The following is a 57,671-nucleotide window of genomic DNA, read 5'->3' as shown; positions in this document are numbered from 1 at the left end:
GCTGAAAAACGTTTTAGAGACGCTAATAAGAGATTTGAGCAAAAGTTTCCTGGTAAAAAGTTAATTTCCTATACAAATTTTTATGGAGATTGTGTAGTAGAGTGTCCCACCCATGGGGAAGTTACAGCAACTTTTGCAAACGCGATGAATACTAAATACGGCTGCCCATTATGCGGCAAAGAGCTGTCTATTAAAGCCCTTCGCTCAAAATCCAGAACCTCTTCAGACAAACAGGCTATTAAAATTCCCTCGACTGTAGTTCGCCCACTGATCTATGATGAACATTTGGAGTCACCTGATAGCTCTTTCGTTCTCGTGCCGTACTACTCGGATTTGAGGTTGTCCGCTGGGGCAGGGCAGATTACTGAGAACTTAGAGACAACCCCGATTCCGTTAAGTCGCATCGACCTCCAGAAGAAAGGAATTAGTCCGAAGAATGTCATGTGTTGCAAGGTTCAGGGTGACAGCATGGAGCCTATGCTGCAAGATGGGGCTTTGGTTGGTATCGATACTTCCGATAAAGTTATTCATGCAGGTAAAATCTATGCTTTTGTGCAGGCAGATGGTCTTCTAAGGATTAAGTCTCTAGTGCTTTCTGACCCGAAGCACATTAAAATTCATAGTATTAATTTTGCATATCCGGACGAAACTGTTCTGGCAAGTTCAGTCACTGTCATCGGAAGACTATTTTGGGCATCAACACTGTTTTAACAAAACCTTGACACAGTTTTAGCTTGTTGTTAATATAAAAACGAATTAATTGTTTCTCCTTTAAATAATTAATTTCCCCTTTAAGATAATTCTTGTGAAGTGGAAGCTGTCATCTTCCACTTTCTTTTTTACTTTCCGGCTTGTTCAAATTTATTGACAGAATGAACAAGTATAGTTATTATGTAATTGCTCGGATGACTTAATATTCCACGTTCGTCAGAATATTTTGTCTCAATTCAATAAGCACAGATTTCTTTTCTGTGCTTATTGTCTTTTAGTTTTGTTCAAAAATGTTGACAAATAGAACAAAAAGGAATATTATTTAATTGTATATGACTTAATGCACATTTTTTCATATAAAGCTCCTACCGTAATAAGCACAGGGATTTCCTCTGTGCTTATTTTTTTCTTAATCTTTGTTCATAATAGTTGACAAATTGAACAATTAAGGCTACTATAGTTGCTGACTCTGGTCGTTAGTTTTCTTTTAGTTTAAAGTATAGATTAACTCCGGTCGTCATTTTCCTTTTAGTTTAAAGCACAGATTATCCCCTGTGCTTTTTTTTTTATTTTGTTCAAAAATATTGACAAAAAGAATAAAAGAAAGTAGTATGGAATTGTCACATATTACTATTGTGATTGCATTAAATACTCTTGTACCCAATAGGCACAGATTTCTCCCTTTCTGTGCTTATTTTTTTTTGTTCATAATAGTTGACATTATGAACACATGAAGGTATTATATATCTGCATTATATATTATTCGATAACCTCCTCGTTAGGTTAAAGCACAGATTAACCTCTGTGCTTTTTTTTTTTTTTTTTTTTTTTGTTCAAAAAATGTTCAAAAATATATTAAAAATGTTGCATTTTGAAAAAAGCGGTGGTAATATTCATTTGTGGGTCAGGACGGTTAACCCACTAGTAGTAAACGGCTGTAAACAGGAGTGTTTAACTTTTTATCTGTTAATGTATTTCCTTTGTGGTTAGACACTCCTATCCCCGAATGTAGATATAAATTTGTTCAAATGTAGTCAGTAGCTCAATTGGTAGAGCAGTGGTCATGAAAACCTAAGATGCAGGTTCGAATCCTGCCTGGCTCACAACATCATTAAAGAATCTCATGTCCTCTCTTGATAACTTAGTTCATTATTGCTTTGACACTACCAGGAAGTTGAAATCTGAGTTAGAAACTCTCCAAAGTGAAATTGCTAAGGATCCAAAATTAAAATCAAAGCAAGACGTTCAAATAGAAGACTACCTTGAATTAACTGATAAACTAGAGAATTTTTTCATGGGTTTAGCCTCAGAATTCATAGAGTCAGACCTAGGCAAAAGAGAAATTAAACCCTCCGACCCTGAGTACATTCTCATTGAAGAAATGCTAAAACGCTTCGCTAAATAACCTTAGTTAGTTCAAAAATAAACATTCTAGTTTCAAAAATGAACAATAAATGTTAAAATAGCTTAAATTTTAAACAGGTAGTTGTTAGTTTGACTGGAAAAAAGTTTGACGCTTCGCAGTATACGCGAGAGGAATTAAGAGAGTTAAATCAGAAATTATCTGAGTATTTAGGTTTAGCTCCAAAAGACTTAGATCTTCAAGCAGAGATTAAAGAGCATTATTTCAGATGTAAACGGATAGCTGAAGCAGCAGAAGCCAAATTTGAGGCTAACCCCTCAGCTATGTCATCAGCACTGAACACTGTTAATTCTGCATTAAAAGAATTAAGTCGTCAGGAAACAGACATCTATAACGCTGCAAGGGCTAAAGCCTTAGAAATGGCTTTAATTAATACACTGAAAGAGTTTCAAGACATAGCTCCCAATATTCTCAAGAGATTCTATGAAAATTTAGAAGGGGTTACGCATGAGTAACAAGATTGATTTAGCTAACATATATCAACGTATAAAAAATGCAGTATTAGATCAATACGACCTTACTCAGGTAGCTGATTGGGTTTGTAACAATATTAAACTAAACGGCCGTAACTTATCTTTTAAAGGTCGTGAGTATCAGAAAACTATCTTAGATTCTAATGCACCGGAAATCGTTGTAAAGAAATGTTCCCAAGTGGGTATTTCAGAGTTGATGCTGATAGATAGTTTGGCTATGTGTCAGATAGTGGATGGCTTTAACATTATATATACGTTACCTACAGCTACTTTTGCTCAAAAGGTAATGAAAACCCGTGTAGATCCACTTATTCAGGGTTCTCCGGAATTAACACAGAATCTGGCCAAGACTTTGGATAATGCGTCAGTTAAAGGCTTCGGTAATAGTCATTTATATTTAAGCGGGACCAATAGTGATAATGCTGTAATTTCTGTTCCCGCCGATGCTATTTTTGTTGATGAGTTGGATTTCTCTGACCAGGAAATGGTAGAGAAGTTGCAGTCCCGTTTAACTGCTTCAACTTATAGATGGTGGCGATATTTTTCTACACCTACTGTAGAGAATTACGGTATAGATAAGAAGTTTAAAAATACTCGACGCTTCTATAATTTCTGCAAGTGTGTTCACTGTGGTCATTACTTTATTCCGCAATACTTGGAACATGTACGAATTCCAGGATACGACGGGGATTTATTAGCTATTACCAAACCTCTATTGAATAAAATAGATTGGAGAGAGGCTACTTTATTCTGCCCAAAATGTGACAAGCCTGCGGATTTGTCGATTGAACATCGTCAGTATGTCTGTGAAAATCCGGAAGATGTAGGTTTTGCAGGGGAGGGTTATCAGGTATATCCTACAGATGCCCCTGAAATTATCAAAATGTCGGACTTAGTTTTATGGTCTACGAATTTTGACAGAAAAACCCAGTTTCAAAACTTCCATTTGGGTATTACAGCAGAGGATAAAGATTCTGGCTTAAATCCCGATGACTTTGAGAAGATGAAACTTGTAGGTGAGCAGACTCCTCGTGGTCAAAAAGTTTTTGGTATCGATTTAGGAACAACTTGTCATATAGTTGTAGCCGTAACTAACGGTATAGATAAATTAACTGTGTTGGAGTTACACAGAGTCGAGTATACGGACTTTGAAAAAACACTACAAAGATTGATAAGAATTCACCACCCTGCAACTATCTTGTCAGATAGTCAACCTTATGTAGAAACAATCTATAGATTACAAAACTCGATTCGTAACCTTTATGGTGCATTATATGTTACGAATAAATCTATGGAGTTATTCCGCCTGTTAGCTTCACAAGAGGATTTATCTAAAGCCATTTTGCGAGTTAGACAGGTAAATATCAATCGTAACTTCGCCTTTAATACCTTAATGGATTCCATTCGTGAAGGTTATATAGGTGTTGTTCCAAATATCCCTGATATTGATATCCTAGCTGAACATCTCCAAGATATGCGAAGAGTACCTAACGGTACAAGACAGGCGTTTAGTGATGGGGCAGATACGGCAGAAGTAGAGGATTACAGATGGGTAAAAACATCTGGAAATGACCACTTCCACCATGCATTACTTTATGCTTATATTGCTATGTATTTAGTAAAACACCGCCAGGATAGTAAACACGTCGCAGCACTTTTATGTACCAGTTTTAAAATAAAGAATCAAAATCTTTAATCTCGCTTAGACAGTAATCTGCCCAAGCCTGCATCATTTCTCGACGTTCCTCAATCAAAGGCTGTCGATCATAGGCTCTCTGAACTTTACTACCATACTTATGACATAGTTGAAGTTCAGAGAGTCTGTCTGAGTAGCCCATACTAACTGCCCACCCCTTAAATGTAGACCTGAAACCATGAGTAGTTATACATCTACCAGGAATATCAGATTTAAATTGTTTGGCATGGATATTTAGGAATACCTTCGTAGCCGTGGGGTCTAAGGGTTTTATACCATTACGTGAAAAAACAAGAGTATTTGTACTTTTTCGGCACGACAATAGCTTAATAACCTGTGTACTCAATGGAAAATAGCGGTTAACAAGGGTTTTAGATTCCTCTCTTTTTGGACTTAGTGTCCATATGTTTGTTTCAAAATCAATATCACCTCCTTGAATCAATCGAGCTGCACTTTTACGACATGCAGTTAAAATAATAAACATCAAGCAGTATTTAACCCTACTTTTTCTAGTTTGCCCGATCACAGTTTTAAAAAATAAAGGTATATCTTTCCAATCTAAGGCCGGCTGATGTGCCTCTTCTTCTGGAGGTTTTCTTTGTTTACCAAGAGCTCTTCTTACAGAGGTGCAGGGATTATGTCCGCAGTAACCCATTATATTTGCCCATTCGAAAATCTCACGAATATGTGATAACACATTAGTAGCTGTACTTGGTTTTGTATTCCAAATTTCTTTAAGTAATTCCGTAATATCACGTATATTAATTTCTGTTATAACTTTATTCGCCAAAACTGGATAGACGTACATCTGCAAACGCCTTTCAAAACTCTGAGCGTTCCTTAGGTTTTTCCATCTTCCCATTGCTTTTTCATGATTTAAATACTCTACAGCAAGATACTCAAATGTATAACTTTGCTTTTGTAATTCCTGGTCTTGAATTTTTTGTTTTTCTACCTTAGGATTTAAACCTTGCTTTAAAATTGATCTATAAAGTTTGGCTTCGGATTCAGCGTCAGCTATACCCATTTTAGGGTAGTGACCTAAGGTCATTTTTGTACGTTTTTTAGAAGAGTTATCGTAATAACGGAGAACCCATGCCCCTGCACCTTTTGTGCTTGAACTAGGGTAGAATACAAGACCAGCTACTGCTGAGCTGGTTAGAGGTTTACTTTTGGGAGCTATATTGCGTAGCTTACTATCTGTTAATCGCTTACCAGTTTGTGTCGCCATGTTATCCTTAAAAAACAAACTGAGTATATCACAGAGAAGTTTTAAACGTTAAGTACCATTTTAGGTACCAGTTTGGTGCTTAAGTATACTCTTACGTGCACCTAGGTGACAAAAAGCACCTCTAGTAACCCTTTTAATTATAAAGATTTTATTGGCAAATAGGGGTAGAGGGACGCAGCTAAGAGAAAAAGCATTTGTTTGGATCAAAATACAGGCAACGGTATAAAGGCAAAGGATAAAGAGTATTGGCACTTATAATTTCGATTTGCTCAGTTTCAAGTTTTACTTGTTTATTTTCAAACGATTTGATAGATTTAATACTGTGTAATGAGATTATTTCGTTATTGATACTGCGTTCTGTATCCAGACCAAAAAAATTTTTATTAAAAGCAATACTGATACCGGAACCAATAATGTTATCATCATTACCGTATAAACGAAACTGATTCAGACAATTATGATTAAAGGAGAAACTGGCTAAAAAGCTTTTAATTTCATTATCAGGATGATTGCTAATATTCAGCCAGCTGGTTAATACCTGATTTTCACTGGGGTCATTCATGAAATCTACGATATTAAGCCGGAATTTACTGGGATTTTCTCCTTTAAGCAGATTAAATAATACAGCTGGCTTGGTATAATGAGCGACACGTCGTTCCGGCTGTTTTTTGCTATATTTATTATCTAATATTTTAGAAATAAATAAAATATTTTTAATATTATTAGTTAAGTTACATAAATTTTCAATTTTATTATAGATGAAATCTTTAAGTTCGTTAAATTCTTTTTCATTAAAATCATGATTAAAGTTATTTTGTTTCAACCCCAAAATTAATTGAGCGCAAATATATTGATATGGATAACGATTTGAGTAACTCTCAATTTTAGAGGCAAGGAGAAAGCAGTCTGTAGCTTGAGTTTCTTTTTTAATTTTTTCTGTATAGATTTTGCCTAAGATATCTTGAGCTTGAGCATAGATTTCAGGATTGTTCTCTTTAGTAATTTTAAAATAAAAAGCTTTAGCCTGATCATAATCGTGTTTTATTTCTTGATATATATATCCTAAAAAAAATTGAGCTTTAGCATAAACTTCAGGATTATCTTCTTTGTTGATATTTAATAAAAAAACTTCAGCCTGATCATAATCGTGTTTTATATCATGATATATATATCCTAAATTACCCTGAGCTAGAACATAGATTTCAGGATTATCTTCTTTGTTGATATTTAAATAAAAAACTTCAGCTTGATCATAATCGTGTTTTATTTCTTGATATATATATCCTAAAAAAAACTGAGCTTGAGCATAGATTTCAGGATTATCTTCTTTGTTGATATTTAATAAAAAAACTTCAGCCTGATCATAATCGTGTTTTATATTATAATATATATATCCTAAACCAAACAGAGCTAGAGCATAAACATCAGGAGTATCTTTTTTGTTGATATTTAAATAAAAAGTTTCAGCCTGATCATAATTGTGTTTTATTTCTTGATATATATATCCTAGACTAAACTGAGTTTTAGCATAAACATCAGGATTATCTTTTTTGTTGATATTTAAATAAAAAGCTTCAGCTTGATCATAATCGTGTTTTATTTCTTGATATATATATCCTAAAAGAAACTGAGCTTTAGCATAAACTTCTGGATTATCTTCTTTGTTGATATTTAAATAAAAAGCTTCAGCGTGACTATAATCGTGTTTTATATTACGATATATATCTCCTAACTCAAATTGAGCTTGAGCATAAGTTTCCTTACCATCTTCACGGGTAATTTTACTTAATTCTTCAATTTGCTGATCAATATCTTTTTCTTCCATTACTATTCCTGTTTATTTATGGCTAAGCAATTAATCTGTATGCTGTTCGTAACATAGTCTGGTAGTAATCAAATATATTAAAATTCTTAACCTTGTCGAAAAAGGAACAAATTTATTAATTTACAATTTAACTAATAATAACAAAAATTAAACTTAATATCATAAAATTCATAACTATCTACAGCTGTATTTAGTCAGATGGATTTTTATTGATAGTTAAAGAAAATTGTTAATAAATTGATATTGAGTTAATTAACTGTATGATTTACCAATTAATTATTTTTATATGTAATTAGCTGCAAATATTGGCGTTTTCCATTGCTTACCGCTAATTGTCTCTCTAAGATAAATTCTTGAAGGATAAGAATTTACTTGTGTTTAATTGAATACTGTTGCATGCAGTAGACATACAGAATGGAGATGGTTATGAGCGATAAAGGATTTGTAGATAAAGCCAAAGGCGAAGTAAAACAGAACGTGGGTAAAGTAGTGGGTGATACTAAAACCCAGTCTGAAGGAATGGTTGATAAGTCCGTTGGCGGCGTGAAAGAAGCTGTGCATGATGTGGCTAATGCCATAGATGGTGCAGTAGATTCAATCAAGAAAAAGTTTCAGGATTAATTCTGAAAAATGTGTACAAGGCCGCTTATTTCAGCGGCCTTTGATTTGAGTTTATATTTCTTTTAAATCAGACAAATTGGCTACAGCTTAAATTCTTCTGAATTGGTGGTATTAGATATAAAAATGTATAAGTGAAATATATTGGTTTTACTGCACCGGCTTATGCATCGTTTTGCTGATTAGTAACTGCAACAAACTGAATAAAGTGATCAAAGAGGCAATTAAATAAAGCATTTTTATATTGCCGAAATCAATAATTCCTGCGCCGATAATTGCCCCAATGCCTACGGCTCCATTAAAAATAGCTGCATAAATAGCAGAAGCGGGTAAAGCGTTATCATTTCCTGCCAGCCTGATTATCCATGCCTGAATACCAACAAATAATATGGCTACACCCAAACCCCACGCAAGCACCAATACCATCAGCATGATTGGATTATGTGACAAGACTGCACTCAGCAGAATCAGACTGCCACAAATCAGCACTAAGCCTGCACCAAGTATACTTTTCAGATATCTGTCTATAAACAGACCACATAACAGATTACCAGCTACACCGGCTATACCGAATACAAACAGACAAACAGCAATCCAGTTGGCAGAAATAGCCATTTCTTCGGCCATAAATACTTCAATATAGGTAAAAGCGGCAAAATGGGCGATGATGGCAGCAGTAGCAATCAGATAAACTTGGCGTAACTGCTTAATCTGAAGAATTGCTGAAAATTGTTTTCGCCCCATTCGGGAAGTACCGGATACAGCCGGCAGGGTAAAAGCCAGAATAATTGCGGTTATTATGGCTAATACGCCCAGTAATAAAAATGATAAACGCCAGCCAATAGTGCTGCTAATCCAGTTAATAAAGGGAACACCAAGTATACTGGCTATTGAAACACCGCTGAATATAATTGCTGTGGCTCTGCCAGTATATTTATCTGATACCAGTTGCGCTCCCATAGTGCCCGCCATCGCCCAGAATGCACCATGAGCAATAGCACCGGCCAGACGGGCGATTAAAAGTACAGAAAAATGCTCACTCATAGCCGCAATACCATTCGATGCAGCCATCAGCAACATTAATACAATCACTACTGGTTTACGAGGCAGATGGCTGAATGTAGTAACTGAAACAAGGGCAGAAACAGCCCCCAGCCATGCATACAAAGTCACAACCAAACCGGTAGTACCGCTGTTTTGTCCCATAGATGAGGCTATAGCGGATAACATACCAATCGGTGCCAGCTCGGTACTCACCACAATAAATGACGCTATTGCAAGCATGCAAACAGCCATCCAGTTACGCCATTGTGTCTTATTTTCTGAATTATTCACTAAATCATTTCCTCTTTTGCAATCAATTTTTCAAACAGATAGAGTTTGACCTGATATACGAACCTAAAAGATCGGCAATTGTGCACATCCGGCTGAAAACAGATTGTATTGAGTTGTTATAAATCTGCTTTTAAACATAGTTATTAGCTTGGTGAAAGCAGGGTTAATTCAGTATACTTTGCGAAAATAGACAGATATATAGCTAAATCTGGTAACTGGTTTTCCAGAATCGGAAATCAAATATGAACAAAAAACTATGCTGGGATGATACTAAAGTATTTCTGGCAATCGTACGTGAAGGCACATTGAGTGGTGCTGCAAAGACATTAAAACTTGGCATTGCTACAACTTACCGCCGTCTGGAACGTATGGAAAAGGTGCTGGGATATCGGTTATTTATCCGCGATCAGCAAGGGTATAAGCTAACAGATGAAGGCAGAATACTCGTTTCGCAGGCAGAAATACTGGAACAGGCCGGACACGCGTTTGATGCCATGGCTACCGGAGTCAATGCCAGTGTCAGCGGGCACGTGCGTTTGGCTACGGCTCAGGGGCTGGCTGATCATCTTATTATTCCGGCTTTACCCAAGCTATATTCAGCACATCCTGATTTAACCCTGGAACTGGTTACTGGAGTATCAACTATCAATCTGCAAAGAAGAGACGCTGATATGGCCTTGCGTCTGGTTCGCCCGGAGCAGGGTAAAGTAACCATCCGCCGATTAGGCGAGCTTGGTTTTGGTTTGTATGCCTCTGAAAGCTATTTGCAGCGCAAACCGCTAAACAAAGAAGAAACAATGTTAAAAAACGCAGATTTTATCGGCTGGCCGGAAACACATCAGAACTTGCCGGCAGCAAAGTGGATAGAAAAAAACAGCCGTGGCAAATGTTGTCTGAGAGCCGGCAGCATGTCTGCACATATCAGTGCAGTTGAAGCAGGTATCGGAATGGGTGTCTTACCGAAATTTATTGCCTTAACCAAAAATCTGAATTGTGTTCGCAACGATATTGGCTGCAATCAACCCATTTGGCTAGTCATCCACTCCGACCTTATTAACTCGGGAAGAATAAGAGTGGTAGCTGATTTTTTGAGTAATTTAGTGCAAGAAAATCAAACTCGGCTTGCTTGAGTGGTTTTATAAAGCTTTCTTTAGTACAAATCATTTTATATATTAAAATTTTGCGTAGTTAATTGCATATTAAAAAAGTATATATTCTGCTTCTTCGGTTTCAAAATCAAGTTGCAAGCCATCTTCCTGTACATCTCCCTGATATGCTTTTTTACCCATTGCTTCTTCAATAAGTGCTATTAGTTGTTTTTGTCTGTCCTCAATAAATGCAGTGAAATTATCTTCCCTAAGTAGTACAGGGTTAATACAATGAGATTTTAAATATATATCTAAATCAGCCGATTTTATACCAGGGGTTTGCTTGTCGCCTGTTTCTAATTTTTTTAAATAGATGGAAGGGGCAGAACTGCCAATAATACGATTGGTTTTATAGCTTAAAGGAGTTTTATTAATAACAGAATCATAAATTTTAGATTTAAAATCATGTTTTCTACACCAATCTTTAGGAAAAATATGATGAATATCTACATTTTCGTCAAAAAAAACAGTATGGCTATACTTTTGGCTTGAGCGAAAATCTTGTGCACCTTGTTTCATTAAAAGCGCATTAATCCCTTTATATGCCGCAGATAAACGGGTTTTCATAGTTTTTAATCTGTCTGGTCTGAATAATGTTTCGCTGACCGTTGATGGTTCTGTAGCCCCCTTTAACCATTCTGGCACTTCCATGAAATCTCTTGCAATGCGTGTATCTACAGCAGACCCGTAAAGCTCACCAAATACACCATTCCAGTACCATTGAGTTAATTTTCGTCTATTCGTCTCATGTTCCCAATCATCGCCTATATCAGCTAATATAGCTGCTAGAGGAACTACTTGTGATTGATAAGGTAGGTCGCTTACTTGGTAAATATGCAGCATATGTAAAAATTTGGCTGCTTTTTCAAAGCCTTCTTCTACTTGTTTTTCATACTGTTTATAAGCTGATAAGGGCAGATCTAGTAAGGCATGGCGATTACCAGATACTGTTGGTAATTCATTTCCTTGTTTACCTGCTTGTTCTGCTTTTCGTCTTCGTTCTCTTGTATAGAACAAAGAGATCGCTTGTAAAAAATCTGTATTGGATACTTTACTAATAATACCTTCCTTATTATCTGAAAAACGGCAGGCATTATTAAAACGGATTTGTCTACCGGTATTTTTGCCATTATCATACCAGTCTTTACGCAATTCATACCCTTCAGCTGCATAAATTGCTGTGACTAATTCAAAAGCTTCAAGTGCTTTTCCTTTGGTATTTACTTTTTCGAATACCACACATACAGCTTCTTTACTGGTTTCTCTGTCTAAAGCGATAACAGGTACACGATATGATTTGAAATTTTCTAAAATTTCTCGTTTAAATTGTCTGAATATTTCTCTTTGGTGCTTATTATTATCACCTGCCCAGTAGCTATCAAAACCATCTTGCCATTCATCCCAATCAAAAACTTCAGTCATCGGAAAAATAAAATTAGCATATTCTTTTTCAGGTGAAGATATATCTAATACTACTTCTCGTCCAAATTGACTAGTTACTTTTTTATCTTCGGGGATACTTAAAATAGCTTCATCTCTGTCTATATTAGGATTTAATGCTTTTTTTATATCAATGTAAAACCAGCGTTTAACCTTTTTATTTTTAGGTGCCACTGTCTCAACAACTTTTTTGCGTAAAGTTACTAGATACATGGAGGTAATACGTTGTTGGCCGTCTAATAATAAAGATTGAGGTAACACCGATTTAGCAGTTTCTGGCACACCCTCTATTAATCTAGGTTGAAATTCTACAGAACCCCCTGTATAGAGCGTCATCAATGCGCCTATAGGAAATGATCTGGATATAGAGGCAATAAGGCTCTTTATTGTATCTTCATCCCAAACCCAGCTTCTTTGGAAATCAGGTAATTGAATTACGCCATTGTGGCAATCGTCAAGAAGTTTCGAAAGATCAATCGGATTTGTTTGGAATGTTGGGCCAGACATATCTAAATATCCTCTGTTAATATTAATTTAATATATATTATTATTTTCCATTTATAATATTAATATCAAGTGATAATGTAATTTTTTTAAACATAGGTAAATAAATTGTTTGTATCTTGCTCAATTCATTTAAAATTAGTTTTAATTTCTAAAATTATTAAAATGTGATTTTATATCTTAAGCAATGTTTGTCATCATACTAATTAATCATAAGTATTAAAAAATTAAAAAAATTATAGCAAAAATTTTTAAATTATAATAAAAAGAAAAAATATTTAAGCTTTTTTATTTAAATAAATGCTTTTTATTTCGTACACCAACCACCACACCTTAACGAATGTCTTGTTAAACAATCTAGCAGCGCATAGAAAATGTATTTTTTAAGAAAGAGAAAGTTACAAATCCCCAGTCTTGATAACAAAATTCAATCTATTTGTCTAATTATAAATATGTTAAATTTATAATATGCTTTCTTACTACAATAAGAAAACTAATTAGGTATAGCTTCTATTCCTTTGTTATCTTGTTCGCATAATGGTTTAATTCCCAAATATTTAGCGTAGATATGTTATAGAAACAAAGCCCAGCTGATCTATGAATTCTTACACAACAAGGACACAGTTCAGAAAATTTAGCTGTAAGATTTTAATAAATTGTGTAAGCTATTCTACTTTGATACTGGGGAATTGTAAAAGCAAGCGATAATGGTAATCCTCAGATAAAAGTGCGCTGCACAAACAAATAAGCAGGGATGTGAAAGCATGGTTAATCAGAATCCAGAACAAAAAGCCCGTGATCAAATAGATGCATTACTCGCGCAAGCGGGATGGGTAGTACAAGACAAACAGAAAATTGATTTTTCTGCTTCTACTGGTATTGCAGTTCGCGAATTCCCGACACATACAGGACCGGCCGATTATGTATTGTTTGTTGACAAGAAAGAAGTAGGCGTAATTGAAGCTAAACCTGAAACTTGGGGTGAGAAAATCACTATAGTTGAAGAGCAATCCCAAAAATATGCTAACTCTACTTTAAAATGGGTTAATAATAGCCAGCCTTTGCGCTTTGTTTATGAAAGCACTGGTATCATTACTCGCTTTACAGATAGACTAGACCCGCGTCCACGCTCCCGCGAAGTGTTTAACTTCCATCGTCCGGTAACTATTGCAAAATGGAGCAAAGAATCTAAAAGTCTGCGAGGACGTTTACAAGATTTTCCGCCACTGATAAAAGAAGGTTTGCGTAATTGCCAGATTACAGCTATTACTAATCTGGAAGAATCGTTGAAACAAGACAAGCCTCGCGCTTTGGTACAGATGGCCACAGGTTCAGGAAAAACTTTTACCGCGATTACAGCCTGTTATCGCCTGTTACGCGAACCAATAAGTGTTAGTCGCATTTTATTTCTGGTAGACACTAAAAATCTTGGGGAACAAGCAGAACAAGAGTTCATGAGCTTCATGCCGAATGATGATAACCGCAAATTTACTGAGCTTTATAATGTTCAGAGATTGAAAAATCAATACATCGCCAAAGATACTCAAGTCTGTATTAGTACCATTCAACGTATGTACTCCATTTTAAAAGATGAGCCATTGGACGAATCTCTTGAGGAACAAAACCCAGCAGAGCAACAATTTACCAAGTCTAAAAAACCATTGCCAGTGGTATACAATAAAAAAATTCCACCTGAGTTTTTTGATGTAATCATCATTGATGAGTGCCACCGCTCTATTTACAATCTGTGGCGGCAGGTTCTGGAGTATTTTGATGCTTATCTGATTGGACTAACCGCTACACCAGACAATCGTACCTTTGGTTTTTTCCGTAAGAATGTCGTAAGTGAATATAACCATGAAAAAGCTGTGGCCGATGGTGTTAATGTTGGTAATGAAATTTTTATTATTGAAACCGAAAAGACTATGCGCGGGGGAAAAATTGAAGCAAAACAGCTTGTGGAGCGTCGCGAGCGTACAACCCGGCACAAACGTTGGGAGCAACAGGATCAGGATGAAATTTATACGGCGAAGCAGCTCGACCGCAATATTGTAAACCCAGATCAAATTCGCACAGTTATCCGTACGTTCAAAGATTCACTGCCAACCATCTTTCCCGGCCGTAAAGAAGTGCCCAAAACCCTGATCTTTGCCAAAACCGACAGTCATGCCGATGACATTATACAAACCGTCCGCGAAGAGTTCGGTGAAAGTAATCAGTTCTGCAAAAAAGTTACCTACCGAGCCGCCAATGACAAAACCAACTCTGAAGGCAAAGTAACTGAAAAAGGTGAAGATCCCAAATCCGTGCTCACCCAGTTCCGTAATGACTATTATCCGCGTATTGCAGTCACTGTTGATATGATTGCTACTGGTACTGATGTCAAGCCGCTAGAATGTCTACTGTTTATGCGTGATGTAAAAAGCAAAAACTACTTTGAACAAATGAAAGGGCGCGGTACCCGCACACTGGATAAAGACAGTTTGCAAAAGGTCACGCCCTCCGCGCAGAGTGCTAAAACACACTATGTTATTGTCGATGCTATTGGCGTCACCAAGTCGGTTAAAACTGCAAGCCAACCTTTGATTACCAAACCTAGCGTGTCGCTTAAAGACTTAGCGATGAGCGTCATGTTGGGTGCGAGTGATAGTGATACTGTTTCATCGCTAGCTGGACGCCTGGCACGATTAGACAAACAACTTAATGACAGAGAGCGTGCCCGCATTACTGAAAAAGCCGGTGGCACGACACTCCTTACGATTGTGAGTGAACTTTTCAACGCTATTGATGGTGACAGTGTAGAGCGAAAAGCCTTGGAAATCGTTGACCAACCTGTCGGTACCGATCCTGGTGATGATGCCCGTAACCAAGCTCAACAACAGCTGGTTAGTGTGGTCGCAAACGTGTTTAACGGTGACTTGATAGAGCTAATTGATTCTATCCGTCGGGATAAAGAGCAAATTATTGTTCATGATGACTTGGATACAGTACTTAAAACTGGTTGGGGTGGGGAAGTAACCGAAAACGCCAAGGAACTAGTACAAGAATTTACCGATTATTTGAAAGATCATGCAGACGAAATTGATGCGCTTACCATCTATTTCCATACTCCTGAACGGCGTTCTGAGGTCACATACTCACAAATTAAATCCCTGTTAGAAAAGCTCAAACAAGATCGCCCTAAGCTGGCGCCACTGCGTATCTGGCAGGCTTACACCCATTTGGATAACTACCAAGGTGAAAATCCACTTACGGACCTCACTATTTTAGTAGCACTGATTCGCCGGGTGTGCGGTATTGATAGTAAAATTAAACCATTTAATAGCACTGTAAGAAAGAATTTTCAGGATTGGATTATGAAGTATCACTCAGGAAACTCTGAAAAATTTAATGAACAGCAAATGCAATGGTTACAAGCCATTCGCGACCATATCGCTAGTTCTTTACACTTTGAGCGAGATGATTTAGATATGACACCTTTTGATGCCCAAGGTGGTTTAATGGGGATGTACCAGCAATTTGGAAACAAAATGGACTGGGTAATTGAGGAATTAAATCGGGAGTTGGTGGCGTAATGAAACATTCAGTCCCATGTTCCTGGATTCAAATCCGCATAGGAGATACAGGATTCTGCGTAACAGGAAATACCCCATCAACTAAAGATTCTAGTAATTATGGTGGAGGTATTCCATATATAAAGCCACCACAACTAAACAATAAGATAGTGTCAGTTGGAGATGAAAGTCTCTCAGAAAAAGGAGCTAAATTAGCACGAATTTTGCCAAAAAACTCGGTGCTTATTTCTTGTATTGGAAACTTAGGGAAAACAGCGCTCAATACTGTGCCTGTCGCTTTTAACCAGCAAATAAATGCCATTATCCCAAACAACGCAATACTCAGTAAGTTTCTTTTTTATCAAGCACAATCAACAGAATTTAGACACCAGTTAGAAGAGAAAGCAACGGCCACAACCATATCTATTGTAAATAAGAGTAATTTCGAAAAAATACTTGTCAACATAGCTCCATTAAATGAACAAAAACGTATCGTCGCCAAAATCGAAGAACTGTTCTCTGAGCTGGATAATGGCATTGCTGCGCTAAAAACCGCCCGCGAACAACTTAAAGTCTACCGCCAGTCCGTGCTTAAACACGCCTTTGAAGGCAAGCTTACTGCGAAATGGCGTGAGGATAATGCAGATAAGCTGGAATCCTCAGAACAATTTCTTGCCCGTATCCAACAGGAACGCGAAGCCCGCTATCAAGAACAACTGGAAGATTGGGAAACTGCGGTAAAAGAGTGGGAAATTAATGGTAAAAAAGGGAAAAAGCCAAGTAAACCAAGAAAACAAAAAATAAAGCCTATTGGAAAGTCAGATTTGGATGATTTATTTGATATTCCTGAGAAATGGAAATGGGTATTTCTAAGCGAATTATCTGAGTATATTGTTGATGGGATTCATCATACCCCTGATTACACTGACTCTGGTGTTCCACTCATATCCGCAAAGGATATCAGAGATTTTAAAATAAACTTTGAAAAAGCTCGATTCATAAGCGATTTTCAGCATAAAGAATTAATTAAACGGTGTCGACCAAGAAAAAATTCGGTTCTTTTAACAAAAAGCGGAACAATTGGACGAGTAGCATTGGTAGATATAGATTTCGAGTTTTCTTTGCTCGAAAGTGTTTCGAATATTCCTATTTTAGGAAATTTGCAAGGTCGATTTGTCATGTGGGCTGTATATTTCCAAGTTTCTACCTACTTTGGTGCAAAAAATCAGAAAGGCGTAGCGATTAGACATCTCCATCTAGAAGATATTAGACGCCTTCCTGTACCATTACCTAGTTACAATGAGCAAACAGTGTTCGTTGAAAAAATAGAAAATATTTTTAATAGAATATCAGAAAATGAGGCTGTAATTGACGCAGAATTGCTTCACGCCGAAACTTTACGTCAATCCATTCTGAAAAAAGCTTTTTCTGGTCAATTGGTACCACAAGATCCGAGTGACGAACCAGCTAGTAAACTGCTGTCTCGTATTCAGGCGAAAAAAGTGTTTGTCAACACTCAGAAAACCTCAAAATCAAACAAGAGACATTCAGTGTCCAGCCATTAGATGATAGGAAAAAATCAATTTTATATGAAAGCCACATTGATGCGCTTTTTATCTATTTATCCAGTTAGAAATATATAATTATGAACACATCAACAATCATTTCCAAAGTCTGGAGTTTTTGCACCACTCTGCGTGATGACGGAGTAGGTTATGGCGACTATCTTGAACAGCTAACCTATCTGATCTTTCTTAAGATGGCCGATGAATACGCCAAACCACCTTACTCTCGTGATGTGGGTATTCCGGCAAAATATAATTGGCAGGCACTTACTAGTAAGAAAGGTGCAGAGCTTGAAGTACTTTACGTGGAATTGCTACGTGAATTAGGTAAGCAGAAAGGGATGCTGGGGCAGATTTTTACCAAAGCACAAAACAAGATTCAAGACCCAGCCAAGTTATACCGTCTGATCGATATGATCGACAGTACCCAGTGGATCATGATGGGGGCAGATGTTAAGGGCGACATCTATGAAGGGTTACTAGAAAAGAACGCAGAAGATACCAAGTCTGGTGCAGGACAGTATTTTACACCGAGGGCATTAATCCGCGCGATGGTGGAGTGCATTCGACCAGAGCCGGGAAAAACTATTGCTGACCCTGCCTGTGGTACAGGTGGTTTTTTTCTCGCTGCTTATGACTTTCTTACAAATCCAGAAAATACCGCTCTCGACAAAGAGCAAAAGCAATTTCTAAAGCACCGCACATTTTACGGTAATGAAATCGTTGCCAATACCCGTCGCTTGTGTTTGATGAATATGTTTCTGCATAACATTGGTGAAATCGATGGCGATACACTGATTTCTCCTAATGACGCGCTAATAGCAGCCAACCCTGTTAGTGTAGACTATGTGCTTGCCAATCCACCATTTGGTAAAAAAAGCTCAATGAGCTTTACCAATGAAGAAGGTGAACAGGAGACAGATGAACTCACTTATAAGCGGCAAGACTTCTGGGCTACGACTTCCAATAAGCAGCTTAACTTTGTTCAGCATATTCGCAGCATGCTGAAAACCACTGGCAAGGCCGCCGTAGTGGTACCGGATAACGTGCTGTTTGAAGGGGGCGCAGGCGAAACAATTCGCAAAAAGCTACTAGAAAACACCACTCTGCATACCATTCTGCGCCTACCCACAGGCATATTTTATGCACAAGGGGTTAAAGCGAACGTTTTATTTTTTGATAACCAGCCCGCCAGCCCAGAGGCATGGACAAAAGAGGTGTGGTTTTATGATTACCGTACCAACATTCATCACACTCTGAAGAAAAAACCAATGCGTTTTGACGATCTGGCCGACTTTATCGAATGTTATAACCCGAAAAACCCTGCCAAGCGCAAAGAAACTTGGCACCCTGAAAATAATCCAGAAGGTCGCTGGCGTAAATACAATGTTGAGGAATTGCTTACACGAGACAAAACTAGTCTGGATATTTTCTGGTTGAAAGATAAAAGCTTAACCGACCTTGATAATTTACCAGAACCAGATGTAATCGCAGAAGAAATTATCGAAAATTTGGAGGCCGGTTTAAATAGTTTCAGAGAAGTACTTAGCGCACTATCTAAACAATCAACATAAATAGTAATACCTATTTGGACAGGATGCTTCTAGTATCCTGTTTAAAAAAGCTTCATGAATTCATAAATAGACTGAGCTGGTAAAATCCAGCTTTTCTAATTCAATTTTATTTTCTGTCAGTTTTAAATTATTAAAAATGACTTTTAATAAATTTTTTAATAAATAAAAACAGTTAATTTGTTAATATAAATGGTTTCAATAAAGAAATTTTAGAAATCGATAAAAACTAAAATTTTCCCAATAATTCTGGTACCGACATACTGGATATAATTCTGCTATTGCTAATTGTTCGAAAAATTTTAGTCAAAATACTTTAAGCTCTGTATTACCTTTCTCAAGCTGAATAGACATTCAAAGATTATAGCTATAATTTATGCCTTTTGAAGACATGAATTTCTTTAAGTTGGTTACAAATCAGGTAGTATTTTATTTATATAAAATATTTCTAATTAATCAATTTATAGTAAAAATATAAACAACATATCATTGGTTTAGCTAATGCTGTTTACTTATAATAATTAGTAAACTATGTTATATTTTAGGTTAATGCTCTTAACTATAAACGATGTATGGATATTAAACTTGGCAAAAACGATAAGCGTTATATAGAAGGTTCAGATGATGTGTTCAGCATCATGCAACGCATACTTCTTCGTGAAAATAAGATAGACAAAGAAAAAGAGCATTTCTGGATTATCGGTATGAACGAAGCAGGGTATATCCTCTATATCGAATTAATTGCTTTAGGTTCAGTAAAGGCCGTTAATATAGAGCCTATGAATGTATATCGTGTAGCCGTTATGAAAAATGCGTCACGTGTTATTGCTATTCACAACCATCCTTCAGGGCGTCTTGTTCCTTCCAAAGCAGACTTAGATATCACTGACCGTCTTATCCAGGTAGGCCGTATACTTAATATTGCACTCGTTGATCATCTTATAATCAGCACAGAAGCCTATGAAAGTTTCAGAAGCATGGGCATTATGGATGATTTAGAGAAAAGTCTTACCTATATCCCGACTTATCAGGTGGTTGAGCAGATTAGGAAAGAAGAGAAGAAGATTGCTAGAGAAAAACTAGCTTTGGAGAGAGATAAAACAAAATCTGCCCAAGAAAAAGCTAAATTAGCTAAGGAAGCTGAGAAACTGGCTCAAATACAAGCAAAGGCCCTTGCCAATGCACTGCTTGATAAGGGTGTCGATTTAAAAACAATTGCTAAGATTATGGAAATTACACCTAAAGCAGTTGAAAAAATGATTAACAATACACAATAACTATGTGTATTGTCTCATACTTGATCTAACATCTTTGTTATTCAAGATGTAATCAGATCAGAAAGTCGGCTCTACGCCATAAATGGGCATTGCTAACGCTATAGGTATAATTATCCATGGTAGTAGTCACTCTTGACCTGCCCAAGTATCGATACAATGCGGCCAGTCAATTAAGTAAAACTCAATAATGCTCCTCTATATACCCGTAAGCCTTTTGGAATAGTTCCTTATCTTTACCCAATCCAAATTGGGCCAGAGTCAGCAATAGCGCCTTTTGGATTTCACGCGGGCCACTATTGGAGTTTTGCCAGCCGTCAAAGCGGGTGGCTTTGACAATTTTGTCAATTTGTTCAACCACATCGCCGATTAACTTAGGCGTAGACTCTGGACGGGTTTCCAGAAAAAGCTTGGTTAGAGCTTGCTTGTTATCTGCTTCTGTCACTGGGTGTTCACCAGTTTCGCGCTCTGCTTGCACTGTGTCCTTCGCAGCATCCAACAAGCCCTTTAACCACTCAATGGCTTTAATAACACCGGCCTCATAGTCTTGGCGAAGTTTTTCCAGTCGCTCGCCTAACTCCACAAATTTAGGCTCATGACTGCCCCGCAAGCGGCCCATAAGATCAATTTCCAATCTTTTAGCACGTTGCTCTTGCTCTTTTTCTGTCAGGGTAAAAATGGCGTGTTCATCCATGATAAACTCGTCGATATCATCGCGAATTCGATTAATATCAGTATGCTCATGGATCATCTTGATAGTTTCGGGGCCTAAAGCAGCCCAAACAAGCGCCCCCGTCTGGCCTACTGGACGCACTGACTCGTAAATTTGCGCTAACCACTTATAGTTTTGACGATACGGGCTTAAAAAAGGATCAGGGCTAATAGCCGACCATAACTTAGATAACACCCCAAAACAAGCGGCGAACTCATCGCGTTTTTTGTTAGTTGGTAAGCACTCTTGTGCGGCCATAATACCTTCGAAACCCTCTAAGGTGCGGTCCACATTGGGGAAAAAGGACAAGCACTTATCCAGTTGTGCCGGTAATAATTCTTTAAAGGCTTCGATACCCTCTACGACACCATCAATTTCTTCCGGCTTATAAGCCAATGCGGTACGCAGATTTTCAAATACGCCGAGGTAGTCAATAACTAACCCCATATCTTTGCGAGTATCATCAGTTTCGTATAATCGGTTAGTCCGACACATGGCCTGTAAAAGGGTGTGATCGCGTAAAGGTTTATCTAAATACATGCAATAGCAGATAGGGGCATCGAAACCTGTTAATAATTTGGCAGTAACGATGATGAGTTGTAAGGGATGTTTTGGATCTTTGTAGCATTCAATCAGTTCTTTTTGTACTTGGCTTTCTGCATCAATATTCTGCCAGCGCTTAAAATCCTCTTGTTTGATGGGTAGCTTTAACTCATCGTGCCACTTACGCCAATCGCTGTTGACCTTGTCTTTTTTATCGCCCTCTTTGGCTTTTATAGGGGCTTGATCAACGTTCATAACTACTTCAATCGCATTAAAGCCAAGCTTTTCACCGAGCAAGTGGTACATTTGCACACAAGCTTCGCGATCATATACCACTACCATGCCTTTCATCTTTTTCGGCTTTACGTGGCTGGTAAAGTGTTTGGCAATATCGCTGCTAATGGCCGCCATGCGTCTGGGGGCTTTCAACATTATAGCCAACTTACCAGCACGTTTAGATAATGCCGCTTTTTCTTCATCGTCTAAGTCGTTTTCTTTAACCAGTTGCTCGAACTCGTCATTGATAGCATCACGATCCACCCGCAGTTCAGCAAGGCGCGGTTCAAACTTAACCGGATTGGTGGAGCCATCACGAATCGATTGCTTATAACTGTAACGGTTCATATAGCGACCGGGATCTTCGTCGGCGCCGAACAGTTTGAAAGTATTGCGATCGATGCCTGATATGGGTGTGCCGGTTAAACCATAGAAGTGGGCATTAGGTAATGCCCAACGCATTTTCTCGCCTAAACCACCTTCCTGGGTGCGGTGTGCTTCGTCTACAAGTACAATAATGTTATCTCGGCTGTTCAAGCCATTAGGGTTGCTATCGTCAATCTCGACATCTTTAAACTTAAAGATAGTAGTAATTAAAATGCCTCGGCTATCTTGTTCGATATACTCACCTAGCTTTTTGCAGCTTTGCACTTTGACTAGGTTTTTAACATCGGCACCACCAAAAGTTTCGTTGATCTGGCTGTCTAAGTCTCGCCGGTCAACCACAACCAATACGGTTGGGTTTTTTAACGCATTGTCAGCACGCAACATTTTAGCTGCATAGAGCATCAGCAATGACTTACCCGAGCCCTGAAAATGCCAAATCAGGCCCTTTTTCGGGTAGCCTTTGCGAACTCGCTCAACAATCTGTTTCGCTGCTTCAAATTGCGGATAACGCGGCAGAAGCTTAATACGCTTAGGAGGGGTATTTTTACCGGTTTTAACAGTTGAAAATAGCGCGAAGGATTCCAGTAATTGTAATAAAGTCTGCGGATTTAACAAACCCTCGCAACTGTTAAGTACCGATGCCAATCCCGGCAGAATCTCATCACGAAGCTCAGTATTGTGCCAGGGACCCCAGTCTTTTACCCGAGCATTAATGGCACCATAGGCAAAGGTTTTTCCTTCACTGGCAAAACACAGCAAATTAGGAACAAAAAATGATTCTACATTTTTCCAGTAATGCTTTTTGCCGCCCATAAAATCGGCGGCACCATCTTGCCAGGTCACACTTGGCCGCGTCGCAGTTTTGACTTCGCCCACTACTAGCGGTATGCCGTTCACATACAGCACAATATCAAAATAGACTTCGGTGGCTGCGATATAATGCACCTGTTGCGACACTACAAAGTGATTGTTCTCTATATTATCAAAATCAATCAGATTAATGGTGATATGGTCGCAATTCTCGCCAAAAGGCAAAGTTTTCTCAGCCAATAGCCATTCATGGAAGTTTTCGTTGGCCTTTACTAAACCAGTATGGCGGGCTTCTAACACCACACCGCGCAATTTATAAATTACTTCATCAGCATAATCCGGCTGCTTGGCGATATCGGGATTTAACGAACACAACGCGTCTTTTAGCCACTCATCGACAAAGATATCTCGCGCTTGCTTAGGCAGATTCTCGCCATGGCAGTAAATCCACTTGGTTCCGCTTAGCCCTTTTAAGCGATCGATAATTCCATTTTCTGTGACGGTTTGTTCGTTAAACATTTACATTACTCCAAATATTTTTTGCATATAAGATTTCTTTGCCATACTTATAATTGCCAGCTTTGATAAGGCGATCGAATGTAAATTTTCCGCGTTTGATAAAAATTCTTGTATGTTCTTTACCTCGCTTTCGGGTGGAACAGGTAACATAATATTTTCAAATACCTGAGCAGGTATTCTTTGTCTTCCTGTTGTACCTTCCATATTGTTTATAGCAAATTGCCGTACACGATTTGTTCTGCAAAGATGGTATAAATATTCAGAAGATATTTTCTTTGGCGATAATACAATAAACTCAGTAGAACCTTGTCCTACGAAATCTCCTTGCAAAAAATCTACTATTGCCATTTTCCCATTTTGTGCACAAGGAGTAATGCGTGCGAACAATAAATCTCCATTCTTAAATCTTGCGCCACTACCCCCAGTTTTTTTGATATTCAATTCTCCTTCTATTTTCATAGAATCAGTGGCTAGTGCCGCCATATCGCAAAAAATCACTTCCGATTGATTTGCATACTTATAAGTTGGATTTATTTTTGCCAAATAAGATAAAGGTTTAATGTCCCATCCTTTTGGGATATTACCCCAATGAGTAGAAGCTAAATTTCGAGCTTTCCCCCCTTTATATAACACTTCAGCCCTTGTTGCAGACCGAAGAATACTCGAACTGTTAATCAACTCTTGGCATTTTAATAAAACAGATTCAAAAGCCCGAAACGTTTTAAGTATTTTTTCTTGGTAATTGACATCAGGAAATAAAAAAGATTGATTTGCTAATATTTTCCATTTTATCGTTGGAGATAATGAGCCCTCTGATATTGCTACTGCACGATTCATAAATACATCAGATTGCATAAAAAATGGTAAAAACTCAGGAATTACGTTTTCAGGGTTAGCTTCCAAAACCATTGCATGAGCCGAACAAATACAATCCCAATCTGCCACCGCTACCTTTCGCTGATAGGCTCGACGCTTACCAAAAATAATCTGGCCCTTCTTCACCAATAACTTTTGTCCTTCGACATCGCTTGGTACGCCATGCCGCTTAATTTTCAGACTATCAGGATCTAAGTGCTCCAACCCAACATAGATTTCAAGATCGGTTTCGCTTGGCTCGACTCGTTTAGAGATATGTTTAGCAATATCGCCAAACTTCATCATCTGCCAGCCTTCTGGTAATTGTTGTTTCATCATTTACTGTTCCACCTTGTCTTCAACGCTATAACCAAGTTCAGCAAGGCTCTTGAATAATTTTTGGGTCTGTTTCTTTAATTGCACGCGACTGACTTTCCACGCCTCAATGGCATGTTCAATATCGTCTACTTCACCGTTACCCTGTGCTTGCACATATAGCGAAATCGATAGGTTATAGAGATTCTCTTTGATAGTTTCGATATCCACCAACGCAGTGATATCACTCTGCTTTTGAGGTGTAAAATAAGCCTCACACAACAGCGCTAAATCATCATCGGATAAGCGGCTATGGGCGCGTTCACGGGTGACATGCTTAACACCGTTGATAAACAATATCTTGTTTTTGCGATCGACAGACTTATTACAGTTAAGTACAACGACACAAGATTCCATCGGCGAGTTATAAAACAGGTTTGGCCCCAAACCAATCACTGCTTCAATGATATCTGATTCAATTATCTGTTTACGAATGGCTTGCTCAGAATCGCGAAACAAAACACCGTGCGGCCATAGCATAGCGGCACGACCTATATTAGGCTTCATGCTTTTGATGATATGGGTGTAAAACGCATAATCGGCACAGCCTTGTGGTGGCAAGCCATAGAGATTACGGCCATAGGGATCGTCAGCAAACTTGTCACGGTTCCATTTTTTAATGGAATATGGAGGATTGGCAAAAATCACATCAAACTGTTTGAGCCGATCGTTTTCAATAAACTTGGGATCGGCTAAAGTATCGCCGCGCAGCACATCAAACTCTTCAATATCGTGCAGAAACATATTCATACGAGCGATGGCCGAGGTGAGCAGATTGACTTCCTGGCCGTAAAGATGTACCGAACGCCACTCTTTGCCCTGAGAACGTAAATCCATCACCGCGTTAAGAAGCATACCACCGGTACCACAGGTAGGATCGTAAGCTGTTTCTCCGGGCTTTAAGCCCATGATGCGTGTCATCAAATGGACTACAGTACGGTTGGTATAGAATTCTGCTGCGGTATGGCCGGAATCGTCAGCAAATTTCTTAATCAGGTATTCGTAAGCTTCACCAAGGTCATCCTGAGCGACAGATTTAATACCTAATGGAATTTTACTAAAATGCTCAATCAGATCGCCCAGCAGATGATCGGGCAGGCGTTCTTTGTTGGTCCACTGGGCATCACCGAACACGCCATGCAAGCGCGGATTATTGGCTTCGATTAAGCGAAGCGCGTTCTGAATAGCTTCACCAATGTTTTTGCTGGTGTTGCGTATCTTCTCCCAGCTCGCTTCTACAGGAATATCAAAGCGGTGAAACATGGGCATGGCAGCGTATTCAACGTCTACCTCATGAACCTCCATCGCTTCGTTATATTCTTCCAAATATACGTCCGATAGACGTTTATAAAACATTAGCGGGAAGACATATTGCTTATAGTCTGAGGCATCGATTTGGCCCCGCAAGAACTCAGCCGCTCCCCAAAGCAAATCTTCCAGTTTTTTCTTATGCATTATACTCATATCTCAAACCCTTCTTTGATTAACAGGGCTTCTAGCTCCTCTTCCGCTTTTTCCAGGGCAGCCAGTTTTTGTTGGAAATCTTTGAGTGCCTCTTCTACTGTAATGGTTTCTTCTTCGAGTGGCTTTTGCACATAACGAGCGATATTAAGATTGAAGTCATTTTCTTCAATCTCGTTTAAGGGTACCCAACGTGCAACGCCTTCGATTTCTTGTGCTGCCGGCCCTTGTTGCTTCTGGCTCTGGTAGATGTGGTAGATCTCATCGGCCTGAGCGTTGGACAAGGTATTCTGAGCCCGGCCTTTGGTATAGATTTCTTCAGCATTAATGATGAGTACATGATTTTTGTGTGACGCCGGCCGTGATTTACGTAACACCAGAATACACGCAGGAATCCCCGTGCCATAGAAAAGGTTTGGAGCAACGCCAATAATGGCTTCAATGCAGTTTTCTTGCAGTAATTTAGTACGAATTGCGCCTTCAGCACCTCCACGAAACAGTACGCCATGGGGCAAGACTACTGCCATACGGCCTGTATCGTTGAGTGAGGCAAACATATGCTGCACCCAAGCAAAGTCACCATTAGTTTTAGGAGCCAGACCATACTGCTTACGCCCATAGGGATCATTTGACCACAAGTCATAACCCCATTCTTTTAAACTAAACGGTGGGTTAGCGATAACACAATCAAAAGTTTCTAAACGATCATTTTGCAGAAACTTAGGCTCACGTAGAGTGTCTCCCCGTACAATATCGAAATCTTCCTGCCCGTGTAGAAAAAGGTTCATACGCGCAATAGCTTCGGTGGTTAGGTTTTTTTCCTGACCTTTGATTTTTAGCAGGCGCGGGTCGCCGCCGCTTTCTTTCACATGGTGAATGGTTTCGAGCAGCATACCGCCGGTACCGCAAGCAGGATCATAAACGCTCTCACCAGCTTTAGGATCGAGAATGTTAACCATCAAGCGAACAATAGTACGTGGAGTATAGAACTCACCGGCTTTCTTGTTAGCTTTATCAGCAAAGCGTTTGATCAGATACTCGTATGCGCGTCCCATATCATCGTCACGGACACTAAAAACGCCAAGGTTCACCTTATTGAAGTGATTAAGTAACGTAGCCAGCAACTCATCAGAAAGACGTTCTTTATTGGTCCAACTGGCATCGCCAAAAATGCCATGCAATTTGGGATTTGCTAGTTCTATGCCGCGAAATGAGTCTTTTAAGGCTTGGCCTACATCTTTAGGCTTGGCAAAAACGTCACGCCAATGACAGTTTTCAGGTATTTGAATACGGTGGAACATCTTGCCTTTGGCAAGTTCTTCATCCCCAACGCTCTCCATCGCATCGACAAACTCTTCGTCATACACGTCGCAAATACGTTTGAAAAACAAAATTGGGAAAATATAAGTTTTATAATCTGATGCATCGATAGGCCCAGTGATGATGTGGGCTGCATGCCAGAGATGGGCCTCGAGATCTTTTAGGTTAATCAGTGTCATTAATTTTTCTCTGTACGATTCTGCGATGTTGGAACCTTTTGTAGCAAATCGTTTATGCCACAGTCAAAAAACAAGCAAAGCCTGTCCAATGTATTCAGGTCAACCTTCTGGACAATCTCCCTGTAAAGTAAAGTTATGGTGTTGCAACTAAAGCCGTTTCCCTAACCGCATCGGCTATCCACATTTTGTGTTCGCCCATTAGTCGAGCAAGATGGCAACGGATCATAACAGTCCTTATCGTTGTATCTGATGATGCGAATTTTACACTAGGACTTTGTATCAAACGAACATTTTTAAATTGAAAGATTATTTATACGTATAAAATAGTGCTACAACCTGCAGCGCTATTTTTAAGTTATATCTGATAGATCGCTATTTATTTTTCTCCTTCTTAGCCAAATGCCTATCAATCCAAGCATCAATATCACTCTCTAACCATGCAACAGCTCGTTGACCTATCTTGAACTGCTTATAGATATAACTACTGATAAAAGAAGAATCGGTAAGAAGAAGGTATTATCCAAATTTTTCACTTCAACAAAGGCACAGAAATAACAATATTGGCATTTTCTGAACATATTAAGTTTTTTACCGTTTAATTTACGATAAAAAATAGTAGTGGATATTACCAAGCTTTAATAAATAGAAAAACCAGCTAATCTAATCGATATAACTGGTTTTAAGAAAGAATATTAGGAGTTAATAAAAACTAAATTTCTATTCCCACTCAATAGTGGCTGGCGGTTTACCGCTGACATCGTAAACAACACGGTTAATACCGCGTACTTCGTTGATGATGCGATTGGAAACGCGGCCGAGCAGGTCGTAGGGGAGGTGGGCCCAGTGTGCTGTCATGAAATCGCTGGTAATTACTGCTCGCAGGGCTACTACGTATTCATAGGTGCGACCGTCTCCCATTACACCTACGGATTTTACCGGCAGGAATACAGCAAAAGCCTGGCTGGTTTTATCATACCAGGATATACCGTCTTCATCGCAGGTATTACGCAACTCTTCAATGAATATATGGTCGGCACGGCGCAGTAAATCGGCGTATTCGCGTTTTACTTCACCCAGAATTCGCACGCCCAGACCCGGACCGGGGAAGGGGTGACGGTAAACCATATCACGCGGTAATCCCAGCGCAACACCCAGTTCGCGTACTTCATCTTTGAACAAATCGCGCAGTGGTTCCAGCAATTGCAGATTAAGTGTTTCGGGCAGACCGCCTACATTATGGTGGCTTTTAATAGCATGTGCTTTTTTGGTTTTAGCTCCGGCGCTTTCGATTACATCAGGGTAGATGGTGCCTTGTGCCAGCCATTTTGCATTTTGACGTTTGCCGGCTTCTTGCTGAAAGACTTCGACAAATTCGGCTCCGATGATTTTACGTTTACGTTCAGGATCGGTTTCACCGGCAAGTTTGGCGAGAAAATTGGCAGAGGCATCAACGTGAATTACATTGACGCCAAGGTTTTTGCCGAACATATCCATGACCATTTGCGCTTCCTGATAGCGTAACAGACCATGATCTACAAATACGCAGGTGAGCTGGTCGCCAATGGCGCGATGAATCAGTGCAGCAGCTACGGATGAATCTACTCCGCCGGAAAGGCCAAGAATAACTTCATCGGAACCAACTTGTTCGCGAATTTTGATAATGGCTTCTTCGATATAGTTAGGCATAGTCCAGCTGGGTTTGGCCTGACAGATATCAAGTATAAAGCGGTTGATTAGTTCACGTCCCTGTTTGGTATGGGTAACTTCAGGATGGAACTGAACACCGTAAAAGTGCTTGTGCGGGTTTTCAATGATGGCATACGGACAGCTTGGTGTATGTCCGATACTTTTAAATCCTTCTGGCAGTTTGCTTACTTTATCGCCATGGCTCATCCATACATCCAGTGTGTTAGGCTGGTTATCAAAAATGCCATTGGTAAACTGGCTGTCTTCTGTATGTACTTGAGCATAACCGAATTCTCGCTGATCGCCACCGCTCACTTCGCCGCCCATGGTATGTGCCAGCCATTGCATGCCATAACAGATGCCAAGAATGGGTATACCGAGATTGAGAATTTCCGGGTTAGCCTGATAGTCAGATTCATAAACTGAATTGGGACCACCGGACAGGATAATGCCTTTAGGGGCGAATGCCTTGATATCTTCAATAGGCATGTCAAATGAATGTAATTCACAATAAACATGAGCTTCACGTACGCGCCGGGCGATAAGCTGGGTTACTTGTGAACCAAAATCGAGAATTAATATTTTATCCTGATTCATGCTAGGCTCTTGACAGGTTTTATGTATGAAGCCAGTTATTTTAACACTTTTCCGACTTTATTTCTGCAAGTGCTTTGTCCTGAAAAAAACAGTTTTTGAAAAATAGACATCAGGTTTGGATAAAGATATTTAATAAATTGATATATGATTGTATTTTATGTTATCTGCTCAGAATATTAATGGTCATATTGCTGTACTCACACATTTTAATGAGTCTCTTTTTTCTTTTGCAAAAGATTTCAGAATATTGATAAAGTTGTTTTGATAATCGTAATCAGCGATATTTTCTACAATTCCGTCACTAAATTGTATATAAAAGTGTATATCTTCTTTTATATTTGAGTTTTTATTAAATGTCATAACAAATTCAAAGGCTTTTATATTGTCAGGATAATTTTCGCTGGAGATTAATGGATTAGCTTTGATTATATGCTGAACAAATGCAATAGATTCCAGATAAGATATATCTATTTTTTCATTTTCTACATAGATTGCATCTGGTGTGAAAAGAACCTTTTTAATTAATTCATTAGTTTTTTTGAATTTCATAACTGCAGGGATTACTACAAATAGAAGTATTGTTGACCAAAACCAAAAGTATTGCCCAAAGACGAAAGGAATCAAATAAGCACAAAAATAAATAAAGTAAACGAAATAATTAATATGTGCAAAAAGTTTATTAGAGGTAAATTTTTTAGATTCATTTCTCCATTCTTGCATGACTTTTAAATTTTGTGCTTGGTCATTCATAAAATCTCTTTCTGGGATTCTGCATGATTTAAAATTTACAGGATAGATTTTTATAAAGTTTGATGCAATAGGTAAAGTGTTTTGATTTTTAAGTAAAATATGTTGGTGGATATTATTTTCCTTATTCAGGTTCTACCAGCATGAATAACTTATTATTCAGAAATATTAGATTGCTGTACCGGAATCTTTTAGTAGCTCTCTTCTTTCTTTTGCTAAATCTTCCAGAATAGTGATGAAACAGTCTTCAAAATTATAATCCTGATACTTCCACCGAAATGACTTACCGAATTCCATGTAAAAATATATATCTTCTTTAATTACCCGGTTTTCAGTAAATCTTATGCAGAACTTAAATGTAGACCCTCTATTATAAGTAGGGTATTTAAGTTTAATAAATGTAATTGATTTAAGATAAGATATATCTATTTTTTTGTTTTCTATATATATTGCTTTTGGTGTGAAATAAACCTGTTTAATTTTTTTTCTTTTAGCTTTAAAAAGTTTCCAGAAAAAAAAAGTACTTATTGCTGCAAGTAAAGCTATTAATGTGTTTAAAATCTGATCTTCAAATAATATATTTAACTGTTGATCTTTAAATATTATATTTAATAGGTACATAAGGCAAATATAAGCACCCGTAGCTCCAAAATACAAATGAATAAATGCATGATATCTTGAACAACAATGCCATTCTTTCATGATTTTTAAATATTGGGATCGGTCATTCATAAAATTTGAATATACAGTTTTCTTAAATCAGGTATGGAATGTTAGTAAGGGTGTTTGCTTATATTGATGCAGCAATACTATTTTAACATAATTTAACTTTTTTGTGTCTGGTGAAATTATAAAATTCAACGTGATTTAAAGTGCACAGGAGCGGTTTTTATGTGATTAGATGCAATGAGTAAAGTGATTATGTGATTTGATTTTTAAATAAAAATATGTTGGTAGATATTATTTTCCTTATTCAGATTCTACCAGCATGAATAACTTGTCATTCAGATATATTAGATGCTTTACCAGAATTTTTTAGTAGCTCTCTTCGTTCTTTTGCTATAGTTTCCAGAATAGTAATAAAGCGGTTTTGATAGTCATAATCTTCATTCCATTCAAATAGCCTATTACCAAATGCCATGTAAAAATATACATCTTCTTTAATTACTGGGTTTTTGGTAAATTTTATGCAGAACGTAAATAGAGCTTTATTTAAACTAGGGTATGGTTGTTCAATCAATGTAACAGATTCAAGATAAGATATATCAATTTTTTTATCTTCTATATAAATGTCTTTTGATGTGAAGTAAACCTGTTTAATATTATTTCTTTTAGTTTTAAAGAGTTTCCATAAAAAAAGTGTACTAATTGCTGCAAGTAAAACTGTTATTATGCTAAAGTTTGGATATTTAAATAATATATTCATTAGGTACAAAAAACAAATATAAGCACCTACAGATCCAAAATATAAATAAATAAATGCATAGGCTCTTGAACAACAATACCATTCATGCATGATTTTAAAATCTTGTGGTCGGCCATTCATAAAATTTAAATAAACAGTTTTCTTAAATTAAGTATGGAGTCTGATGGTAAATAAAATATTTATTTAATAATTCATGTTTACCGGCATTTTCGCGGACTTTTTCCTTTTAGTTCTTCATTTGTCCTGATGTCGTAAATCCGGACTGTGGCTTTAGGAAATGCCTTACATAGTACAATTTTTGAGCGATAAATTCCTGTTCCTTGAGCCAGCATTTGTACTTTAGGTGCCAGGTCGTTACCATTTTCATCCAATGCAACGAGACGGTAATCTCCGTTTAATGTCATACAGCCGTTTAGCAATAAAATTATTGATAGCAGACCGATTTTCTTCATCATTACACACCCTGTATTGTTAATAATGCTTGCCTGTATTGATACAGTAATACAAGTTTAACATAATTTAACTTTTTTATGTCTAGTTAAATTTAACTATTTATTATATTAAGAATGGATGTTAAAGGATGATATATAAAATACTGATTTAATAATAGATTATGATTAATTTAATTTGGTTTATATGAAATATGATTTTCTGGAGTTTATTAGCTATATTATTTTACCAGATAAAAAGAAATGCTTTAATTAGTTTAATTTTTTTATTTATACGGGAAATTAATGAATTTAATTTCCCGTTTTATTATTAATATTTGCCAGGATTTAGCGTGTCTGTTTAAGCAGGCGTTGTTTCTCACGATTCCAGTCTTTTTCTTTGCTGCTTTGGCGCTTGTCATGCTGCTTTTTACCTTTGGCTAACCCCATATCGATTTTTACATAACCATGGCTGTAATGCATGTTAACAGGCACAAGGGTATAACCACTGCGTTCTACTTTGCCTATCAGTTTGTTGATTTCTGATTGTTTCAGTAATAGTTTTCGCTGCCGTACGGGATCGGGTTTTACATGATTGGAAGCGGTGGGTAAAGCAGTAATGTGACTGCCAACCAGATAAAAAGCACCTTTTTTCCATTGGATATAGCTTTCTTTGATTTGTACTCGTCCGGCACGAATAGCCTTTACTTCCCAGCCTTCAAGAACAATTCCGGCTTCTATCTGTTCTTCGATAAAGTAATCGTGAAATGCTTTTTTATTGTTGATAATGCTCATTTTAGATATCTGCTACATAGTATTTTTATGTGTATTTTAGCAGAAAGATTTATTATGGAAACAGATTAAGCTAACACTAATGTGAATTAATCGCTAAGATAAAAAACCGATTGGTTAAATCGGTTTTTTATCTGTTTTAATTTTCAATTTCCTGTTTATGTGTTTCTGGTAGCAGTAGTACTGCAATCATACTCAGTATACAGGCGGCAATCAGAAACCAGCCTATATATACTGTACCCTGTAAGCCATATGTTTTAACTATCCATGCTGCAGCAAACGGGGTGAGTGATCCGCCCAGAATACCGCCAAAGCTGAATGAGATAGCCGCACCGGTATATCTTACATTGGTGGGGAATATTTCTGGTAAGAATGCTGCTAAAGGTGTCCACAAGATACCCATTATAAACAGAGCAGAGGATAAGAAAATGGCAGCTGTAATGGCACTGGAAGAATTGATTAAGTCGCCAAAAAAGAAACCGATTATGATTGTGGCTATCCCACCTATCAGAAATACCGGGCGACGGCCGATTCTGTCTGAAAGCCATGCAGATATCGGGGAACCGACAGCCATAAATACAATAGCACCCATGAGAATGGATAAATACTCAATTTTATTAAATAATGCTGTACTTTGCCACTCATGCTTTGTAGTAGCATATTGCAAAGAAAATACGGTTGTTAAAAAGAACAGGGTAAAGCACGACGTAGCGGCCAGAGAGCCTAAAATAAGCTGATTGTAATGTTTGCGTATAGTGTCTGTCAGAGGGATTTTTACAGCACTCTGTCTGGCAACCATGTTACGAAAAGCATTACTTTCAATAATGGACATGCGAACATACATACCCAAACCAACCAGAACAATGCTCAGTAAAAATGGGATACGCCAGCCCCACGACATCATTTGTGCATCATCAAGATTTTTGGATAAAACAATGAAAATCAGGCTGGCAGTAATGAATCCGATAGGAGGCCCGATTTGCGGAAACATCGCAAAAAGAGCACGTTTACCTCTGGGCGCATTTTCGGTAGCCAGTAAAGCGGCTCCGCCCCATTCACCACCTAAGCCAAGACCCTGACAAAAGCGCAGGACGCATAAACAAACCGGTGCAATAATACCTGCCTGCTGATATGTCGGCAGAACACCGATCAGGGTTGTACTGATACCCATTATCAATAATGATGCTATCAGGGTGGTTTTACGACCAACTTTATCGCCAAAATGTCCAAATAATCCGGCACCAATAGGGCGGGCAACAAAGGCTATTCCAAAAGTAAGAAATGAGGACATGATGGCAATTGCCCGATCCTTGGTTGGAAAAAACAGGTCGCTTAATACGAGTGCAGCAGCAAGCCCGTATATGTAGAAGTCGTAAAACTCTACGGCTGTACCTACGAGGCTGGCAATCGCTACTTTGGTAGGGGAGTTCTGAGTAATTTTGTTTGCAGATTCAGACTGCGGAGCGGGTGGAGTAGTCATATTCTTTCTTGAATTCGGGGTTTAAAAAAAGCTTGTATATGAAAATGCATACACAAGCTTTTTGCTTTGTTACAAACAGACTTAAGCAGCTATATTAGTTTTTATCCTGATCAACCAGTTTGTTTTTGGCAATCCATGGCATCATGCTGCGTAATTGGTTACCAATGATTTCGATTGGATGATCAGCATTCTGGCGACGGCGGGCAGTCATAGACGGATAGTTGGTTGCACCTTCTACGATAAATGATTTGGCATAGTCACCATTCTGAATGCGTTTTAATGCTTCGCGCATAGCCTGACGTGAATGTTCATTTACGACTTGCGGGCCGGTGAAGTATTCGCCGTATTCGGCATTATTGGAAATGGAGTAGTTCATGTTTGCAATACCGCCTTCGTAGATTAAATCTACGATCAGTTTCATTTCGTGCAAACATTCAAAATAAGCCATTTCCGGAGCATAGCCTGCTTCTACCAGTGTTTCAAAACCGGTTTTGATTAATTCAACCAGCCCGCCGCACAATACGGCCTGTTCGCCGAAGAGGTCGGTTTCAGTTTCTTCTTTGAAGGTTGTCTGAATCACGCCGCCTTTGGTACCGCCATTGGCGGCAGCATAGGATAAAGCGATGTCGCGGGCACGACCGGTTGCATCCTGATGTACTGCAATCAGGCTGGGCACACCACCGCCTTTCATGAATTCACTGCGTACTGTGTGACCGGGGCCTTTGGGTGCAATCATCACTACGTCAAGATTTTTGGCCGGAATAATCTGGTTGTAATGAATATTAAAACCATGAGCAAAAGCTACTGTGGCATTTTCTTTCAGATTAGGCGCGATTTCATTCTGATAAACTGCCGGCTGAAATTCGTCAGGTGTCAGAATCATCACTACGTCGGCTGCTTTGGTGGCTTCTGCAACTTCCCGTACGTCATGACCGGCATTTACTGCTTTATGCCAGGAATTACCGTTTTTGCGCAGCCCGACGATTACGTTTACACCTGAATCTTTCAGGTTGGCAGCGTGAGCATGGCCTTGTGAGCCATAACCGATGATGGCTACGGTTTTGCCTTTGATTAATGAGAGATCTGCGTCTTTATCGTAATAAACTTGCATTGCTATTCCTTCAATTTAATGTGTTGATTTTAAAATCAGGGTTTTAATATGTTTTTAGGTCGGATAATGCTTTAAAAATGTCCGGCTTAAATACGTAACATGCGTTCGCCGCGACCTATGCCTGCTGCACCGGTACGTACGGTTTCCAGAATAAGTGTTTTGCCCACGGTATCCAGAAAGGCATCTAGTTTGCTGCTGGTGCCGGTGATTTCCACTGTATAGGTTTTGTCGGTTACATCAATGATGTGTCCGCGGAAGATATCGGTCAGACGCAGTATTTCATCGCGATCCTTGCCGGTAGCACGCAGCTTAACCAGCATTAATTCACGTTCAACGTAGTTGCTATCGTTCAGATCGATAACTTTGATAACTTCTATCAGTTTATTAAGCTGCTTGGTTATCTGTTCCATTACTTTGTTATCGCCGCTGGTGACAATTGTCATTCGTGACAGGGTTTTGTCTTCTGTTGGAGATACGGACAGGGAATCGATATTGTAAGCACGGGCTGAAAACAGACCAACAATACGGCTCATGGCTCCGGCCTGATTTTCCATCAGAATAGATAAAATGTGTCTCATGATGTGCTCCGGCTATTCTTCTCTCATATGTGGCGGTAATACCATTTCATCCAAACCTTTACCATTGCCTACCATGGGATAGACATTCTGAGTACGGTCGGTAATGAAATCCATGAATACCAGTCTGTCTTTGAGTGCAATGGCTTCTTTCAGTGCACCTTCGATGTCGGCTGCTTTTTCTACTCTGATGCCAACATGCCCGTAGGCTTCAGCCAGTTTGACAAAGTCAGGCAATGATTCCATATAGGTTTCAGAATAGCGGTTGTCATAATAGAGTTCCTGCCACTGACGAACCATGCCAAGGAAGCCGTTATTAAGATTGATCACTTTAATCGGCAGACGATACTGATAACAGGTGGAAAGTTCCTGGATATTCATTTGTATAGAACCTTCACCGGTAATACAGAATACGTCTTCTTCCGGTTTAGCCAGTTTGGCACCCATAGCATAAGGTAATCCGACGCCCATTGTGCCCAGCCCGCCGGAGTTTAGCCACTGGCGCGGGCGTACGAATGGATAGTACTGTGCTGTAAACATCTGGTGCTGGCCAACATCCGATGTGATGAGGGCATTGTTGTCGGTTAGTTTTGCCAGTGTCTGGATTACTTGCTGAGGTTTGATAATTTCATCTGAACTTTCAAACCAGATGCTGTCACGGCTGCGCCAGTTTTCGATGTTTTTCCACCATCTGTCCAGTGCATTACTGTTAAAGTTCAGATTCTGCTTCTGCCACAGGGCTAGTAAATCAGCCAGAACGTTTTTAACATCACCAACAATGGGTACGTCTACTTTTACGCGTTTGGCAATGCTGGACGGGTCGATATCAATATGGATGATTTTTTTGCCATCGTCAGTGAATTTATCGGGTACAGAAATAACACGATCATCAAAACGGGCACCGACAGCAAGTACTACATCGGCATTTTGTAAAGCAATATTAGCTTCGTAGCTGCCATGCATACCTACCATGCCAAGAAATTGACGGTTGGTGGCAGGAAATGCGCCTAATCCCATCAGGGTAGAGACACAAGGTGTACCGGTAGACTGAATAAAATCGGTAAGGATGTTGCTGGCATTACCCAGGATTACGCCTCCGCCGTACAGTACAATTGGTCGTTTAGCTGCAGCCATCACTTGTGCTGCTTTTTTTATCTGACCTGTATGTCCCTGAGTAACGGGCTGGTAGGAGCGGATATTGATGTCTTCCTGCGGATAGCTGAATTTCGCCATTGCCTGGGTCACATCTTTAGGCACATCAATCACTACCACACCGGGTCGGCCGGTGCGCGCAATCTGAAAGGCTTTTTTAACTGTTTCTGCCAGCTCACTTACGTGGGTAACCAGAAAATTATGTTTTACACACGGGCGGCTAATGCCGACAGTATCGACTTCCTGAAAGGCATCAGTACCGATAGCAGGTGAGCCAACCTGACCGGATATGACCACGAGCGGGACAGAATCGGAATTGGCGGTGGCTATGCCGGTTATGGCATTGGTAGCCCCCGGACCTGATGTTACCAGAGCGACTCCGATTTTTTCTCCGTTGCTGGCGCGTGAGTATGCATCAGCAGCATGAACTGCAGCCTGCTCATGACGGACAAGTATGTGGCGGAATTTTTTTAATTGAAAGATGGCGTCGTAGATTTCGAGAACTGCTCCGCCGGGATATCCGAAAACATATTCTACATTCTCGGCTTTAAGACTCTGCACGAGTATTTGTGCACCTGAAAGTTGCATATCAACCTCTTATGTTCTAGTAGTCCGACTGATACATTGCCAATGCATCTTCATCCGGTAAGATTAATAAGTGTAAACGGCGGTTTAGGGTACGCGAATATACTTATTGTGATGATCTATTGGCTCTGCATCCGGTAGTCGGAATAGCAGGTTTGGGTTAGCTAAATGAGTGTTTACGATAAAACAGGTTATAGATGTTAAGCAAGCGCTAATTTTGAAAAGAATGCTAATTATATGATTATATTAATTTATTTTATGCTAAAGATTTTATATTTTGCGCAATATTATACTTGTTTTAGACAAATTTAACGTTGCAAATGATTAAATTTGTCTAAATTTATAAATAATATATGTTTTTATAAAATTATTGGTTTTGGACTTATTGTCCAGTTAATGTATGACAATATGAGCACCTGCAGCTTGTGCCAGTTGCATAAGTGTTGCACTGTCCATATAGGCATGAGCGAGGCGGGAAATATTGGCCACAATGGGCAAATGAGTAATCTGTCTGGCTTTAACAATGGCTTCTACATCAAGCCGGTAAGGAGCGTTTCGCTCCAGACTTAATGTGCCTGCTTCACCCAGCATCAGATGATGATTGCCTTTTAAGGCAATATGCTCAGCTGCAATCAGCCATTCATCTACCTGATGATGTTTGTCTTTGCAGAGTACAACCGGAATATTCAGACAGCCTACTTCGTTAAGGAGGGTGCGATTAGACATTAATTCTCCGCCCAGATAAATAATATCTGCTTCTGCCTGTAAAGCTGGTTCTAGCTGGCGCACATCCCTGATACGCAGCCAGACGGGCTTGTTGGCTGCATGTGCCTGCTTAATCTGTTGTTGCATGCTGATATTGGTTTGCGGCACTGTCGAATAAGGTGAAAATGCCTGATAAAAAGGATCGATAAAGACATTAGCTCTTTCCGGAAGCCGGGTGCCGCTCATGCTGTCGACTATATGAAAATGGTTGCCGCCAAAGTTCTGTCCTCGTACGGTGATAACTGTATCCTCGGGCTGACTTTCACGACTGATGATGCGCCAGTCCTGTAGTATGCGCATGGCTTTTTCAACGCCGGCAAGTGCTTCCAGTTCGCGTGGTTCGAAGACTCTTTCATCACCAACAGCTCCGATGATGGTGCGTTCTGCGCCACGGGATAAATGTTCGTGCAATCCGCGTCCACGGATAAAACTGATGACATTGCTGATCTGTGTTTCGGTTGCCTGACGCTGCATTACGATAATCATATCCGAATTCCTTGAAAACAGTATTCTGATTGTCAGAAAAAAACAGAATGCTGACAAGTGGCAATTAGTTGTTTAGCACTCAGAATTTGCTTGGCGTAATTTTCGCAAATATGTAACAGTAATAGTAAACTATTGTTATTGATGAAATGAATGGATATTTTATGTGTTAAATTGTGTGAGCAGGATATGGCGAGTTTCGTGATGCGGAACCAATAAAACAGTTTGTTCAGGGAAAAATAAATGAAAACAAAAAAACTGTTGTTTGTGTTGGTGGTACTGGTATTAGCCGGACTGGCAGTGTGGATTAATATGCGCAGCCATACTGATTTACCTGATGGTTTTGCCGGCGGTAATGGCCGTATGGAACTCAAGCGGCTGGATGTGGCTACTTTATATGCTGGTCGTGTCATTGAAATGAAAGTGGATGAAGGTGATGTAGTCGCTAAAGATCAGGTTCTGGCTGAGCTTTCATCTGATCAGACCAGTAGCAGGCTGGATGCTGCCCGTGCTGATAAAAAGCGTGCACAGGAAAATGTCTCTAAAGCAGAAGCAGAAATTGCCGCTCAGCAGCAGATACATAAGGTTGCTCAGATGGATTTGGATAATGCGCGTCAGCTTAAATCAGATGAGCTGGTATCTTCACCTGAATTACGCCGGAGACAGGCTGAACGTGATGCTGCAATAGCCAGAGTTAAATCTGCTCAGGCAGCCCGCGCTGAGGCTCTGGCGGCAGTACAACAGGCGCAGGCTCAGATTAATGCTACTTCTTCTGCTAATAACGACATGCTGATACGTGCGCCTAAAGCCGGGCGTGTAGAGTATCGTATTGCCGAGGCCGGTAATGTACTGGGTGAAGGTAATAAGGTTGTGTCATTACTTGATCCGTCTGATGTAACGCTGTCAGTGTATTTACCCACAGATACTATCGGTAAATTAAAGCTTGGGGATGAAGCAAGGATTATTCTGGACGGAATGAGTGCAGTCTGGCCGGCAAAGGTGGATTTTATTGATTCCAATGCTCAGTTTACGCCTAAGTTTGTAGAAACTCAGAATGAACGGCAAAAGCTGATGTATAAGGTTAAGCTGAAAATTCCCCCTGAGATTGCATTGAAATACAGTGGATTGCTTAAGGGCGGGCTGACAGGTAACGGATATATCCGTTTTGATAACAATAAAGCATGGCCGCAGCAATGGCAGGTAAATTTACCCAGTATAAAACAATCTGCCAAAGGTGGCTGATATGGATAGTACGGCCAGAGAGCAGGCTGTAACAGGAGAAGAATGGGCTGTAGATTTACGCCATGTTTTTCATCAGTACCGTCAGACGAAGGCATTGCAGGATGTATCATTGCAAATTCGGCGCTGTGCAACGGTGGGTCTGATTGGTCCGGACGGTGTAGGTAAGTCTACTTTACTGTCTTTGATTGCCGGTGTAAAAATTATTCAGCAGGGCGAGGTACTGGTATTTGGCGACAGTATGGCGGACAAGCATAGCCGGCAGTCGCTAAGCCACCGGATTGCGTTCATGCCGCAAGGGCTTGGTCAGAATCTTTATCCAACATTGTCGGTTAATGAAAACGTAGATTTTCATGCTCGTTTATTCGGTTTGCGCGGACGAATGCGTCACGAACGCATTGCGCGTTTGTTGCAGGCGACAGGATTATCACCTTTTGCTGACCGGCCGGCCGGTAAGCTTTCCGGAGGCATGAAACAGAAATTAAGTTTATGCTGTGCGCTGGTGCACAATCCGGAATTACTGATTCTGGATGAACCAACTACTGGGGTGGATCCGTTATCCCGTCGGCAGTTCTGGCAGTTGATTGATGAATTGCGGGCAGAAAATCCAGATATGACGGTGATTGTGGCCACGGCGTATTTTGATGAAGCAAAGCGCTTTGAATATCTGCTGGCAATGGATAATGGTCGTCTGATTGTCAATGCGCCCACTCAGCAGGTTTTAGATGATACCCATACGGATACGCTGGAACAGGCTTATGTAAAACTTTTGCCCGAAAATAAACAGAATAAATCGGGCAGTCTGCAACTAACGACGTTTGTTCCGGATAAAGACTCTCCTCCGGCGATTGAGGCAAAAGATTTAACCAAACGGTTTGGTGATTTTATTGCTGTCAATAATGTTAGTTTCAGGATTGAGCGAGGCGAAATTTTTGGTTTTCTTGGTTCAAATGGCTGTGGTAAATCAACAACCATGAAAATGCTGACGGGGCTGTTGGATGCCAGCTCCGGTTCTGCTGAGCTGTTAGGTCATACGGTTAATGCCAATGATATGACGACACGGATGAAAATCGGTTATATGTCGCAGTCGTTTTCTTTATATGAAGAGTTAACGGTACGACAGAATCTGGTACTTTCAGCCCGATTATACCGTATGGATGCTGCCCAGATTGATTCTGCTGTTCAGCAGTCTTTGCAGGAATTTGATCTGCTTGAATTTGCAGATATTCAGCCCAGTGAAATGCCGCTGGGTATCAGGCAGCGTTTGCAGCTGGCAGCAGCCTGTCTGCATCATCCTCAGGTATTAATTCTGGATGAGCCGACATCCGGGGTTGATCCGGTGGCCAGAGATATGTTCTGGCATCATCTGCTAAATTTGTCACGAAATCATCGCACTACTATTTTTGTCTCTACGCATTTCATGAATGAAGCGGAGCGCTGTGACCGGATATCATTCATGCATCAGGGGCGGGTTCTGGCTATCGGGACACCAGAAGAACTGTGTGAAAGTAAGGATACAGATGATCTTGAAACCGCATTTATTGATTATTTGCAGGAGGCTGTAGATAAAAATCAGCCTAAATCTCAGGTATCTGCTTCTGATACAAAAGAAACCCAAAACACCGCGCATGAAAGCGGATTTGGTCAATCTTCGGGTAAAACAACGGATGTTGATAGCCTGGCTTACTGGCTACAGACTATATGGACATTTGCTGTACGCGAAGGCAAGGAATTACTGCGGGATAAGATTCGTTTATTCTTTGCTCTGTTCGGACCGGTGGTGTTAATGATGATGGCAGCATGGTCAGTATCTTTTGATGTTGAGCATGTTAAATTTGCGGTAATAGATAGGGATCAGACGGTAGAAAGCCGCGCTTTGATTGAGCAATTTCAGGGTTCGCGTTATTTTACTTTCACCAGCAATCTTCACAGTGCTGCTGAGATTGATAATACGCTTAAGGTTTCCAATGCCAGAATGGTGATTGATATCCCGCCGCATTTTGGTCGTGATCTGTTGCGTGGCAATAAGCCGGAAGTAGGCTTTTATATTGATGGTACGATGCCGTTTATGGCAGAAAATATTAAAAGTTTTATTTTATCGACACTAAATAACTATACAGCGATGAAATGGACTGAAACAGGTTTGCCAATCTCTCTTAAGCCGGCTGCGCAGATCGCGCCGCGCTATGTTTATAATCAGGATTTTAAAAGTATTTTTGCAATTACCCCCGGTATGATTATGATGGCTATGATGCTGATACCGGTAATGATGACGGCTCTCGGGGTAGTCAGAGAACGGGAAATCGGTTCAATTACTAATTTGTATACTTCCCCCGCATCGGTTAGACAGTTTCTGATTGGTAAACAGCTTCCTTATGTGTTTGTTTCTTTTCTCAGCTATCTGATTCTCGTATGGCTGGCCGTAGTGGCATTGGGTGTGCCTGTGCGTGGCAGTTTTCTGGCGATGAGTCTGGGTGCGCTGGCATTGATATTTGCAGCGACAGCTTTCGGTTTATTGATTTCCAGCTTTGTAAAGTCGCAGGTGGCTGCCATTTTCGGTTCGGCAATCTTATCATTAATTCCAGCGCTGAATTTTTCCGGTCTGCTGTATCCGCTGTCTACACTCAGCGGGGTTAATTATTGGTTTGGCTGGAGCTTCCCGACTGCATGGTATCAGTTAATCAGTTTAGGCGGTTTTACTAAAGGCTTAGGCTTTCTGGACTTTATTAATTATTACTTGATATTAATGGTATTTTGTCTGGTATACGTTTTTCTGGCCGGCTGCTTACTGAAGAAGCAGGAGGTATAGATGCTGCAATGGTTTAAAAATGTATGGGTGCTGAGTGTAAAGGAGCTGAAAAGCCTGCTGAGTGATGTGGTTTTAATTGCATTAATGGTAGTCGTGCTGTCTTTAGCCATTTACTCAGTTGCAACCAGTATTACTACCGAAGTGCGCCATGCTTCAGTTGCCATTATGGATGCTGATCACAGTGTTTTGTCTTACCAAATTCGTGATTCTTTGCTGGAACCTTATTTTAAACAGCCGGTAGAAGTAAAGCGTGAAGAAATTGATGCGGCTATGGATAAAGGTGATTATGTCTTTGTACTGGATATTCCGGCCAATTTTGAACGCGATGTGGTCGCAGGACGGTCTCCTACCATTCAGGTGCTGGCTGATGCAACGTCAGTAACTCAGGCTGGTATAGGTTTTAATTATTTAAGCCAGATTATTGATGCACAGACACGTTCTTTTTTACATCAGCAGTCTGCAGTGAAGTTATCTCCGGTTACGCCGGTGTTAAATATTCAGTTTAATCCTAATGGTGAATCCTCATGGTTTATCGCTACGATGAATGTAGTATCCAATCTGACTTTACTGGCGATTATTCTGGTCGGTGCCGCGGTAATCCGTGAGAAAGAGCACGGTACGATAGAACAGTTGCTGGTTATGCCGGTACGACCCAGTGAAATTGTGATGGCCAAGATTTTTGCTAATGGTGCGGTTATCTCAGTAGCTTCTCTGCTGTCTTTATGGCTGGTTATTCAGGGCTGGCTGCATATACCGATAAACGGCTCAATATTTTTATTTAGTATGGGCATGTTTATTTATTTGTTTTCTGTGGCGTCTCTGGGTATCTGGTTTGCAACGCTGGCTCCTACCATGCCGCAGTTTGGTTTGTTATGTTTGCCGATTTATGTGGTAATGCGTTTACTTTCGGGCTCTGAATCGCCATTGGAAAGTATGCCGGCAGTTTTTCAGTATATAACTTGGTTTTCACCGGAAACTCAATTTACTCAGTTTAGTCAGGATGTGCTCTTTCGGAATGCCGGTCTGGATATTGTCTGGCCGAAAATTTTGATGATGAGCATAATGGGTGTGTTGTTTCTGGCTCTGGCGCTATCGCGATTTCGTGGCATGCTGGCACAGCATTCCTGATGCTTACACCGGATTTTAGGGAAGTATGGTGATGAATAAAACATGGTTGTCTGTATTACTGGCTTTAGGATTGGTGGCAGGTTGCGGCAGAACTGATATTCAGGTGAAATCTACTGTCGGTATGCCACAGCAGTTTGATCAGAATGCGGCAGCACGCGGCTCAGCTGATATCAGCCGCTGGTGGCAAAGCTGGCCGGATCCGGTATTGAATGAGTTAATTGAAACCGGATTAAAAAATAACCGGAATCTGGCCAAAATGAAAGCAAATATGCTTGCAGCACGAGCCAGTGCTGCTATGGCTGAGTCTGATTTAGGACCGCAAGCAGGTGTGGAAAGTAGCGGAGGATTACATCGTTACAATGGTGATAATTCACTTAAAGATTTAAACTTACCGGCAATTGGTAATGCAAAGGATTACTTGCAGGCAACTGGTTCGCCGCTGGGTAATAATCGCCGGCATGTTCATGGTAATACGGTTCAGGCAGGTTTTACAGCCAGCTGGGAGCCGGATGTATTCGGACAAAAACGCAGTGATGCTGATGAAATGCATTATCTGAGCCTGAGCGAAACAGAACGCTGGCATGGTGCGCAGATGATGCTTGGCAGTGAAATTGCCGATAATTATCTGAAAATGCGTGCAATGCAGCAACGGGTAAAAGTAGGTGAGCACAGTGTTGCTACTCTTAAGCAATTGCAGCGATATACGGAAGGGCGTTTTCGTGCAGGTCAGGCATCGGCTTATGATGTCAGAGAAGTTGCGGCAAAACTTTCAGCTATGCAGGCAAAAATTGCTACTTATCAGGCACAAGCTGATGTTTATCAGCGCAATATAGCAGTATTGACCGGTCAGTCTTCGCAAGGATTTGTGGTTGCGCCTGCGTCTTTGGATATTTTTCAGCATTTACCTTCTGCTCCGGCGGGACAGGTTCCACTGGATCTCATTACCCGGAGACCGGATATCCGCACTCAGGAAAATCTGGTGAAAGCGATGAGTGCCGGTTTAGCCAGTGCTAAAGCTGACCGTCTGCCACGATTTTCGCTTAATTTTTTATGGCAGACCGGACAAATACATTTAGACAGCAGTACTTCATATTTAAAAAATACGGCCGGTTTGCTGAATGCAAGCATGACTATTCCTGTGTTTACTGCAGGCAGAATCAAACATAATATTGAGCGGGCTGATGCTCAGTTACAGGCAGCTATTGCCGGATATGACCAGATGATTTTACAGGCTCTGGCTGAAGTAGATAGTGCATATCAGATGCAATTTAGTCTGAATAAACAAAACCGGTTAATGCATGAGGCTCAAATGCAGGCTGCCAGTCAGGCTGGTGCGGCTGAAAAACTGTTTCGCTATGGCGATATGACCCTGGACCGCAGTTTACGGGCACGCCTGAATGCAGAAGATTTGGATGATCAGCAAATTCAGGGCAAACTGGAAGAGGCACGTAATCTGGTTAATCTGTATAAGGCATTAGGCGGTGGCTGGCAAATTACTGATGAAAACTGATTTAAGATAATTAAGCTGAAAATTATGTTATCGTTTAATTTTCTGTTTGTATGAATAAGTGGCAGTAATGGTACACTGATAGATTACATGATAATAGCAATTATTAATTAATCAAAATATATCAGGTATCCTGATATTTTCCGCTCCGGGAGCTGTAATGCCGCTAAGTATTACGAGATCTGTTAGATGGTACCTGCTGATACTGATTGCCGTATTGAGCCTGAGTGCCTGTTCTACACTGCAATATCAGCCTATAGACACAATTGATCATATTGATGAACAGGAGGGTTATCGTATACAACATGCATTGTTAAACAATGATGCGAAGAAAATAGACGATGTAATCGGTATTGTGATGCTTTCCGGTGGCGGAACCCGTGCAGCTGCGTTTGGTTATGGGGTTCTGGAATCTCTGAAAAAGCAGCAAGTAAAAATAGACGGTAAACAGGTGAGTCTCCTTGATACGGTTGATGTGGTTTATGGTATATCCGGAGGCTCAGTTTTAGCTACTTATTTTGGATTACACGGAGCCGATACAATACCGAAATTTGAGCAAAATTTTCTCAATTTAAATTTGCAGAAAATGTTAGTTGGTCAGGTTTTTTCGATGGCTAACTGGTCGCGGCTGGCTTCACCGGAGTTTGGTCGCGGTGATTTGTTACAGGAACAGCTGGATTTACATTTATATCATGGCGCTACTTATGCGGATTTAAATAATAAACGTAAGGGGCCGTTTGTGGTAATTAGTGCTACTGATATGAGTTTGGGCAGCCGGCTGGATTTTACGCAGGAGTATTTTGATTTACTCTGCATTGATTTAACTAAATTACCCATTTCCCGTGCCGTAGCGGCATCCAGTGCTGTGCCACTGGTTTTTGCACCGGTAACTCTGAATAACAATGGCGGTAATTGCCATTATCAGTTACCAGATAATCTGGTTGATAGTAATAATGCTGATGCTACCGGCACGACAGCTTTCCGTGCTCAGACACGCACAGCTTATCGTAATAATCTCAAGCAATATCAGGATAGTCAGAAAAGACCTTATATTCATTTACTGGATGGTGGATTAACGGATAATCTCGGATTACGCAGTTTGCTGGACACAACTGAGTTATATAGTAATGAAACTTTGTATGACCAGCTGGAATCAGCGAATATTCATAAAATTATCATTATTAATGTCAACGCCCAGACACAGCGCAAAAATGAAATTGACAGTAGCGCCAGTGTTCCCGGAACTACTGAAGTCGTGAGAGCTTTAACCAGTATTCCGATTGAGAAGTATTCAGAAGATACTCAGCATCAATTTCAGAAATATGTAGACTGGTGGAATGAAAATCGCAGTGAGGGTACACCGCGGGTATACTATATAAGTGTGAATTTACTGGATTTACCTTCTTCCCCTTTAAGGGATAAAGTAATTCATATACCAACAACGTTTTATCTGGCACGCAGTGAAGTGAATAATTTGCGTAAAGCTGCGAAAGAGCTATTAGCCCAGTCTGCCGAATATCATCGGCTGATTAAAGATATTGGTGTAGATTCATCCGATACTGATACAAAGGCATTTAGTTTATATGATGAAGAATCTGATGATGGTGATGATTCAGCAGATGCTACAGATCAACCGAATGCAGAAGATAATCCTCAAAATAATTTGAGTAATGTGGTTAATTTTATCAATACTGAATCATTACCTTTATTTCGCTGAAAAATTTTATTGTATAGTGAAGCAGATACTTTTATCTGTTTGATTGTTTGAAAAGAGCCTGAAAGAAAATTATTCAGGCTTTTTTTATATTCATTTCTGGAAATACTCAGGCTCTTATCAGATATAGCGTGTATATGTCAGGCTAAAATTCTTGTCTGAATTGATTTATTTTAAGTATTAAAGAGTTATTGGTATAGATGTCAATGAAGTAAACCCTTATCAATAAAACCATCTGCCAAAATTCAAATTTGAGAAATCAAAAAATAATTATGTAAACTTTATGTAGTTAAATGGTTTTAATTAGTTATAATTTGGAATGGATATTTTAATTAGCAATTTGTGTTAATTTTAATATCATTTTTTTTAGAAAAAATAGATGATTTGTTGTGAAATGGCAACAGAAATCTGACTGTTCAGCGTAGTTGTTAAACAGGATTCTTATTATCATTTCAATATGTTAGAGATTATCAATCGTATTGAAAAATAGTTTATATAGTTTAATAATTAAATATGCATTTTGATTAAATATATTCAATTAGAAATAAATTATTTTATTGGCTATTAAGATATAAGAATAACAGATTATTTAATAAATTTTATTCAATATAGATATTATAGTTCTAAATTATATTAATATATTAATAAAAAATTCTGAACAAAATCTTAACTTTTCTCTTTAAAATCAGTTGAAAAAAGCAAAAAACAGTATTGGTGCATGAATGTGAAATTATTCTTACATAGTAATTAAACGCGATTAATTGGATTAATTAAATGCCAATGTTGTTAACAAAATACCAAAATTATCATTAATTTTCGTACATATGAATATTTAGACAAAAATTAAAAGCGCACGAGCGCACACTAGCCTACGTTCTTTCAGGAGAAGGTAGACATATGTTGAATTGGGTATTGACTAATATTCAGGAATCACCGGTTATTCTGATGTTTCTGTCGTTAAGTCTGGGTTATTTGCTGGGCAATATACGCTTCGGTAAGTTCCAGCTCGGCGGGGTTGCCGGTTCCCTGCTGGTGGCAGTGGTTTTGAGCCTGCTCAATGTTCACATTGATTCTGGTCTTAAGGCATTGCTGTTTACTTTATTTATTTACGCTGTGGGTTATGAAAGCGGTCCTCAGTTTTTCCGTTCACTTGGTGTAAAAACTCTGCGTGAAATTTTTCTGGCATTGTTTATCGCCATTACCGGCTTTATTACGGTAATGATTATGGCACGCCTGTTCCATCTAGATAAAGGTCTGGCCGCTGGTCTGGCTGCCGGTGGTTTAACCCAGTCAGCAATTCTGGGTACGGCTGCTGATGCTCTGACACATATGGGTCTGCCTGCCGATCAGTTACAACAGTTACAGGCTAATGTAGCTATTGGTTATGCGGTGACATATATCTTTGGTTCTTTGGGCGCAATCATAATTTGTATGAATGTGTTACCGAAAATCATGGGTCGGGATATTCGCGATGATGCGGTAGCTGCTGAAGCTGAACAACTGAAAGGTGCTATGGCACTGGAAGGTAATCAGGGGATGGCAATTACGCAGATGGTGGGACGTATCTATGTGGTTGAACATGATATTCAGAAATCTATCAAAGATATTGAATTAGAAAATCTGGGTATAACTATCGAACGCATTAAACGTCACGGTAATCTGATTGACTGCACTCCGTCTACGATTCTGAAACGGGAAGACATCATCCTGATTGTTGGTCGTCGTGAAGCTGTGACTTCTGTCAGCACTTTATTCGGCCGTGAACTGGATGCCGAGCCGGGTCTGGAAGTCATTGTTGATACTAAAAATGTGGTTTTTCGCAACCCTGAGTATGCGAATAAAACCATGGCTGAAATTCGTTCCAAAGTTCATATGAGCGATAAAGACTTTGAAATTCAGCATGGTATCTACCTGATTGAACTACATCGCAATGGTGAAAAAATAGATCTGACACCTGATACAGAGTTCAAACTGGGCGATGTAATGACCATTTACGGTTCTACCAGTGATATTAACCGTGTTGTACATATTATCGGTGCACCTATTACGGTTAATAGTAAAACCGACTGGGCTTATCACGGTCTGGGCGTAGTACTTGGTCTGATTATCGGCTGGGTAGTAATTCGTATCGGCAATATTCCGATTACGCTTGGTGCCGGTGGTGGTGCATTGTTATCCGGTCTTTTCTTTGGCTGGCTGCGTGCCCGTAAACAGACATTCGGCAATATGCCTGCTGCGGCTTCTCAGTTCATGAAGGACTTTGGTCTGGCCGGCTTTGTATCTGTTGTGGGTCTGCAATCAGGTTTACAGGCAATTACCACTATTAGAGAACATGGTCTGACTCTGTTCCTGATTGGTGTGGTGGTTACTCTGGTTCCGATGATTCTGGCTATTTTCTTTGGTCGCTATGTGCTCCGTTATGACAATGCAGCTGTATTTGCAGGTGCCTTGGCCGGTTCACGCAGTGCCAATCCTGCATTTGGTGAAGTTCTGGATAAAGCAGGCAATGCAATTCCGACTACTCCATTTGCTGTTACATATGCATTAGCCAATGTGTTCCTGACATTGTTAGGTCCGTTGATTGTGGCTCTTGTTTGATATGTGCTTTAACTTCTTGAGGAAACTATTATGACTTCAAAACATGATTTTGAAAAATATGCTAATTTAAGCCCGTTTGAGTTGAAAAATCACTTGATTGATCTGGCACAGAGCCGCAACGATCGGATGATGCTGAACGCCGGTCGTGGTAATCCTAACTTTTTAGCTACTTTACCACGCAATGCCTTTTTTGAATTAGGTTTGTTTGCTGCAGAAGAGTCTGAAATTTCTTTCTCTTTCCTGGATCAGAATATCGGCGGCATGCCGTTTAAAGATGATCTGATGGCACGTTTTGACGACTTTATCCGTCGTAACCGCCACAAACCAGGCGTTGATTTTCTGAGCAAAGCCATGTCCTATGTACGTGACCAGCTTGGCTACAATCAGCATCAGTTCCTGTTGGAAATGACTGAAGGTATTCTGGGTTGCAATTATCCTGTACCTGACCGTATGCTGCGCTTGTCTGAAGAAATCGTTAAAACCTATATTCTGGAAGAAATGGGTGCTAAAACGATGTCTAATGACGATATCGATCTGTTTGCAACTGAAGGTGGTACTGCTGCTATGGCATACATTTTCAGTTCTCTGAAACAGAATGGTCTGATTCGTCATGGCGATAAAATTGCTCTGGGCGCACCAATTTTCACACCATATCTGGAAATTCCTGAACTGAACGATTATGAATTGGAAGAAGTTCTGATCAATGCTGATCCGAAACTGGACTGGCAGTATCCTGAAAGCGAATTGCGCAAACTGGAAGATCCCTCAATCAAGGCATTCTATCTGGTTAACCCATCCAATCCGCCTTCAGTGAAAATGGACGACCGCAGTCTGCAGATTATTGCTGACATCGTGAAAAAACGTCCTGATCTGATTATTCTGACTGATGACGTATACGGTACATTTGCTGAGAACTTTGAATCTCTGTTTACTCTGTGCCCGTACAACACTATTTTAGTGTACTCTTTCTCTAAATACTTCGGTGCTACCGGCTGGCGCTTGGGTGTCATTGCCATGGCCAAAGAAAATGTACTGGACAAGAAAATTGCTGAGCTGCCTGAAGAAGAACGTCAGGTATTGCACAAACGTTATCTGTCTATTACTCCGGAACCGGAAAAACTGAAACTGATCGACCGTATGGTTGCTGACAGCCGTGCTGTTGCTCTGAACCACACAGCCGGTTTGTCTACACCACAGCAGGTGCAGATGGTACTGTTCTCTCTGGCCGAAATGATGGATACCAAGAAACAGTATAAAGATGCTCTGATGGCTCTGATTCGCAACCGCAGTGCTGCCATGTACAAACAGCTGGGTATTAAACATGAGTTTAATGAAAACAGTGTGGATTACTACACTCTGGTTGATATGGAAGATACTGCACGTCAGCTGTATGGTGATGAGTTTGCTGAATGGGTTGTTAAAACCAAAAATCCGAATGAACTGCTGTTCAGAATTGCGGATGAATCCGGCGTAGTATTGTTACCGGGTAAAGGTTTTGCCGTACGTCACCCATCCGGTCGTGTTTCATTAGCCAATCTGAATGAATATCAGTACAAAGCTATTGGTGCATCTCTGCATAAACTGGCTTGTGAATATCATGAAGAATTTAAAGCCAGCAAGTAATTAATTTTACCCTAGCTTAAATTAGCGCCGCACTGTTTGTGCGGCGCTATTATATTTGCTTTGGCTATATCGTAAATCAAAAATCTGATAAATGGAGATCCTTTTATAATTGGATATCTACCGGAAAAAACCGTATAGTTTAACTGGTTCATTCTGATTTTATTGTATATGGAGGAGAATAAAATTGCGGGTACATTTTATTATTCATCAGGATTATGAAGAAGCTGCAGCTTGTGAAGAATGGGCAATCAGTAGAGATTATCAGATTTCGCATTCACGCGTTTATCTTGGCGACAAATTACCCGAATCTGCAGCTGGTTTCGATATGCTGATTATTATGGGGGGGCCGCAATCACCAGTTACGACAATTGAGGAATGCCCTTATTTTGATACTAATGCAGAGCAAAGTCTGATTCTCAGTGCCATTAATAATGGTAAGGCTGTGCTTGGTATTTGTTTAGGTGTCCAATTAATCGGGCAGGCTTTAAACGGAATGTATGAACACAGTCCTAATAAAGAAATTGGTTATTTTCCAATTTATCTAACTCATGCAGGTATGGCGGATGAACTTATCTCTCATTTTGATAAAGAAATGCTAGTGGCACATTGGCATGGTGATATGCCGGGTCTGACCGAACAGGCACAAGTGCTTGCCTATAGTAAAGGTTGTCCGCGTCAGATTATCCGTTATGCACCGTTGGTATACGGTTTTCAGTGTCATCTGGAGCTGAATGCAAAAGCTATTGATAAATTAATTGCAGCTTCTGTATCTGAATTGGAGAAAGCAGCTGATTATCCTTTTATTCAGTCAGCAGAGGAAATCAGATCTTTTGATTATTCTGTTATGAACCAGCAGCTTTTTATTTTTATGGATAAACTGATACGGCTATATCAAAATAATATTGAATAGCTTAGCAGGAAGGTATGGTTTAACGGTGAAAGAATCGGGAAATAGCTGTTTCAGCCTGAGCTTTTAGTGCCGGTGTGATGGCTTTTTGCAGCTGTCTGTATACCATGGTAATAACCGCAATATCATCAGTAAATCCTATTGGTCCGAGTAAATCGGGAATCAGATCTATAGGACTGAGAAAATAGAGCAGGGCACCCAATATCAGCATTTTACTGCGTAGCGGTGTTTCTGCTGATTTAAAAAGCAGATATAAGGTGTATAGCTGCACCATTACGGGTTTACCCAGAATTAAGGCATTTTTACTAAGCTTTGTGAAAAAGCTTTTCTCATTGAACTGATTATGTCCGATATTGACATTTTTATGTAACCAACTCATCGCTATATGCTTTCATTTGCAGATTATATCTGTATGGTTTATTTTAAAGCAGCGGGTGAAAGAACGACTTTTAACCGTGCCTGATGGCGCTGTTGATAAAAACGGACATCAAACCACCAAAAAGCTGATTTTTTCACTGACCAGAATTGCTGCGGTAACCAGATGCCGTTGAGCAAATAAGCGCAGAACTGACCTATCCAGGGTTGATGACCTACCCATATCTGTGCAGAAGAAGCAGCGTTCTGCTGTTGCAGAAAAGTAGCGAGATTAAGCGGATGGCTGTCAGGATTCAGTAATTTATTAATAGTCAAAGGCTGTTTAAGAAATTCTGCAGTTTGCTGTGCTCTTACTGCTTCTGAGCAGAAAACTTGAAAGTTATCCGGTAAATGCTGATGCAACCATTGAGCACTGGACTTTGCCTGCTGCTGACCTTTAATTGTTAATCTTCGTGCCATATCATTGCGGCTGTCTTCAGCCTCGGCATGACGCCATAAAATTAAATCCATATCTTACTCCTTTGGATTATGGTTTCAGAGTGCAGTTAGCTGTTATGCTTATGCTACAATTATTTGGTTTGCCGACTTCTTTCTGATAGTAGTAGCATCAGTAGTGTTCTGGCAATGTGGCAGAGGCTATCTTTGTATTTTTTAATCATGCATTAACATTGAAAGACAGGTGTGAATCGATTTTTTGTAGAAAGGAAACTGCAAGATAAAAAAAACGGGCAGTTGGCTGAGCGCTTTCAAGTCTATATACAGTTAATGCGAATAGACCGGTCGATTGGTACGTTATTGCTGTTATGGCCAACCTGGTGGGCTTTATGGATTGCTGCAGACGGATATCCGGACTGGTTAATCGTGCTGCTGTTTACAATCGGCACTTTTTTAATGCGCAGTGCCGGCTGCGTGATTAATGATTATGCAGACCGCGATTTTGACGGTGCGGTTGATCGTACCTGTCAACGACCTTTTGCTTTAAAAAAGGTAAGTAAAAAAGAAGCGCTCATACTGACATTATTATTGTGTATTTTGTCTGCATTCTGTTTACTGCCTATGAATCGGCTTACCTGGCTGATGAGTATTCCCGCACTATTTCTAGCCATGACATATCCGTTTACTAAACGTTTTTTTCCTTTACCGCAATTATATCTTGGTCTGGCATTTTCGTTTGGGATACCTATGGCGTTTGCAGCGATAACTAATCATGTGCCGATGATTGCGTGGATTTTACTGGCTGCCAATACATTGTGGACTTTAGCTTATGACACTATATATGCCATGGCAGACAAGGAAGATGATTTAAAAATCGGCATTCATACATCTGCAATTACTTTTGGTAATCACGATATTACTGCTGTTATGTTGTGTCATGCAGGGTTTGATCTGCTGATGATTCTGGCTGGCTGGCAGATTCACGCCACTATCTGGTACTGGCTGGCACTGGTAATTGTATCTGTTTTGCAGTATTGTCAATGGCTCAATATTCGTACAAGAGACCGCAAAATATGCTTTACCATGTTTGTTCGTAATAACCGGATTGGTCTTATCCTGTTTATTGGATTGCTTCTGCATTACTGGATAGGCAAATCATGAGCAATGAAAACATTATCGGGTAGAAATAAGAGATAATTTTTGTAATTTGATTGTATTGAAATAAATTGTATCTGATTCAGCAAAGTAAATTAGTCCCCTTTCCGGATTAGCCGGCTGTACAGTGCAGTTTGATAGGAATTGAATATGAGCATGAGTTTAATTGGGGATATTTTACCGGTTTCACATGTGGTTCTTGATTTAAATGTAAGTAGTAAGAAACGTCTGTTTGAAGAAGCCGGTCAATTATTATCCGAAGAGGCAGGTTTGTCGCAGGAAGATGTTTTTAATTGTTTGTTTGCACGCGAAAAGCTGGGCTCAACCGCACTAGGTAAGGGGGTGGCCATTCCGCACGGGCGTACCGGTGCAGTAAAAGATACGGTAGGTGCGTTTTTCCGCCTGCAAACACCCATCGCATTTGATGCTCCGGATGAACAACCCGTCAGTCTGGTATTTATACTATTGGTACCGGAAAATGCATCAAGCAAGCATTTGAATGTTTTATCGGAACTGGCCGGAAAATTTTCACAAAAATCTGTACGCAATGCATTATTGTCTGCTTCCAGTGCCGAAAGTGTGCGTGAAATACTGATAGCAGAACAGGTATAAGGAAACATTACTATGCCCAGTATTTCGGTACGGCGCTTATATCATGACAATCAGACAAAACTGAAACTTGCATGGTCTGCCGGCACAGCCGGTGCGGATAACCGTATCAGTATTGATGCCGATAAGCCGGTACTGGCACTGGTAGGACATCTGAATTTTATTCATCCCAATCAGGTGCAGGTAATCGGAATTGCAGAAGTCGAGTATCTGAATAAAATTGAAGCCGGTGAAATCAAAACCACGCTTAATGAATTGTTCGATTTGACTATGTCACTGATTATAGTCGCAAATGATTTACCTGTGCCCTATATGCTGCGTGATTATTGTCATACGCATAATGTACCTTTGCTGACATCCAAAACAGAAAGCCCTTTTCTGATGGATGTTTTGCGAATTTATCTGCAGAGGGTGCTGGCAGCTTCTACAGTTAAATACGGCGTATTTCTGGATGTATTTGAAGTTGGTGTGCTGATAACCGGTCAGTCAGGTCTGGGTAAAAGCGAACTGGCACTGGAACTAATATCACGCGGACATGGCTTGGTGGCAGATGATGCGGTGGAGTTATACCGTATCGGGCCGGAAACACTTGAAGGCCGCTGTCCGGCTATGCTGAAAGATTTTCTTGAGGTGCGCGGTCTTGGTGTTTTGAATATACGGGCAATTTTCGGTGAAACTGCTGTACGACCCAAAAAGCAGTTACAGTTGATAATCAATCTGGTACTGGCCGATGATACCCATATGCAAAGGATTGACCGTCTGAGTATAAAAAGTGAAACTGAAAGTATTCTCAACGTATCTATTCGTAGTGTTACTCTGCCGGTAGCAGTGGGTCGAAATCTGGCTGTATTGGTAGAAGCTGCTGTCAGTAACTTTATTTTACAAATGCGTGGTCAGGACAGTACCAAGCAATTTCTGGATCGTCATAATTCAATGCTGAAAGAGGATGCGGTGAATCATGAGGATAGTATTGATTAGCGGATTATCCGGTTCCGGAAAATCCATTGCTTTACGTTTACTGGAAGATGTCGGCTTTATCTGTGTTGATAATTTACCGGTAAAGCTGTTGCCCGGTCTGATTGAACACTATGCAGCCAGTCATGTAGCGCAACTTGGCGTAAGCGTAGATATCCGTTCACGCTTCAACCCTGCAGATCTATTGGAACTGGTCACACAGTTACGTACTCTGGGACATCAGGTAGATTTGCTGTTTTTAACTTCTTCTGTAGCCGTTTTACTGCGCCGGTTTTCAGAAACACGCCGCAGCCATCCATTGGCACGGGAACATAAAACATTAAGTGAGAGTGTTTCTGCTGAACAGCAATACATGTCCACTTTGCAAAGCCACGCTTATGTAATAGATACTTCATTACTGAATGTACCGCAATTGCGCCGTCAGATTCAGCAATGGTTGCACTTGCCGGTAGCGCCAATGCGTGTTGTTCTGGAGTCTTTTGGTTATAAATTTGGTGTACCTGCCGGTCTTGATTTCGTTTTTGATGTGCGTTTTTTACCTAATCCCTATTACGATTTCCACTTACGTCCGTATAGTGGTCTGGATGAACCTGTAAAGACATTTTTTTCCGGACAGCCAGTTATGGCAGAAATGATAGATGATTTATCCGGTTTTCTATTGCGCTGGTTACCGCAAATGGAAAAAGAAAGTCGCAGTTATGTTAATATTGGCATCGGCTGTACTGGTGGTCAGCATCGTTCTGTCTATATTGTAGAAGCACTGGCAAACAGGTTAAATGCATATTCAGTATTGATTCGGCACAGACAGTTAGAATTAAGTAATTATTCTGAAAAAACGGTATAATACGCATTATGCGTTATTCAGGCAGCCTGATGTCAGGCTGCCTGAATGTTTTCAGTTTTGATATTTTTGATTTCAGACAAGGACAGTTTATGGCTATTCAGTGGTACCCCGGGCATATGAA

46 protein-coding genes and 1 tRNA gene (2 of these 47 running past the window's edge) are annotated in these 57,671 nt (G+C 39.9%); 24 read left to right on the top strand and 23 right to left on the bottom strand.

Going from position 1 to position 57,671, the window contains the following annotated elements:
- The 5 genes from H3V11_RS08135 to H3V11_RS08115 all read left to right on the top strand — a co-directional run.
- A protein-coding gene (locus tag H3V11_RS08135; protein WP_198224214.1) for a DUF723 domain-containing protein crosses the window boundary here: on the top strand, positions 1 to 711 show its 3' portion. It extends 219 nt beyond the left edge of the window; the window shows 711 of its 930 coding nt (coding positions 220-930); the start codon falls outside the window, past its left edge; the stop codon is at positions 709 to 711.
- A gap of 1,032 nt (positions 712 to 1,743) precedes the next feature.
- A tRNA-Ser gene (locus H3V11_RS08130) sits at positions 1,744 to 1,814 on the top strand.
- 20 nt (positions 1,815 to 1,834) lie between these two features.
- The gene (locus H3V11_RS08125; RefSeq protein WP_198224212.1) at positions 1,835 to 2,116 is read left to right on the top strand and encodes a hypothetical protein; all 282 of its coding nucleotides are present in this window, start codon (positions 1,835 to 1,837) and stop codon (positions 2,114 to 2,116) included.
- A gap of 89 nt (positions 2,117 to 2,205) precedes the next feature.
- Positions 2,206 to 2,589, top strand: coding sequence for a hypothetical protein (locus H3V11_RS08120; RefSeq protein WP_198224210.1), 384 nt, complete (start codon positions 2,206 to 2,208; stop codon positions 2,587 to 2,589).
- The gene (locus tag H3V11_RS08115; protein ID WP_198224208.1) at positions 2,582 to 4,303 is read left to right on the top strand and encodes a phage terminase large subunit family protein; all 1,722 of its coding nucleotides are present in this window, start codon (positions 2,582 to 2,584) and stop codon (positions 4,301 to 4,303) included. Before H3V11_RS08120 ends, H3V11_RS08115 begins: the two co-directional genes overlap by 8 nt.
- On the opposite strand, the gene H3V11_RS08110 is transcribed toward H3V11_RS08115, so the two are convergent.
- Both H3V11_RS08110 and H3V11_RS08105 read right to left on the bottom strand, forming a co-directional pair.
- Positions 4,278 to 5,534, bottom strand: coding sequence for an integrase arm-type DNA-binding domain-containing protein (locus tag H3V11_RS08110; protein WP_198224206.1), 1,257 nt, complete (start codon positions 5,532 to 5,534; stop codon positions 4,278 to 4,280). The two genes, H3V11_RS08115 and H3V11_RS08110, sit on opposite strands and share 26 nt — an antisense overlap.
- 178 nt (positions 5,535 to 5,712) lie before the next feature.
- Positions 5,713 to 7,359 carry a lipopolysaccharide assembly protein LapB gene (locus tag H3V11_RS08105; protein WP_198224204.1) on the bottom strand — a complete coding sequence of 549 codons (1,647 nt, stop codon included), beginning with the start codon at positions 7,357 to 7,359 and terminating at the stop codon, positions 5,713 to 5,715.
- A gap of 426 nt (positions 7,360 to 7,785) precedes the next feature.
- On the opposite strand from H3V11_RS08105, the gene H3V11_RS08100 reads away from it, so the two are divergent.
- Positions 7,786 to 7,980 (top strand): CsbD family protein, encoded by a 195-nt coding sequence (locus H3V11_RS08100; RefSeq protein ID WP_198224202.1) that lies wholly within the window; start codon positions 7,786 to 7,788, stop codon positions 7,978 to 7,980.
- A gap of 147 nt (positions 7,981 to 8,127) precedes the next feature.
- Here H3V11_RS08100 and H3V11_RS08095 read toward each other — a convergent pair whose 3' ends face one another.
- On the bottom strand, positions 8,128 to 9,312 hold the full coding sequence (locus tag H3V11_RS08095) for an MFS transporter (RefSeq protein ID WP_198224200.1): 1,185 nt from the start codon (positions 9,310 to 9,312) through the stop codon (positions 8,128 to 8,130).
- Positions 9,313 to 9,554: 242 nt separating this feature from the next.
- Here H3V11_RS08095 and H3V11_RS08090 point away from each other — a divergent pair, with 242 nt between their 5' ends.
- On the top strand, positions 9,555 to 10,442 hold the full coding sequence (locus H3V11_RS08090) for a LysR family transcriptional regulator (protein WP_198224199.1): 888 nt from the start codon (positions 9,555 to 9,557) through the stop codon (positions 10,440 to 10,442).
- Positions 10,443 to 10,511: 69 nt separating this feature from the next.
- On the opposite strand, the gene H3V11_RS08085 is transcribed toward H3V11_RS08090, so the two are convergent.
- Positions 10,512 to 12,407 (bottom strand): DUF262 domain-containing protein, encoded by a 1,896-nt coding sequence (locus H3V11_RS08085; protein WP_084584875.1) that lies wholly within the window; start codon positions 12,405 to 12,407, stop codon positions 10,512 to 10,514.
- A 761-nt stretch (positions 12,408 to 13,168) separates the two neighbouring features.
- Here H3V11_RS08085 and H3V11_RS08080 point away from each other — a divergent pair.
- From H3V11_RS08080 to H3V11_RS08065, 4 genes are all read left to right on the top strand, one after another.
- Entirely contained in the window at positions 13,169 to 15,979 is a 2,811-nt protein-coding gene (locus H3V11_RS08080; RefSeq protein ID WP_198224197.1) for a DEAD/DEAH box helicase family protein, read from the top strand.
- The gene (locus tag H3V11_RS08075) at positions 15,979 to 17,523 is read left to right on the top strand and encodes a restriction endonuclease subunit S (RefSeq protein WP_198224195.1); all 1,545 of its coding nucleotides are present in this window, start codon (positions 15,979 to 15,981) and stop codon (positions 17,521 to 17,523) included. The genes H3V11_RS08080 and H3V11_RS08075 overlap by 1 nt, the downstream gene beginning before the upstream one ends.
- Positions 17,524 to 17,603: 80 nt before the next feature.
- A complete protein-coding gene (locus tag H3V11_RS08070; protein WP_198224193.1) occupies positions 17,604 to 19,097 on the top strand; it encodes a class I SAM-dependent DNA methyltransferase in 1,494 nt (497 codons plus the stop codon).
- 569 nt (positions 19,098 to 19,666) lie between these two features.
- A complete protein-coding gene (locus H3V11_RS08065) occupies positions 19,667 to 20,371 on the top strand; it encodes a JAB domain-containing protein (protein ID WP_198224191.1) in 705 nt (234 codons plus the stop codon).
- A gap of 181 nt (positions 20,372 to 20,552) precedes the next feature.
- Here the strand turns inward: H3V11_RS08065 and H3V11_RS08060 are convergent, their stop codons facing one another.
- The 17 genes from H3V11_RS08060 to H3V11_RS07980 form a co-directional block, all read right to left on the bottom strand.
- Positions 20,553 to 23,615, bottom strand: a complete 3,063-nt coding sequence (locus H3V11_RS08060; protein ID WP_198224189.1) for a type I restriction endonuclease subunit R — start codon at positions 23,613 to 23,615, stop codon at positions 20,553 to 20,555.
- The gene (locus H3V11_RS08055; RefSeq protein ID WP_198224187.1) at positions 23,616 to 24,809 is read right to left on the bottom strand and encodes a restriction endonuclease subunit S; all 1,194 of its coding nucleotides are present in this window, start codon (positions 24,807 to 24,809) and stop codon (positions 23,616 to 23,618) included.
- Positions 24,810 to 26,309, bottom strand: coding sequence for a class I SAM-dependent DNA methyltransferase (locus H3V11_RS08050; RefSeq protein ID WP_232335787.1), 1,500 nt, complete (start codon positions 26,307 to 26,309; stop codon positions 24,810 to 24,812).
- Complete coding sequence (locus tag H3V11_RS08045) at positions 26,306 to 27,805, bottom strand: class I SAM-dependent DNA methyltransferase (protein ID WP_198224185.1); 1,500 nt, start codon at positions 27,803 to 27,805, stop codon at positions 26,306 to 26,308. Before H3V11_RS08045 ends, H3V11_RS08050 begins: the two co-directional genes overlap by 4 nt.
- A complete protein-coding gene (locus tag H3V11_RS12070) occupies positions 27,805 to 27,903 on the bottom strand; it encodes a hypothetical protein (RefSeq protein WP_370530645.1) in 99 nt (32 codons plus the stop codon). Before H3V11_RS12070 ends, H3V11_RS08045 begins: the two co-directional genes overlap by 1 nt.
- A 274-nt stretch (positions 27,904 to 28,177) precedes the next feature.
- Positions 28,178 to 28,282, bottom strand: a complete 105-nt coding sequence (locus tag H3V11_RS12065) for a helix-turn-helix transcriptional regulator (RefSeq protein WP_370530644.1) — start codon at positions 28,280 to 28,282, stop codon at positions 28,178 to 28,180.
- 240 nt (positions 28,283 to 28,522) lie between these two features.
- Complete coding sequence (gene guaA, locus H3V11_RS08030) at positions 28,523 to 30,088, bottom strand: glutamine-hydrolyzing GMP synthase (RefSeq protein WP_198224183.1); 1,566 nt, start codon at positions 30,086 to 30,088, stop codon at positions 28,523 to 28,525.
- Positions 30,089 to 30,271: 183 nt separating this feature from the next.
- The gene (locus H3V11_RS08025; RefSeq protein WP_198224176.1) at positions 30,272 to 30,838 is read right to left on the bottom strand and encodes a hypothetical protein; all 567 of its coding nucleotides are present in this window, start codon (positions 30,836 to 30,838) and stop codon (positions 30,272 to 30,274) included.
- Positions 30,839 to 31,003: 165 nt separating this feature from the next.
- Positions 31,004 to 31,537 (bottom strand): hypothetical protein, encoded by a 534-nt coding sequence (locus H3V11_RS08020; RefSeq protein WP_198224174.1) that lies wholly within the window; start codon positions 31,535 to 31,537, stop codon positions 31,004 to 31,006.
- Positions 31,538 to 31,835: 298 nt separating this feature from the next.
- Entirely contained in the window at positions 31,836 to 32,351 is a 516-nt protein-coding gene (locus H3V11_RS08015) for a hypothetical protein (RefSeq protein WP_198224172.1), read from the bottom strand.
- Positions 32,352 to 32,458: 107 nt separating this feature from the next.
- Positions 32,459 to 32,716, bottom strand: coding sequence for a hypothetical protein (locus H3V11_RS08010; RefSeq protein ID WP_084586369.1), 258 nt, complete (start codon positions 32,714 to 32,716; stop codon positions 32,459 to 32,461).
- A 321-nt stretch (positions 32,717 to 33,037) separates the two neighbouring features.
- Positions 33,038 to 33,484 (bottom strand): SsrA-binding protein SmpB, encoded by a 447-nt coding sequence (gene smpB, locus H3V11_RS08005; protein ID WP_025330778.1) that lies wholly within the window; start codon positions 33,482 to 33,484, stop codon positions 33,038 to 33,040.
- Between the two features lie 136 nt (positions 33,485 to 33,620).
- The gene (locus tag H3V11_RS08000) at positions 33,621 to 34,961 is read right to left on the bottom strand and encodes an MFS transporter (protein ID WP_198224170.1); all 1,341 of its coding nucleotides are present in this window, start codon (positions 34,959 to 34,961) and stop codon (positions 33,621 to 33,623) included.
- A 94-nt stretch (positions 34,962 to 35,055) separates the two neighbouring features.
- Positions 35,056 to 36,072 carry a ketol-acid reductoisomerase gene (gene ilvC / locus H3V11_RS07995; protein ID WP_198224168.1) on the bottom strand — a complete coding sequence of 339 codons (1,017 nt, stop codon included), beginning with the start codon at positions 36,070 to 36,072 and terminating at the stop codon, positions 35,056 to 35,058.
- Between the two features lie 86 nt (positions 36,073 to 36,158).
- Positions 36,159 to 36,650, bottom strand: coding sequence for an acetolactate synthase small subunit (gene ilvN / locus H3V11_RS07990; protein ID WP_025331818.1), 492 nt, complete (start codon positions 36,648 to 36,650; stop codon positions 36,159 to 36,161).
- 12 nt (positions 36,651 to 36,662) lie between these two features.
- Positions 36,663 to 38,387 carry a biosynthetic-type acetolactate synthase large subunit gene (gene ilvB, locus H3V11_RS07985; RefSeq protein WP_084547320.1) on the bottom strand — a complete coding sequence of 575 codons (1,725 nt, stop codon included), beginning with the start codon at positions 38,385 to 38,387 and terminating at the stop codon, positions 36,663 to 36,665.
- 390 nt (positions 38,388 to 38,777) lie between these two features.
- Positions 38,778 to 39,635, bottom strand: a complete 858-nt coding sequence (locus tag H3V11_RS07980) for a chorismate mutase (protein WP_084547321.1) — start codon at positions 39,633 to 39,635, stop codon at positions 38,778 to 38,780.
- A 240-nt stretch (positions 39,636 to 39,875) separates the two neighbouring features.
- Between H3V11_RS07980 and H3V11_RS07975 the strand changes: the two genes are divergently transcribed.
- The 8 genes from H3V11_RS07975 (at position 39,876) to H3V11_RS07940 (ending at position 53,160) form a co-directional block, all read left to right on the top strand.
- Positions 39,876 to 40,874, top strand: coding sequence for an HlyD family secretion protein (locus H3V11_RS07975; protein ID WP_100126335.1), 999 nt, complete (start codon positions 39,876 to 39,878; stop codon positions 40,872 to 40,874).
- A 1-nt stretch (position 40,875) separates the two neighbouring features.
- Entirely contained in the window at positions 40,876 to 43,680 is a 2,805-nt protein-coding gene (rbbA, locus tag H3V11_RS07970; RefSeq protein ID WP_198224166.1) for a ribosome-associated ATPase/putative transporter RbbA, read from the top strand.
- Positions 43,681 to 44,808 carry an ABC transporter permease gene (locus tag H3V11_RS07965; RefSeq protein WP_037394999.1) on the top strand — a complete coding sequence of 376 codons (1,128 nt, stop codon included), beginning with the start codon at positions 43,681 to 43,683 and terminating at the stop codon, positions 44,806 to 44,808.
- A gap of 31 nt (positions 44,809 to 44,839) precedes the next feature.
- On the top strand, positions 44,840 to 46,318 hold the full coding sequence (locus H3V11_RS07960; RefSeq protein ID WP_078474904.1) for an efflux transporter outer membrane subunit: 1,479 nt from the start codon (positions 44,840 to 44,842) through the stop codon (positions 46,316 to 46,318).
- A gap of 157 nt (positions 46,319 to 46,475) precedes the next feature.
- Positions 46,476 to 48,032, top strand: a complete 1,557-nt coding sequence (locus tag H3V11_RS07955) for a patatin-like phospholipase family protein (RefSeq protein ID WP_198224164.1) — start codon at positions 46,476 to 46,478, stop codon at positions 48,030 to 48,032.
- Positions 48,033 to 48,926: 894 nt separating this feature from the next.
- A complete protein-coding gene (aspT, locus tag H3V11_RS07950) occupies positions 48,927 to 50,627 on the top strand; it encodes an aspartate-alanine antiporter (protein WP_198224162.1) in 1,701 nt (566 codons plus the stop codon).
- A gap of 30 nt (positions 50,628 to 50,657) precedes the next feature.
- The gene (locus H3V11_RS07945) at positions 50,658 to 52,250 is read left to right on the top strand and encodes a bifunctional aspartate transaminase/aspartate 4-decarboxylase (RefSeq protein ID WP_025330768.1); all 1,593 of its coding nucleotides are present in this window, start codon (positions 50,658 to 50,660) and stop codon (positions 52,248 to 52,250) included.
- A gap of 184 nt (positions 52,251 to 52,434) precedes the next feature.
- Positions 52,435 to 53,160, top strand: a complete 726-nt coding sequence (locus H3V11_RS07940; protein WP_198224160.1) for a glutamine amidotransferase — start codon at positions 52,435 to 52,437, stop codon at positions 53,158 to 53,160.
- Positions 53,161 to 53,179: 19 nt separating this feature from the next.
- Here the strand turns inward: H3V11_RS07940 and H3V11_RS07935 are convergent, their stop codons facing one another.
- Positions 53,180 to 53,536, bottom strand: coding sequence for a YkvA family protein (locus tag H3V11_RS07935; RefSeq protein ID WP_084565700.1), 357 nt, complete (start codon positions 53,534 to 53,536; stop codon positions 53,180 to 53,182).
- Between the two features lie 38 nt (positions 53,537 to 53,574).
- Positions 53,575 to 54,042 (bottom strand): histidine phosphatase family protein, encoded by a 468-nt coding sequence (locus tag H3V11_RS07930; RefSeq protein WP_084551968.1) that lies wholly within the window; start codon positions 54,040 to 54,042, stop codon positions 53,575 to 53,577.
- Between the two features lie 255 nt (positions 54,043 to 54,297).
- Here H3V11_RS07930 and ubiA point away from each other — a divergent pair, with 255 nt between their 5' ends.
- From ubiA to ylqF, 5 genes are all read left to right on the top strand, one after another.
- Positions 54,298 to 55,128 (top strand): 4-hydroxybenzoate octaprenyltransferase, encoded by an 831-nt coding sequence (gene ubiA / locus H3V11_RS07925; protein WP_100125657.1) that lies wholly within the window; start codon positions 54,298 to 54,300, stop codon positions 55,126 to 55,128.
- A gap of 150 nt (positions 55,129 to 55,278) precedes the next feature.
- Positions 55,279 to 55,734, top strand: a complete 456-nt coding sequence (gene ptsN / locus H3V11_RS07920; RefSeq protein WP_084548494.1) for a PTS IIA-like nitrogen regulatory protein PtsN — start codon at positions 55,279 to 55,281, stop codon at positions 55,732 to 55,734.
- A gap of 12 nt (positions 55,735 to 55,746) precedes the next feature.
- The gene (gene hprK, locus H3V11_RS07915; RefSeq protein ID WP_025330762.1) at positions 55,747 to 56,709 is read left to right on the top strand and encodes an HPr(Ser) kinase/phosphatase; all 963 of its coding nucleotides are present in this window, start codon (positions 55,747 to 55,749) and stop codon (positions 56,707 to 56,709) included.
- Positions 56,690 to 57,550, top strand: a complete 861-nt coding sequence (gene rapZ / locus H3V11_RS07910) for an RNase adapter RapZ (RefSeq protein WP_198224158.1) — start codon at positions 56,690 to 56,692, stop codon at positions 57,548 to 57,550. The genes hprK and rapZ overlap by 20 nt, the downstream gene beginning before the upstream one ends.
- Before the next feature lie 89 nt (positions 57,551 to 57,639).
- Positions 57,640 to 57,671: the 5' end (the start) of a ribosome biogenesis GTPase YlqF gene (ylqF, locus tag H3V11_RS07905; RefSeq protein ID WP_078475651.1), read on the top strand. It continues 892 nt past the right edge of the window; 32 of the gene's 924 nt are visible here — the first part of the coding sequence; it begins with the start codon at positions 57,640 to 57,642; its stop codon lies beyond the right edge, outside the window.

Source organism: Snodgrassella sp. W8158 (assembly GCF_016100435.1).
Taxonomy (GTDB): domain Bacteria; phylum Pseudomonadota; class Gammaproteobacteria; order Burkholderiales; family Neisseriaceae; genus Snodgrassella; species Snodgrassella alvi.
The sequence above is the reverse complement of the archived record's forward strand: the minus strand, read 5'-3'. Positions and strand labels throughout refer to the sequence as shown.

What these genes read in the sequence shown, in the direction of transcription:
- H3V11_RS08025 (WP_198224176.1), bottom strand. Translation starts at nt 30,838, where the DNA reads ATGAATGACCAAGCACAAAATTTAAAAGTCATGCAAGAATGGAGAAAT.
- H3V11_RS08090 (WP_198224199.1), top strand. Translation starts at nt 9,555, where the DNA reads ATGAACAAAAAACTATGCTGGGATGATACTAAAGTATTTCTGGCAATC.
- H3V11_RS08000 (WP_198224170.1), bottom strand. Translation starts at nt 34,961, where the DNA reads ATGACTACTCCACCCGCTCCGCAGTCTGAATCTGCAAACAAAATTACT.
- H3V11_RS08015 (WP_198224172.1), bottom strand. Translation starts at nt 32,351, where the DNA reads ATGCATGAATGGTATTGTTGTTCAAGAGCCTATGCATTTATTTATTTA.
- H3V11_RS07930 (WP_084551968.1), bottom strand. Translation starts at nt 54,042, where the DNA reads ATGGATTTAATTTTATGGCGTCATGCCGAGGCTGAAGACAGCCGCAAT.
- H3V11_RS08010 (WP_084586369.1), bottom strand. Translation starts at nt 32,716, where the DNA reads ATGATGAAGAAAATCGGTCTGCTATCAATAATTTTATTGCTAAACGGC.
- H3V11_RS08085 (WP_084584875.1), bottom strand. Translation starts at nt 12,407, where the DNA reads ATGTCTGGCCCAACATTCCAAACAAATCCGATTGATCTTTCGAAACTT.
- rbbA (WP_198224166.1), top strand. Translation starts at nt 40,876, where the DNA reads ATGGATAGTACGGCCAGAGAGCAGGCTGTAACAGGAGAAGAATGGGCT.
- ilvC (WP_198224168.1), bottom strand. Translation starts at nt 36,072, where the DNA reads ATGCAAGTTTATTACGATAAAGACGCAGATCTCTCATTAATCAAAGGC.
- H3V11_RS07975 (WP_100126335.1), top strand. Translation starts at nt 39,876, where the DNA reads ATGAAAACAAAAAAACTGTTGTTTGTGTTGGTGGTACTGGTATTAGCC.
- H3V11_RS08075 (WP_198224195.1), top strand. Translation starts at nt 15,979, where the DNA reads ATGAAACATTCAGTCCCATGTTCCTGGATTCAAATCCGCATAGGAGAT.
- H3V11_RS08065 (WP_198224191.1), top strand. Translation starts at nt 19,667, where the DNA reads ATGGATATTAAACTTGGCAAAAACGATAAGCGTTATATAGAAGGTTCA.
- rapZ (WP_198224158.1), top strand. Translation starts at nt 56,690, where the DNA reads ATGAGGATAGTATTGATTAGCGGATTATCCGGTTCCGGAAAATCCATT.
- H3V11_RS07980 (WP_084547321.1), bottom strand. Translation starts at nt 39,635, where the DNA reads ATGATTATCGTAATGCAGCGTCAGGCAACCGAAACACAGATCAGCAAT.
- H3V11_RS07960 (WP_078474904.1), top strand. Translation starts at nt 44,840, where the DNA reads ATGAATAAAACATGGTTGTCTGTATTACTGGCTTTAGGATTGGTGGCA.
- H3V11_RS08105 (WP_198224204.1), bottom strand. Translation starts at nt 7,359, where the DNA reads ATGGAAGAAAAAGATATTGATCAGCAAATTGAAGAATTAAGTAAAATT.
- ubiA (WP_100125657.1), top strand. Translation starts at nt 54,298, where the DNA reads ATGCGAATAGACCGGTCGATTGGTACGTTATTGCTGTTATGGCCAACC.
- H3V11_RS07935 (WP_084565700.1), bottom strand. Translation starts at nt 53,536, where the DNA reads ATGAGTTGGTTACATAAAAATGTCAATATCGGACATAATCAGTTCAAT.
- ilvB (WP_084547320.1), bottom strand. Translation starts at nt 38,387, where the DNA reads ATGCAACTTTCAGGTGCACAAATACTCGTGCAGAGTCTTAAAGCCGAG.
- H3V11_RS07945 (WP_025330768.1), top strand. Translation starts at nt 50,658, where the DNA reads ATGACTTCAAAACATGATTTTGAAAAATATGCTAATTTAAGCCCGTTT.
- H3V11_RS08070 (WP_198224193.1), top strand. Translation starts at nt 17,604, where the DNA reads ATGAACACATCAACAATCATTTCCAAAGTCTGGAGTTTTTGCACCACT.
- H3V11_RS08100 (WP_198224202.1), top strand. Translation starts at nt 7,786, where the DNA reads ATGAGCGATAAAGGATTTGTAGATAAAGCCAAAGGCGAAGTAAAACAG.
- H3V11_RS07955 (WP_198224164.1), top strand. Translation starts at nt 46,476, where the DNA reads ATGCCGCTAAGTATTACGAGATCTGTTAGATGGTACCTGCTGATACTG.
- H3V11_RS08055 (WP_198224187.1), bottom strand. Translation starts at nt 24,809, where the DNA reads ATGATGAAACAACAATTACCAGAAGGCTGGCAGATGATGAAGTTTGGC.
- aspT (WP_198224162.1), top strand. Translation starts at nt 48,927, where the DNA reads ATGTTGAATTGGGTATTGACTAATATTCAGGAATCACCGGTTATTCTG.
- smpB (WP_025330778.1), bottom strand. Translation starts at nt 33,484, where the DNA reads ATGAGCATTATCAACAATAAAAAAGCATTTCACGATTACTTTATCGAA.
- H3V11_RS08125 (WP_198224212.1), top strand. Translation starts at nt 1,835, where the DNA reads ATGTCCTCTCTTGATAACTTAGTTCATTATTGCTTTGACACTACCAGG.
- guaA (WP_198224183.1), bottom strand. Translation starts at nt 30,088, where the DNA reads ATGAATCAGGATAAAATATTAATTCTCGATTTTGGTTCACAAGTAACC.
- hprK (WP_025330762.1), top strand. Translation starts at nt 55,747, where the DNA reads ATGCCCAGTATTTCGGTACGGCGCTTATATCATGACAATCAGACAAAA.
- H3V11_RS08080 (WP_198224197.1), top strand. Translation starts at nt 13,169, where the DNA reads ATGGTTAATCAGAATCCAGAACAAAAAGCCCGTGATCAAATAGATGCA.
- H3V11_RS07965 (WP_037394999.1), top strand. Translation starts at nt 43,681, where the DNA reads ATGCTGCAATGGTTTAAAAATGTATGGGTGCTGAGTGTAAAGGAGCTG.
- H3V11_RS08050 (WP_232335787.1), bottom strand. Translation starts at nt 26,309, where the DNA reads ATGAGTATAATGCATAAGAAAAAACTGGAAGATTTGCTTTGGGGAGCG.
- H3V11_RS08115 (WP_198224208.1), top strand. Translation starts at nt 2,582, where the DNA reads ATGAGTAACAAGATTGATTTAGCTAACATATATCAACGTATAAAAAAT.
- H3V11_RS08110 (WP_198224206.1), bottom strand. Translation starts at nt 5,534, where the DNA reads ATGGCGACACAAACTGGTAAGCGATTAACAGATAGTAAGCTACGCAAT.
- H3V11_RS08045 (WP_198224185.1), bottom strand. Translation starts at nt 27,805, where the DNA reads ATGACACTGATTAACCTAAAAGATCTCGAGGCCCATCTCTGGCATGCA.
- H3V11_RS08060 (WP_198224189.1), bottom strand. Translation starts at nt 23,615, where the DNA reads ATGTTTAACGAACAAACCGTCACAGAAAATGGAATTATCGATCGCTTA.
- H3V11_RS08020 (WP_198224174.1), bottom strand. Translation starts at nt 31,537, where the DNA reads ATGAAAGAATGGCATTGTTGTTCAAGATATCATGCATTTATTCATTTG.
- ilvN (WP_025331818.1), bottom strand. Translation starts at nt 36,650, where the DNA reads ATGAGACACATTTTATCTATTCTGATGGAAAATCAGGCCGGAGCCATG.
- ptsN (WP_084548494.1), top strand. Translation starts at nt 55,279, where the DNA reads ATGAGTTTAATTGGGGATATTTTACCGGTTTCACATGTGGTTCTTGAT.